Raw genomic sequence first — 40718 nt, 5'->3', positions numbered from 1 at the left:
ATGGGACTCATCACCGCCAGCGAGACGGCCGACACGGTGAGCCAGATCCGGGACCGGGTCAGCCTGCCCTTGATCGTGGATGGCGACACCGGTTTCGGCAATGCGCTGAACATGCAGCGCACTGTGCGCGCGTTCGAGCGGGCGGGTGCAAGCGCCATCCAGATCGAGGATCAGGGCTTTCCCAAGCGCTGCGGCCACATGGCGGGCAAGACCGTGGTGTCGATGGCCGAGGCGGTTGGCCGCGTGAAGGCGGCGCTGGATGCACGCGAACACATGCTCGTGATCGCCCGTACCGATGCGGTGTCGGTCGAAGGCTTCGACTCAGCCATGGAGCGCGCTGAGCGCTTCCTTGAAGCGGGCGCGGACCTGATTTTCGTTGAAGGCCCCCGCACGCTTGCTGACACCCGCCGGGTCGGCGAAGTGTTCGGTGCGCGCGCACCGCTTGTTCACAATCTGGTGGAAGGCGGCGTGACGGCAACCAAGGAGGGCGTGGAACTTGAGGCAATGGGCTTTGCCGTTGCGCTTCACCCGCTGCTCCTGATGCACGGCTTCGTGAAAATGGCCCCAGGCCTTCTGGAGACGCTGAAGGCGAACCGCTCGACGGTGGCGCTGGAGGCAGAGATTGCCAGTTTGTCCGATCTTAATCGGATTACGGGCGCTTCATCGCTTGTGGAACTTGGAAAGCACTATGACCATTCGTGACGCGGGAAACCTTGATTCCGATTATGCCAGCGCCGGCTTCGGCGGTCGGGTCGCCCCGGGCAAGAAGGCGGCTCTCATCATCGTCGACGTGGTGATGGCGTACCTTGATCCGAAGTCGCCGCTCTATGCCGGCGTTGAAGCTGCGCTGGAGTCAAATGTGCGGCTGGTGGATGCTGCCCGCAAGGCAGGCGTGCCGGTGATCTACACCAATGTTGAATATGAGCCGGGCGGGCTGTCCGGCGGCATGTTCTTCAAGAAGGTGCCTGCCCTGAAGGCGTTCGTGAAGGGCAGCCCGGAGGGGGCATTCCCGCCGAGTCTGCAACCGGCGGACGACGAGCTGATCGTCACCAAGCAGTATCCGTCTGCGTTCTTTGCAACCCACCTTGCGTCGACCCTGCGTGCAGCGGGCATCGATACGGTGTTCATCACCGGCTTCTCGACCTCGGGCTGCGTGCGCGCCTCGGCGCTGGATGCGCTCTGCAATGGCTTTGCACCGTTCGTGATCCGCGAGGCCTGCGGTGATCGCGACGTGCGGCCGCACGAGCAGAACCTGTTCGACATGCAGGCGAAGATGGCAGAGGTGGTGAGCGAGAGCGAAGCCATCGAGCTGTTTGGCACATTCTCAGCATGAAGGATGCAGGTATGACCCAGCCGCTGATCGATCGTGCTTTTGTGCGGATTGAGGAAGGACTGGTCCATTACCGAAGACTGGCGGGGGAGGGGCATCCGCTGATGATGTTCCATCCCTCGCCCAATTCCTCGCGCGGACTGATGCCGGTCATGCAGGCGCTGCGCCAGGCCGGTTGTGCGGCGGACATGTACGCGCTCGATACCTTGGGCAACGGCGATTCCGCCCCGCCCCGCGCGGGTATGGATGCGCCTGGCATCGAATATTTCGGCGATGCCATGGCGCGGGTGATGGACGCGCTGGGGCTGGAGACAGTGGATCTCTACGGCATGCACACCGGCGCGCGCATTGCGTGCGAGGTGGCGCTGCTGCGGCCCGACCGGGTGCGACGGGTGGTATTCCGAGGCATCAGCGACTTTGACGAGGCGACCCGCAACGCACGCCTTGAGCATTATGCCCCTGAATGCGACTTTGACGACTATGGCCGACAGTTCGTGTGGGCGTTCAATTTCGTGCGCGATCAGGCGCTGCATTCGCCCTATTTCAAGCGAGATCCCGAGCACCGCCTCACCAACCGCGCCGTGCCGGGTGCTGCCGACCTGCACGAGCGGGCCCTGGATGTGCTGAAGAACCTGACCAGCTACCACAAGCCCTACCGCGCCGCCTTTGCCTACCGGACAACCGAGCGGATCGTGAACGTGGCGGCCTCCTCCCTGTTCATCAAGTCCGCAGGCGATCCGCCGCACATTGCGGCAGCCGCCAGCGAGCTGGCAGCCTTGCTGCCCAATGCCCAGGTCGGGGAAATAAGCGGTGCCTTGCCGGAGGAGGCGGCCGTCGTTGCCCGCTTCTTGAACGGCTAGAATTTCCGCCGCTTCGGCCGGCGCCGGGCAGGGTAGGGACAGAGAACATCCGCAGCTGGCTGCGGCTCTCCCCGCCACGGACCAAAGGTGCCGGCCATGCGCCATCAGTCGATATACAGCAATCGGGCAAAGATCGGCCTCATCACGCCGCCGACCAACACGGTCAATGAAGCGGAATGGACCCGCATGATGCCGACCGGGGTCACCTTTCACGCCCATCGCATGCCCCTGCATGCGCCGCCCCATACTCCCGAAGAGGTTGCTGCCTTCCAGCGCGATCTGGACGCGAACGTCCGTCTGCTGGCGCAGGCAAGAGTGGATGTGATCGCCTATGCTTGCACGGCCGGTTCCATGGTCACACCAGCGTCAAGCATGCCCGAGGCCATCAAAGGGCGCACAGGCGTCGAGGCGGTCACGACCGCAGCGGCCATCGTCCAGGCCCTCGCCCGCCTTGGGGCTGCCCGCATCTCGGTCATCACGCCCTACAATAAAGTCCCAAACGACCATGAGGCCGAGTTCCTGCGGGCGCACGGACTTGAGCCGCTGGCAATCGAGGGACTGGGGCTCGGCGTCAATGGCGCGGCTGATATCCCGAAGATTTCGCAAACCCCGCTGGCGGACATTCGCACGTTGGCTGAGCGGACGTTCGTCCAAGGCTCCGATGCGCTGCTGATCACGTGCACCGATTTTCCGTCCCTGCCGCTCATCGTCGAGCTGGAGGAGACCTTTGGCGTTCCTGTTGTCAGCTCGAACACCGCAACGCTCTATGCGTGCCTGCGCAAGGTTGGCATCAACGACCATCTCAAGAACTCTGGCGTTCTGATGACGCTGTAAGCCAGGAAGGACACGAGAACATGGCGGATTCCCGATTGAGACAGGCACTTGCGGACAAGGAGTTCATCGTCGCGCCAGGCGTCTTTGACCTGATCTCTGCCCGGATCGCCGATGCCATGGAGTTCAAGGCCCTCTACGTGACGGGTTACGGCACGGTTGCATCTTACCTGGGCATTCCGGATGCAGGTCTTGCGACCTATCGGGATATGATCGAGCGGATCGCGCAGATCTGCAAGCGCACCAGCAAACCGGTCATTGCGGATGCGGATACCGGTTACGGCGGTCTCCTGAACGTACGCCATACCGTGCAGGGCTACGAAGACGCGGGTGTCAGCGCCATCCAGATCGAGGATCAGGAGTTCCCGAAAAAGTGCGGGCACACCCCCTACCGGCGCGTCATTCCCATGGAAGACATGATGCGCAAGATCACCGTTGCCGCCGAGGCGCGCCGCTCCGATGATCTGCTGATCATCGCGCGCACGGACAGCCGCACATCCATGGGCATCGAGGAGGCCATCCGGCGCGGCCAAGCCTACGCCAAGGCCGGTGCTGATATCATCTTCATCGAGTCACCGGAAAGCGAATCAGAAATCATTATGGCGGCCGAGCAGATCAGGGCTCCGCTACTGGCGAACATGGTCAACGGCGGCAGGACACCGCTGCTGTCAGCCGAGCGTCTGGCAGAAATCGGCTACGGTATCGCAATCCACCCGGCCATCGGCTTTCTCGCAGCGGGCGCAGCACTCCGGAGCGCCTATGCGGACCTGCTGGAAAATGGCCAGACGTCGGATGGGATCGAGCTTTACCCCTTCGGCGACTTCAGCAAGCTGCTTGGATTCGAGGAAGTATGGGACTTTGAAAGGAAGTTCAACGAGCTGACCTGAGCTCGGGAAGTTCCAATCTGCCGAGCACCGGGGCCGTCCCATGGGACGGCCCGTCGCCCGCCGTATCAGGAAGCCTGATCTGCCGGGACTGGCGTTGCCTGCAGGAAATCGATGGCGATCCGCACGCTGGCCTCGCTCTGTTCCAGCGGCACCATGTGGGCCGCGTTGGAGAGGGTTGCGAAGGTTTTCTGCTCGGCTGGGATGAGGTTGAACGCCTCGCGGCCGTCTTTTACCGTGACCATGCGGTTCTGATCGGACCAGACCACGAGGGTCGGCATGGTCAGGCGGGCTAGTGACTGGCGGCGCTGCTCCTCGCTAAGCTGCGCCCCGTTCTTGAAACCGGCGACGGCATTTTCCTGCAGACCCTTCCGGTTGGCAAAGTCGGTCATCCGCTTGACCAAGTCCGGCGTGATGCGGCTGTGATCGACCAGATTGGTGCGCAGCAGCTGACGGGTGTAGTATTCAGGCTGATAACGCTTGAGGACGCTGCGAACCTTGCGGGCGGTCTCCATGCTGGCGGGCGAGCCGATGCGGGAGTGCCCGAGCGGGAAGTTCATGAGAATAAGGCGATCGACCACATCCGGATGATCCGCTGCATAGCTCAGGGCAACCACGCCGGCGCTCGAGGTGCCAACGAGGGTCAGTTTCTCGAGTTCGAGCGTCCTGATAAAACTATCGAGCAGCGCGATTTCCCGCGCGTAGCCGGCGCCCTTGGCGGTGTAGCCCGCGGTCAGGCCCGATGCCGGGCGATCGAAGCGCACGACGCGATAGCCGGCGCCGACCAAAGCCCTGGCCCAGTCATCCCAGTCCCGCAGGTTGAGAAAAGAGCCGTGCATCAGCAGGACGACGTCACCCTGGCCTTCGTCCAAGTAATGGTAATTGATGCCATCCACATCCACGAATTTGGAATTGGGAAGCTGGTACCGGTCGCGAAGTTCCTGCTCTGACAACTCGAACGCGCCCATGCGGGCCGCGGCGATGTAGGAGCCGGCAGCGATCAGGGCGATCGCGACGGCCGATGCGACGGTCGTGGTAATGGATGCAGACATGCCGGTCCTCGGTTGCAACTTGAGCGACCATAATGGCCGAAGTCCACTGGCTGACACAGCCCCGGCGTTGCCGGGTGTTCATTCCGCGAGACGCAAAGGGGGCCAAGTGCTCGCATAGTAAACACCCCCGTGTTCCGACAGGTGCCCAGCGGGCACAAGATGTCATGCTCAGCCTTCGAATTGCGTTCGCCAGGGGATGGGTCATGAGTATCAACCGCCGTACATTTCTGGCTGCGGTGCCGGCGTCACTTCTTGCAGCACCTGCCATTTCCGCAGCTTCTCTCGTACGCGAAAAGGTCGATGTCGTTGTCATCGGCGCGGGTCTTGCCGGGCTTAATGCTGCCGTCAATCTGGAAGACCTTGGTGCATCCGTCATGGTGCTGGAGGCGCAGTCTCATATCGGGGGGCGTCTGCGCACTCTACGCCGTAACAATCGGTCCTACGAATGCGGCGCCACGACAATCGGCCCGGAATACGGGCGTATCCGCGCGCTTGCCGATCGTTTCAATGTTCCGCTGGTGGCGCCGCATCGGCGTGGCGGCATGGCGTTTCATATCAACGGCGTCTTTGGTGCAGCCAAAGACTGGACGAACTCTCGGGCAAATCGAACAACCGGTTGGGAACGGGATGTTCTGCCCGTGCAGCTGGAGCAGAACGCGATAAACAGGTTCGGCAAGCTGCCGATACTGGATGCATGGCGGGACAAAAGCGAGCTCAAATGGGACATTCCGCTCGATCGGTTCTACCGGGACTGCGGCCTGTCCGACGAGGCGATCCGCTTGATCGAAATTACCAGCAACGTCGAGACGCTCGCGTCCACCTCCGCCCTGTTTCAGATGAAGGAGCTGCAATCCCTGGGCAGCTGGGGTGCAGCCGGCGGGCAGAAGAACTCCGTCTATGAGGCAGGGGGGGCGGATTTCCATTATATTGGCGGCGGATCGGATCGATTGCCGCAGGCAATAGCGGCAGGGCTGAAAGGCGGGGTTCGCACAAATGCGCCAGTTGTTGCCGTTGACATGACGCAGCAAGGCTGCACGGTGACCTGTGTCGACGGCAGCATCATTCGGTGCCAGTATGTGATTTCCGCCGTGCCATTCACGGCGCTCTCGAAAATCAAGATCACGCCAACGCCCACCGGCCCACGTGCAGAGTCGATCAATAACTCCGAGTATATGGGCACTACAAATTTCTTCTTTGAGGTAACGCGGCCCTACTGGGAAGAGGACAAGGCAGACCCCGGCCTGATCACGGACAGCCCGATCGAGCGGGTGTTTGCTAATAAGGGCGACTCTGGCGAAGTCGAGTGGCTGAACGTCTGGGTTAACGGCAAGACTGCCCGCGCCATCGACCAGATGGGTCTGCAGTCCGGTGTTTCCTTCGTGATGAGCGAATTGTTCCGCTTGCGTCCGTCCATGCAGGGGGCAATTTCCTTTGCGGGAATGCACAGCTGGGGTGCCAATCCATATGTTACTGGCAACAAGCACCTCTTCAAGCCAGGTCAGGTCTCCGAGTTTGGTTCAACGATTTCAGAGCCTTGGCTGAGAATGCACTTCGCAGGTGAACACACCCGCGACGTTGAGCCCGGCATGGAGGCAGCTGCCGCCACCGGAGAGCGCGCAGCATTCGAAATTCTGGAGAAAATGGGCAAAGCCTGACTTCCGCAGATCTGACGGATGCGTTAGCGTGGAGTTGCATAGGGAGCATATGCTTCTGCATTGGTGATCGGCCCCCTGTCTGATCAAGCTCGGGTAACAAGCATCAAGACTTGGCCTGCGCTAAAAGATTTTGAGTTCAAATACAGGGCAGGGATGGCCGGCTTTGCACGTAAGTGGAGCCGAAAAATGCTGAAAGTTGAGTCTGTAGCGCGGGGTTTGGAAGTTCTACGGCTGATCAATTACGGAATGGTGCACGGCAACGGCGCCTCCTTGGGGGAAATTGCAGCCGCTGCGGGCTTGTCGCGGGGAACGACATACCGCATCCTTTATACGCTGGAAGCCACCGGTTATGTGGTTCGCACAGCTGACGGCCGCTATGACGTGACGCGGCGCGTCCGTACACTCAGTCATGGCTATGATGATGACTGGATCGGAACAGTTGCTGACCCGGTCGTGCGCGATCTCGGTCGCGAGATCATGTGGCCGCTTTCGGTCAGCGAGCATGTCGGCGGCGCGGTTGTTGTCCGGCTGACAACAGACAAGCAGAGCCCGCTTGTCTTTAATGTAATCCGCCCGGGCTATAACATGTCGATGCTGGATACGGCGTCAGGTCGCGTGTTGCTCGCCTATTCGTCGCCCGAGAAGCAGAACACCATCATGGAGTACATCGTTGGCCTTGGCGGTGACCGGGCCGTTGCTGCCGACATGCTGGGCAGAAGCTTTGCCGCCACGGGCGACCTCATTCGCCAGCGCGGGTACGATCACTGTACCATCCCTCAGGTGCGGCAGACGGCACTGGCCGTGCCTGTGCGCAATGAGAACGACGAGGTCGTTGCGGCCCTTGCCGTGCGCTACTTCAGCTCGGCGATGTCAATGGCGCAGGCGGTGAATAGTTTTCTCGAACCTCTCCAGCAGGCTGCACGCCAGATGTATGAGCTGAATCTGTCGCGGAAAGGACGGACCCAATGAGCGAAGGTGATCGTTACCGCATCCGGGCTCTGGATCGGGCCCTGGCCATCCTGCGGGTGCTCAACCAGTACAATGGCCTGAACGCTTCCGAACTCAGCCGCATCGTCCGTCTGCCGCGGCCCACGGTGGTTCGGTTCCTGACGACCTTGACCGACTGTGGCTATGTTGCGCGATCGGATTCTGACGAGCGCTATCGGGTCACGCCGGACGTCCGGAACCTGACCTACGGCTATCGAGAGGAAAAGTGGCTGTCGTCTGTCGTCAATCCGTTTCTGGAGGGCCTGCATCAGGAACTGGTCTGGCCTTTGGCATTCCTGTCACTTTCCGGGGATCGCCTGGTGATCGAGGCGCTGACGGATCGCATGTCCTCCATGATCGAGCGGCGGGAAAGTCCGGGCGCGGAGATGCCCCTGCTCAGCAGCGCATCGGGCTATCTGCTGATTGGCCTGTCTGACGATGAAACGCGTGAACGGCTGACCGAGACTGCGCTCAGGACCGAAACCGCAGTCATGGCACGCTACGGGTTCAGTGAGGACTGTGTCCGGGAGAAGATCGAGGAAGCCCGCCAGAACCAGTGCATGGTTCTGAATATCCAAGCCCACACGGCAGTCGCGGCGCCAGTCTGGGTGAATGGCAATGTGGTCGGTGCAGTGGTTATTCGCATCAAGTCCGTGAAGCCAGGAGAAGATCAAAAGCTCGCCCACTACAAGGACGTGCTTGCCACTGCCGTGGGGCGTCTGGGGCGGATGATCGAGGCGTCCCTGAACGATGGGGCGGGCTATGCGCGCCAGCAGGCAGACCAAGGCCTTCAGGTGGCACCGTACCAATAGGCGGCCTCATAACTGTTGGACGCGCTGGCAGCGTTCGTCCGGGCTAGGCTGAGACAGCGTCGGCCCTGAAAAAAAAGCCCCTGACTTCGGATCAGGGGCTTTATTCTGGCTTACTTGATGCTCTGCATATAGGCAATCAGAGCCTTCCGGGCAGCGGGATCAGAGATCCCGGCAAACACCATGGATGTGCCGGGTATCATTTCCCGGGGCCGTTTCACGAATTCGTCGAGCTTCTCGGGAGTCCAGATGAAATCGGCCTCAGCCATTCCTTTGCTGTAGCGAACGCCCTCCTGCTTGCCGGCCGGCTTGCCGATAATGCCGTTCAGGCTGGGGCCGATGCGCTTGGGGTCCGTAGGCAGCAGGGCGTGACAGGCCTGACAGCGCAGGAACTGCGCCTTGCCCTTGGCCAGTTCCTGAGGGCTGGTGGCACCTGCCGCGACCGGAGTCGCGGCTAATGCGATAGCAAGGAGCACAGACAGTTTCATGGACATGACCTCACACCGTGTCTGACGTGCGGTAGCGGTCCGCACCGATTTCGCTGCTGGGTTGGATGTAGATGCCTCGCTCGTGATAGCTGTTGATCACGGCGCGGAGCTTGTTCGCACCCAGATAGGGGTTCTCGTAAGGCTTCTCGGCCCAAAGGTTGTTGGGGAAGCCGACCTCGCCATTGTAGATGTCTGCATAGGCGACCTGATCGTTCCAGATCGCGAAGTTGGTACGCGGATCGGCCCTCATGCGCCGCAGGGCGGTCAGGTCGATATGGCCGCGGAAGGGGATCGGTCCCGGACCGTCGGCCGTACCCTGTACCGTCCCATCGAAGTTGATGATGCGCGTGTGGCCACGGCGGAAGAAGGTCAGATGCTCGGAATCCGGCGAGACGTGCTCCCCGCCGTCCATCGCCGACACCACGTAGGCGCAGTTTTCAAACGCGCGCAGCTGCCGGGCATTGTTCCACGGCGCGCGACCCTCGGCGCCGTGCGGCTCAGAGGAGGAGTGGAGGATAACCTCTGCACCCATGCGACGCAGGCCATAGGCGATTTCCGGGCTCATGTTGTCAAAGCAGATCATGTTGGCGATCATGCCGATCGGCGTGTCCGCCACCGGGAACAGGGCATCATAACCGAAGGCTTCGATGTACTGATCGTAGATGCTGCCGGGGGTGGTGTCAGGCAGGAAGCCCCACACATCCGCGCACTGCATCTTGCGATACGTGTGAACGAGCTCGCCCTGATCGCTTACCAGGAAGGCGGAGTTGAAGACGCGGCCCGGCAGCTTCTCATGGCATTCGAAGTTCTGGAAAGCGACATAGGACTTGTAGGTCTTGGCGAACTCCTTGATCCGGTCGATGATCGGATCATTCTGGGTGATGGCCATCTTCTCCATGTCCTGCACGGTGCGCTGAATGCCGCCGATTCCTCCAGGGCCGGTCAGCCAGAATTCCGGGAAGACGACGAGCCGGACCGACGGCAGGTTGGCGCGAGCGCCGGCCTGAGCCAGATTATCGTCGAGGTTGCGCATCATGATGCGGCGGGCTTCGCTGACGTCAATGCCCAGCGGCACCAGGCGCGGCACAGTCTGCATGGCGAGAACATCATACTGCTCTTCGTATTTCTCACGCTTCGGGCCGCAGCGCTTAGCCTCGGCCTTGAGGCGCTGCTGGGCAGCCTCCAGCCATTCAGCGCGGCTTTGAGGCTCAGGCAGGGCACCGGCAGCCTCGGCCCATGCCTTGTAGCCAGCGCCGTAAAGGTTGGCGCGTACGATGGCGGGCATGCTGCTCTGCGGCGTCGCGCGGCGGCGGCGCAGGGTCTCGATATCGAGGTCGTAGTAAATGAAATCCTCACCGCCCTGTGCGCCGATGAGCTCGCATTCCCAGTTGAAGATGGACGTCGAGGTGGGCAGGCTGACCTCGGTGCCCGCCTGAACGAGGCTGCGCGGGGTGGCGCATGCAACGTAGCCGCAAATGTCGGTGGCGCGACCGTAGCGAGAGTTGCGGCGCATCGTCGTATGGCGATCAGCGCGTTCAATGCTGGGGTTCAGGATGATTTCTGCGCCGTGGAATGCAAGGGCGCGTGCGTATTGCGCGAACAGGATGTCTTCGCCGGGCAGAATGCCGATGCTGGCAAACGGCAGGCGGGCAACCGGGAATGTTGCATCCTTGGCTGGAAGCGCCTTCGTTTCGCCGAAGCCCTCAACCAGATCCGGCGTAATCTTGCCAACGCGCAGATGCTGCTCGCCACTGGGATCGAACAAAAATCCCAGCGTCTGAGGCACCAAGCCAGCTGCTTCCGCCAGGACCGCAGACCCCGCCAGGTAAACATTCAGGTCTCTGGCAATGTCCGACAGGGCTGCAAATGCCTCCGCTTCGGTGCCGATGTCGGGGCTGTGGGGCAGAAGGATAAGGGGGGCGTGGTCCAGGGCGGTTGTGGACTGACGCGCCGCATCAGCCCGGGCGATTTTCAGATGCGCGTGCAACTGGGCCGCGTTGACGGGGCTCCAGGCAACCTGGGAGAGAATAATCAAAAGAAACCTCCATCGAATTGTCGATGTAACGGATGGGTCGGCTGTGGCTGAGACACCGCAGCAATTTCGCCTTCAATTTATGACAGTCAGGAGCCCAGGCGGCTTGTATCGAACCTGATCGCGTCCGTTCTGCGGGCGAGGCCAGGGAGCGCGGAACGGAAGCACGCAATGGATGCGCACACGCCATTCGCTCAGGGCAAAAGAACGCCCCCGTACCGCTAAGGCCGGAGGCATTCGTCACGTCGAAACTGCGTTTTCAGGAAAAGGCCTCGGCGACCGGAAGGTGTCGCAGACGACGCCCGGTTGCGGCATGAAGTGCGTTGAGCAGGGCCGGGCCGCACGTCGGCGTTGACGTCTCACCGACGCCACCTGGCGCATTGTCTGTCTGCAGGATGAAGGTCGTCATTGGCGGGGTTTCCGCCAGCGTCAGCACGCGATAGTCTCCAAAGCTGGTCTCCGAGACATATCCGCCATCAAAGTTGACTTTGCCATAAAGAGCAGCGGACAGGCCGAATATCACGCCACCCTCGACTTGCGCGATCACGTTGTCGGGCTGTACGGCAAGGCCGCAGTCGATCACATTGGTGACGTGATGGATACGGATTTCACCGTCTTCAACGGACGCTTCGATGACTTGCCCAAAGTAGGAATCATAGCAGGCAACCAGAGCCACGCCGCGTCCACGCCCGGGGGGCAGCGGGGCTGACCAGTTCGAGAGCTCGGCAACCTTGTCGGCAACCGCGGCCATGCGCGGATCGGTTAAGCGGTCCCGGCGGAACTTGAATGGATCGATGCCCGCCGCGTGGGCCAGCTCGTCGATAAAGCTCTCAGCTGCAAAGGTGTTCTGAGAGTGGGCAACCGAGCGCCAGTAACCAACGGGAACCGGCGGTTTCACCTCGCTCCAGGCGGCCTGCGTTCTGCCGAGCTTGTAGATGCTCGGCACCAGCTGGCTGCGCACTGTGGGGTCAATCGGCGCGTTGGGGCCATTGAACAGCGCCATCCGCGTGCGCATGATCGATGCCCCGGAGATTTTAGCGTTGTATCGGGTAATGTCGCCGTTCGCGCTCAGTTCGCCCTCGAACTGAAAGGCATAGGCCGGCCGATAAAAATCCCGCTGCATGTCTTCCTGACGAGACCAGAATAGGCGAACCGGGGCGTTGATTGTCTTGGAGATCAGGGCTGCCTGATGCACGAAGTCGGATTCGGAGCGTCGCCCAAATCCGCCGCCGAGCAGGGTCTGATAAACGACGACGGCGGACTCCGGCAGGCCTACCGCTTTTGCCGCCACCTCGCGCGCACGGAACACGGCCTGGCTGGGGGCCCAGACTTCGCATGTATCGCCCTTATGCCATGCCGTGCACGACATCGGCTCCATGGTGGCATGTGCGAGGAAGGGTAGTTCATAGCGCGCGCTGACCTTCCTGGCCGTTTGAGGCACAGCAGCATCCTGATTGACGTCAAAGGCGCGTCCCGGCTGAGCCAATGCATCCTGAAGCTCCCGCTGATGGCGCGAGCCGTCGAGATCGGCATCCGGCGCGAGTTCGTATTCCGGAGCAGCGGCCTCCAGGGCCCGCATGGCGCTCCAGGTGTCGTCCGCAACAGCAACCAGGGTGTTCTGATCAATGACGAAAAGCTTGTTGACGCGCGGCAGTGCCAGGGCGGCCTCTTCGTTGTACCTGACCAGTCTGCCGCCCGTAATGGGGCCGTGCGTGACGGATGCGAACTTCAGCCCGGGCAGCTTGATGTCCGATGCATAGAGTGCCGCGCCCGTGCACTTGTCGGGCACGTCCCGGCGGTCCTTGATCTTGCCGAAGAGCCGGTAGTCCGCCGCAGGCTTGAGGGTGACCTCTGCCGGTACGGGCAGCTTGGCGGCCTCTGCTGCGAGCTCGGCGTATGAGAGCTTGGTTCGCCCGTCCGGATGGATGACGAAGCCCAGCGCCGTTTTGCAGCGGCCGGGCTGAAGCTTCCAGCGCCTCTCGGCGGTCTGCACGAGCATGGAACGGGCGCGGGCCGCACACTCCCGTAGCGGGGTAAACCAGCTGCGCACCGACCGGCTGCTCGCCGCGATGAACATGCCGGGCTCCTTGGCGGCGGGCGTTTCCATGGTCGAGTTGAACATTTGGATTTCAACCTGCGACCATTCAACGTCAAGCTCTTCGGCCAGAATAAGCGGCAATGATGTGTAGACGCCTTGCCCCATGTCCGCGAGCAGGGCCGTGATCTGGACGCGCCCTGATGGTAAAATGGCAAGCAAGGGTTGGATCTGGGTGGCGGCTCTGGCGGGGTCTGCAACGGCAGCCGGCACTTTCATTGCCAGAGCAAATGTTGCGCCGAACAGGGAGGCCGCCAGAATCTCCCGTCGGCTAAGAGATACGAATTCCATCACGCAGCCCCTTTTTGCATCAATTTGCGGGCATCCGCGATTGCCTCGGGCATGCGGGTATAGGTTCCGCAGCGGCAGATGTTGGTGATGGACGCGATCAGTTCTTCGTCAGTCAGGCCCGGAGAGTTGGTCAGCAGATCAATGATCTGCATGATGAAGCCTGGCTGGCAATACCCGCACTGGGGAACGTTGTGCTCGACCCATGACTTCTGCACCGGGTGAAGGCCCGCTGAGCCGACATGCTCGATCGTGACGACCTTGGATGCGCCGAGCTCGCTGACCGGCATGGTACAGGACCGCACAGCCGCGCCATCGACGAGGACCGTGCAGGCACCGCATATGCCAACGCCGCATCCGTACTTCGTCCCGGTAAGTCCGGCGAGGTCACGGATTGCCCACAGCAGAGGCATTTCGCCAGGTACGGTCAAATGATGGACCGAGCCGTTGATATCGATGGAAAAACGATCGCTCATGGGCTCAGGCTATCGTTGGCACAGCCCGAGCCGAATGACTTTCGGCCAGCGCGTTCACCCTGCGAGCGAGCGCGACGGACTTAGCGGGCGGAAATGAACATAGGCGGCCAGCATGCACAGCAGTGCTCCGCCGGCCAGCATGGCACCATTTGCACCGATGTGCCTGGCGGCCTGTCCCCAGAGGAGGCTGCCGAGGCTAAGGCCACCCGCAAAGATGATCATGACGAACGAGATGGCGCGCGCCCTGTAGGCTGCGTCGGCCTCTGTCAGGACGAATGCATTGATGCCGCCCCCAACCGCGATCCAGCCCAATCCGACGATGAAGAAGCCGAGCAGGGACAGAGCAATGCTGCTGACGCCCGCGATCAGGGCCATGCCGACCGCTGTAATGCAGACGCCGTTGCGCAGTGTCTGGCTGAAGGTTGCGCTGCTTGTCAGTTTCTTGATGAACCCGCCGATGACCGCGCCTGTCCCGATCGCCATCAGAAACAGGCTGAAGATTTCCGTCTGTTCCTTGGCATACCCCTTGGCAATGAGGGGCAGAAACGCCCAGACGGGGCTGACGAGCAGAAAGAACACGAACGTCGCGAGCAGTCCGCTGCGCAGGTCAGCCCGGTACAGAACATGGCGGGTGCCGGCCATCATGTCGCCCGCAAAACTGGTGCTGGGTATCTGGCGGCTGGTCGTCGGGCGCCAGTTCAGCAAGGCGAGTCCGACGAGAATGCAGCTGCCCGCATAGGAAAGCATGGCCAGAAATGGCCCGAAGATGGCGAGCAGGATCCCGCCAATCATCGGCCCGACGGCCCGGCTCGCATTGTATCCGATGGCGCTGAGCATTACGGCGGCGCGAATGTCCTGCTGTTCCACGATGGAGGGAAGAACGGCCTGACGAGCGGGAGCCGAAATTGCCATCAAGGTGCCGCTGGCGAACGCAAACAGCAAGATCGTGCCAATCGATACCGCTCCAAACGCAAGCGTGGCCGCAAAACCGAGGATGAGCATGATCATGAGGGTTTGGGTAGTCAGCAAGAACCGACGTAAGTCGGTGCGATCCGCCAGCGCCCCGGCGGGCAGGGACAGAAGAAAGATCGGCAACTGTGTTGCGACCGGCAGAAGTGCGATCTGAGCCGGGGAGACCGTCAGGTCGGCCATCAGCCAGCTCATGGTGATGTCTTGCAGCCAGAAGCCAAGGTTCGCCAGCACCGTGGCCGACCAGAGCATGGCAAAGACGGGCTGGCGCAGCGGGCGCAATTGATCACGCATGGCGACAGCCACCTTCCTGAGGTGAGAGCCTGGTCGGCATCCGTCACCATCCTTTTCGTACTTTGAGCGGATAACGGCGTGCTCGCGTGTCCGCGGCAGGCACGCCTGAGGCGCGGCCCGGCCTAGCGGCGGCCGACACGCTCCACAGCCGTAAAGCGCGGCTTCAGATCCGGGTGGCGCTCGAGGAACCACTCAGGAGCGCGGGCATAACCGGCATCGAGCAAGTAGCAATCAATCTGCTCGATCTTAATTTCCGCATACGCGCCCGCGAGGGTGTAGGGATCCTGATAGACGTAGTGGTTGATCTCGTCCCACGTTTCATGGGCCGAGATGGCAATGACACCGGCCATGTTGCCGTCCTCATCAAGGACACGGGCAGACATGATTGTCCGGCTGAACTGCGAAATGTGGTCCTCATGTGCCTTATGGCAGTCGGCAACGACCTCGTTGACGTTGGGCACATGCTTGCGGCGGGTCATGAACATGGGATTCTCCTGCTGAGGCGGGGACACTGGCCAAATGCAGTAGACCTTGCGCGGTTCTTGTCCTGCCGTGTTCATCAGGTGGGCGGGCCGAATGACGCCCCGTGCTCACATAGCGACGACCACTTGCAGGTTTCGTTGTGCCGTTTGTTTTAGGCGGGGATAGTGACGAGTTGAATTTTGGTGGGCCAGTACGCAGTGATCGTTCTGGCCGGTAGGGGAGAGCAGGCCCTTGTTGGAAGAGCGATTAAACACCCGGGTCCGTTTTGCATTCGGTGCGGGGGCGATCCCGGAAACCCTGAAGAACGTTGCGTGGGACATGTTCGTCCTGTTCTACTTCACGCAGGTCCTTGGTCTTTCCGGAACGCTTGCCGGTCTGGCGATCGGCATATCCCTCGTCGTCGATGCCGTGATCGACCCTTGGGTCGGCACCCTCTCCGACAGCATGCGTCGCACGCGCCTGGGGCGGCGGCAAAGGCTGATGGCAGTCTCTATCCTGCCATTCGGTATTGCCTTTGCCCTGCTCTTCTCGCCACCGGCTTCCCTCTCCGATACCGGTCTTTTTGTCTGGTTGGTGGTTTTTGCCATCATTTGCCGGGCAGCGATCTCGCTGTTCACCATTCCCTACTATGCCCTGCAGGTGGAATTGAGCCGGAGCCCGCTTGAGCGCCCGCTGCTCGCATCGTTCCGGCAGGTTTCAACGGCAATCGGCCGGTTCGGCCTTCCCTTTATAGCGTTCACGTTCTTTTTTGCGGCAACGCCCGATTTTGCCAATGGGCAGCTGCGCCGGGATGCCTACCCGATGTTCGGCCTTACCGTCTCGCTGGTTGCCATGGTGCTCATGGTTGTCTGCACCATCGGGACCAACCGCAGAAGCCTCGAGATCGACCGGGGCTCGAGCGGCCAGAAGTTCGAGCCGCCATCACTGATGACGACCTTCAGGCAGATCATTGAGGCGCTGTCTTGTACGCCCAATGTACGTCGTCACGTTCTGCTGGGCGTCTCGATGTTCATCAGCCTGGGCATTCTCAGCGTCTACACCCTGCACCTCAGCACCTATTTCTGGAAACTGACCCCGGAAGAGATTCGCAATGTCAGCATTGCCCTGCCTCCAGGCACCTTGCTGGCGGCCCTGGGCGCGCGATTCTTTATTCCATACTTCGAGAAAAAGAAGATCATGATGACCTGCATCGGCATTTACGCCGCGGCCGTTCTGGTGCCGATCTTCGGTCCGCTGACAGGCTTCTTTCCGCAGCCGGATGATGCCATGCAGACGCCCCTGCTGATCCTGTTCAAGTTTCTGGGCGGCGTCGGCTACGGTGCGTTCCTCGTGACCACCGCAACAGTGGCGTGTGATATTGCAGACGAATTGGAGCTGAATGTGGGGGCGCCGCGTCAGGCGCTGCTCTCGAGCTTCACTTTTTTCACGATGGGTGCGGCCAGTGCGATTGTAAATGTCGCGGCCGGCGCTTTTCTCGATATCATCGGATTTCCGGCAGGCGCTAATATCGATGCCCTGCCCGCGGAAGTCGTGAACAAACTCGCCGTTTTCACAGGCATCATCATCCTGGGTGCTTGCGTGCTCGTCATTTGTATCGTGAGCCGGATGGATATTTCTAAGAGCAAGCAGCGCAGGATCAACGAAATGCTGTCCGAGCGCTATGCTGCCGAGAAGGAGAGCGCGGCCGAGACGGCGCCCGTATAATGGACATGGCATGTCCAGTGTAGTGACTTCCCCAGCATGACCTCACTAGCCTGAAATTGTTCCGAATGAATGGCGATGTTTCAAGCGCCAAAAAATATGCTTGGCCACTCGGGGGGGGAGGTCATGCCAGAAGGGGGAAATATGTTCCTGACCAAATGTAAACTGAGCCTCTCAACTGGGTTGCTGACAAGCGCGGCTTTCCTCATGGTACCGGGCATGGCGGTTGCCGATACAACTGCCGCTGAAACAGCCAACACTGCCGCGATGGATAACGTCATCCTCGTGACGGCCCGCAAGCGCGTGGAAACGCTGACCGACGTTCCGTTGTCCATGCAGTCCTTCTCCATGGAAGAGATCGAAAAATCCGGCGTCGACAATCTTCAGGAGCTGTCGCGGTTCACGCCGAGCCTGAACTTCGTGAACGGCTCGCAGGGGCAAGGCGGCCGCACGATTTCGGAAGTGCGCTTCCGCGGTCTGAGCACCGCGCTTCCGACGCCGACCAACCAGACCGGGTCGGTGTTCATCGATGGGGTCTATGTCCTGGGCGGTGCCCAGTCCGTCGGCTTTGAAGACATTGAACGGGTCGAGGTGATCAAGGGCCCTCAGTCGGCGTACTTCGGCCGTGCCACGTTTGCTGGTGTGGTCAATTACATCACGCGGGATCCCTCGGACGTCTTCGGCGGCCAGTTCTCCGCCAACTATAGCCCGAGCTTTGGTTCCTATGGCCTGTCCGGCGGCGTCGAAGGCCCGCTCGTCGCCGATATTCTGACGGGACGCATCAGCGCGTCGGTTCGCCAGAAGGGTGCGCAGTACACGGCAAGCGACGGCGGCGAACTGGGTCGCGAGCGTACGGAGGCCATCACTGCGACATTCGTGCTCCGGCCGTCCGATGCGCTCAAGATCAAGTTGCGCGGTGGCTACAGTGAGGACAACGATGGCGCGGCTGCTGTCGGCTACTACGCCTACAACGGCAATGGGAACTGCGCTGTCGGCACGCCGATCACCGTCAAGACGACGGCTGGACTGTTCGACACGAGCCTGCGCAAGCAGTTCCAGTGCGGCGAGATCAAATACAACGGCAACCTGGTCGACCAGAACACGGCGCTGCTGGACTTCCCCGCAATCAATGGAATGGACGCGGTCAGTCTGTACGACGTTCTGGTCAGGAACTCGACCGGCGATCCATTGCTCGCCAAGGCTCCCAAGCTTGAGCGCATCGGCCTGACACGCCAGATGATTCGCCTTTCCGGCGCCCTGGACTACGAGGTCTCCGATGCGGTGTCGTTCTCGGCTCTGACCGGCTACAACAAGCAGGAAGTGAACAACATCCGCGATACCGACGGTACGCCGCGCCCGGCCGGTTTCCAGGCCGTGCCGTTCGCTTTTGAAGATTTCAGCTTCGAGAGCCGGGTGAGCTACGATCCGGATACCTGGTTCCGCGGTTCCGTCGGCGTAAATTACTTTCAGCAGAAAATCGAGGCCGATACGGACAACGGGGTATCGGTCACGCCGGAGCGCGTCGTCGGGAACGGTGTTGAGCGGGTTGTCACCAGCTCGTCCAACAACGAGAACGACAAGGTCAAGACTTGGGGCTTCTTTGCTGGTGTAGATATCGAACCGGTCGAATGGATGACCGTCACTCTCGAGGGCCGCTACCAGATCGACGATTACACCAAGTTTGCAGGCTCGAATGCGGGCGGCAACCTTATCGCCGAGACGTTGCGGAGCAAGAACTTCACGCCGCGCGCGATTGTGAAGTTTACGCCGGTTCACGACATGACCCTGTACGGCAGCTACTCGATTGGCGTGCTGCCCGGCACCGTGAACACCCGCTTCCTGGCATTGTCGCCGGCGGAACAGGCTCAGGTGCTGGCGATCTATCCGGACCTTCCGGTCAAGATCGGCTCGGAGAAGCTGACCAACTACGAAGTTGGCTATAAGCAGTACTTCTCCGACCTGCGTCTGCAGTTGTCCTTGTCGCTTTTCCACATGAAATGGGAAAACCTGAAGGGTACGTCGGCCCTGATTATTCCGGATTGGACCCAGCCGATCTTCTCGGTCACGACCCCGGGCACGGCTGAGATCAACGGCTTCGAGTTCGAAGGAAACTGGCAGGCGACCGACAACCTGTCGTTCCGCGCCTCTGCCGGCTACCTGGATTCGAAGTACAAGGACTACTCCAATACGTCCTACAACAGCTACTTCGGTATTCCGGCAGGCACGGCCTACAAGGCTGACGGCAACAAGCTCCCGCGCAATCCGAGCTGGAGCGGTGCGTTCTCGACGACCTGGGTCGACCAGCTGATCGGCGAGTGGGACTACCGGGTGCGCGGCGACGTGATGTACGTGGGCAAGCAATATGTGGACGAGTCCAACATCACGAGCCTTCCGGCATACACCACGGTCAACCTTACCCTGGGCGTGGAAAACGAGAGCGTTGCAGTCGACTTCTACGTCACCAACCTGTTCAATGAGCGCGCATGGCTCTCTGGCCGACGCTTCATTGACGTCTCTGCAATGCCGCTTGATATGACGGTTGCAGGACAGGGCGCGTTCCTGACGCCGACAGACAAGCGCGAGATCGGCGTCAATCTTCGCTATAAGTTCTAAGTGGAGCGTTGAAGAGAAGGCCCGGCAGGCAAGCGTCTGCCGGGCCTTTTTTATGACTGTGCGAGCCGGGGTGTCAGCCTGGATTTGCCGGCCCCCGGCAGCCGACTGCAGGGCAGTTCAAAAAGAGAGGTGTTCGTCGATGCCAGATCAGGTTCAGGCCCTGGCCGCAACGCGGCGCCAGGCAATCGGAGCCTTGGGAGGTGCCGCTCTGCTGGTAGCGGCCGCAAAAGCCGAGGCTGCCGCAAATTCAGGTCCATGGCAGAAGCATGAGTTCGTGGACGTGGCAGGCGGCCGGATTCACTGTGCGATCAGCGGCGCAGGGGCGGAGATGCCGCTCGTGGTCTTTCCCAAGCTGGGCGGATGGGCGAACGACTGGGCGGCGGTGGCGGCTCTGCTTGCGCCCCGCCGAAAAGTGATCGCCATTGATTTTCCGGGTCATGGGGAGTCGAGGATGAACGGCCCGGCGCCTTATGCGACATCAATTCCAGAGGTTGCGGCAATGGCGCTGTCAGCGCTCGATCAGCTTGGCGTTTCCCGGTTCGCCGTTGGCGGCGTGTCCATGGGCGGCGTCGTCAGCGCTTATCTTGCGGCGAAGTTTCCGGAGAAGGTCACGAGTCTTATTCTCGTCAGCACCCAGTTGCGGCCGCCCGCTTCGTGGGAGGCGCTGCGGGAGCAGGACGAGCGGCGCAAGGTGACAGGGGAAGGAGAGCCTCGGTCACATGCCGACTTGCAGAAGATGTTTGGGACGCTCGACCCTCGCATCAGCGAGGATCAGTCGGCGGCCAACGAACGCGCTGGCGGGTGGAAGCGCTCCTGCGAGCGTGGCGTTGCCCGCCTGGGAATCGAGCAGTATCTCACAAGTATTGCAGCGCCCGCGCTCCTGATCAGTGCGGATCGGGGAACATATCTGCGCTACACCGAGGTCGCCCGCAGGCACATTGCGAACCTGAAGGTGGCAACGATTGCCGAGACCGGCTCGTTCGTGCAGCAGGAGCAGCCTGTGAAGGTTGCAGCTGCTATCGAGGACTTCCTGAGCTAAACTTGGCTGACCGACGGATCCGTCGCACCTCCGAGGGCGCGACGGATCCAGCGCTTCTTAAGCCTTCATTCCTGAGGCAGCGCGAAAGCGACGATCGAGTCAGCGATGTCTGTCTCGGCGAGCGAGTTGCCGCCGGCGGCAATCACGACGTACTGCCGGCCGTTGTGGGCATAGGTTAGAGGTACCGCCATGCCGGGCACGGGGAGTGTGGACGCCCAGAGCTCGCGGCCGGTCTTGACGTTGTACGCCCGGATCCTCTTGTCGAGGGTCGCGCCGACAATCACGAGGCCGCCGGCCGTTGCGACAGGCCCTGCCACATTGGGCGAGCCCCAGTTCAGAAACGCAGGCGCGGTCATGCCGAAGCGATGGGGCTGCCCAAGCGGCACTTGCCAGACCCGTTTGCCGCTGTCCATGTCAATGGCGGTGAGGGTGCCCCAGGGCGGCGGCGTGCAGGGGATGCCGAGCGGCGAGAGAAAAAGCTCGCCTGAAGTCTCGAATCCCGTTCCCTCCAGAGGGCGGGTCAGATAGTCCGCGTCTTTTGGGCCGTCGGCCGACTGCGCCGGTTTCATGGTCACGATGGTGGCGAGGTTTTCGGCCTTGATGATGAGCAGATTGTTATGCGGATCATATGCTGCGCCGCCCCAGTTGCCACCACCGAGTGCTGACGGGAAGATCAGGGAGCCTTGCTCGGATGGCGGGGTGAAGATGCCCTCGTAGCGAAGTTCGTCGAAGCGGGCACGGCACCAGGCCCGGTCGAACGGCGTCAGGCCGAACATGTCATCTCGTGTCAGCCGGGTTCTGGCGAAGGTCTCCGGCAGCACCGGCGTCTTTTGGAAGGGCGCAGCCCTCTCGCCGGAGATGTCCGATGCCGGGGTGGGCTTCTCCTCGACGGGGAAGACCGGCTCGCCGGTGTCCCGATCGAGCACGAACAGCGTCCCCATCTTGGTTTGCTGGATGAGCACGTCGCGTTGTCGTCCATCCTTGCGGATGGTGACGGCAAGAGGATGACCTGGCAGATCATAATCCCAAAGGTCGTGCTTCAGGATCTGATAATGCCAGACGACCTTGCCGGTTTCGGTGGAGACGGCGACGACTGCGTTGGAGAGCGGAATATCGAACTGGCGCTTGCCGCCGTAGAAGTCCGTCGATGGGCTGGTGGTCGCCAGAAAGACGAGCTTGCGCTCCGGATCGCCGGACAACAGGGTCCAGACGTTGGCAGCGCCCGTGACACGGCGCTTGTCTTCCGGGATCGGGTTGAACTCCCATAGCAGCACGCCTGTACGGGCGTCGAACCCCCGCACCATGCCATCGGCGGCATCCATCGTCCCGTCGATCGCATTTGCAGCGGCAACGATGACGTCTCCTATGACGAGCGGAGGGGACGAGGCGGTGCGGATGCCCTCGCCATGGTTCTCGAAATCCTTATGGGTCACATAGCCGGGGTGGCCTTGCTCTGCCCCGAAATCGCGGCAGGGCTGGCCGGTGCGCCCGTCTATGGCGACAACGGCTGCATCGCCCGATGATCGATAGACTCGCGTCGCGCACATCTGCCCGGCTGAGGCCCTTGTATCGCGCCAGTACGCGACCCCGCGGCAGTGCCGGGTCCGGCGCTCGCCGGGCAGCACCGCCGCGCCATCAGCGTGGATGGCATGCGGGTCATAGGCCCATCGGACCGCACCGGATGCCGGGTCGAGGGCCAGCACCCGATCGAACGATGTGCAGGTGTACAAGGTGCCGTCGACCATGAGGGGGGTTGCCTCGAGGCGCGTGCCGGCAAAGCCCTTGGCGGCGATGAAATCCTTGCCATCGTAACGCCAGACCTCCCTCAGGGCGGCTACATTTTGGACATTGACGCTGTCGAGGGGAGACCATTGGCTGCCGCCGATGTCCCGTCCAAAGGAGGGCCACTCATCGGGGTTCGAGCCAGTGGCAATGACATTGCCTGCGCCTGAGAGCGTGCGGTCAGGATCCCCGTAAAGGGGCTCCGGACGTGGCAGGGTCGCAAGACTGATGGCGGCAAAGCCGACGCCAGTCAGCAGCGCGAGGGAGAGGCTGGTACGCAATAACTTCTTCATCGAGCAACTGCCTTGGATCTGCACGCGCCGGAGGCCATCCACGCCGCCGCGGGGAAGGGGGCCTTCAAGGAAGAGAGCATGTCAGCGGGGCCTGTCGCCAAAGATCAGGCCCCGCGCGTTTGAGCGTTGCCTGCCGGTCTTATGCGGCAGCCTCGGCTTTGCCTGCATACGGGACGTCCCGCCCGCCATAGCGGCGCACCCGGATGTTTGCTTGCTCACCGTGGCCTGCAAAGCCCTCAAGGGCACACAGGCGGGAGCAATATTCGCCGACAAGCGCAGACGCTTCGTCCGTCACGACCTTCTGATAGGTGCAGGTCTTCAGGAACTTGCCGACCCAGAGCCCGCCCGTGTACCGCGCCGCCTTCCGGGTCGGCAGGGTGTGGTTGGTGCCGATGACCTTGTCCCCGTAGCTCACGTTCGTGCGAGGGCCGAGGAACAGGGCGCCGTAATTGGTCATGTTCTTGAGGAAATAGTCCGGATCAGCGGTCATCACCTGGACGTGTTCGGACGCGATGTCATCTGCAATGCGGACCATCTCCTCATCGCTTTCGGCCAGGATCACTTCGCCGTAGTCCCGCCATGCGGCCCCGGCATGGGCGGCGGTTGGCAGAATCTGGAGCAGTCGCTCGACCTCGCGCATGGTGTCCTGCGCCAGCTTCTCGGACGTGGTCAGCAGTATGGCCGGGCTATCCGGACCATGCTCGGCCTGCCCCAGCAGGTCGGTGGCGCATAGCTCGCCGTCGACGGTTTCATCGGCGATCACGAGGGTTTCCGTCGGACCGGCAAAAAGGTCGATGCCGACCCGGCCGAACAGCTGGCGCTTGGCTTCGGCAACAAAAGCGTTTCCGGGTCCCACGAGCATGTCGACCGGGCGTATGCTCTGCGTGCCGATCGCCATGGCGCCGATTGCCTGAATTCCGCCCAGCACGTAGATCTCGTCGGCGCCGGCGAGCACCTGTGCGGCAACGATCGCGGGAGCCGGGCGGCCCTGGAACGGCGGGGCGCAGGTGACGATGCGCGGGACGCCTGCAACCTTGGCAGTGATCACGGACATATGGGCCGAGGCCAGCAGCGGATACTTTCCGCCCGGGACATAGCAACCGGCTGCGTTGACCGGAATATTCCGATGCCCAAGGATGACGCCGGGAAGCGTCTCGACCTCGACGTCCTTCATGCTATCGCGCTGGATCTGCGCAAAGTTGCGAACCTGCGTTTGAGCGAACTCGATGTCTTTCAGATCCTGAGAAGACAGCTGGTCAAGGCAATCCTGCTTTTCGCGGTCGCTCAGGACATAGCTGTCGCGGTCCCAGCCATCGAACTTGATAGAAAGCTCGCGTACCGCTGCATCGCCGCGCGTCTCGATATCAGCCAGCACGGCCTCCACCGTGTCGCGCACCTTGCGATCGGTTGCAGCTCGTTCACCTGCGCGTGCGCCGCGCTTCAGCCAAGTGGCCATGGTTTTGCTCCTAAGACGAAGGGATACTAGAATGGATTTCAGGGCAGCGGGCTGGCGCAGCTCAGCGCAGCCACTTCTTGTCGAAGGCCCACACATCTTCAAAGCCAATCAGGCTGCAGAAGCGCTTGAAATCGTAGATCGGCGTGGACGGGCCTTGCGGCTGGTCCTGCTCCTTGAGAAGGCGCAGGGCATTCTCCACCGCAGCGGCAGCAACCAGGCTGGTAAGTGCCGGATAAATCGCAACGGAAAACCCGATTTCCTGCAGCTTCGAGGGAGGAAGAATCGGCGTGATGCCGCCGGTGGCCATATTGGCCAGCACCGGGGCGTCGAGGCCGGCGCAGGCCGAGCGCATTTCCTCTTCGCTGGTCAGGGCCTCGGGAAAAAGCACATCGGCGCCCGCTTCTGCATATGCCTCCATGCGCCGCATGACGCCATCGTAGCCCTCCGACTGCCGGGCATCGGTACGGGCAATGATGAGCACGTCATCGTTGCTGCGAGCATCGCAGGCCACCTTGATCTTCGTGACCATTTCTTCCAGCGGAACAATGCGCTTGCCCGGCGTGTGGCCGCATTTCTTGGGAAATTCCTGATCCTCGAGCTGGATCCCGGCGACACCTGCAGCCTCGTAAGCCCGAACGGTATGGTGCACGTTCAACAGGCCACCGTAGCCGGTGTCGGCGTCGGCAATCACGGCGCTGCCGACCGTGCGCACAAGTGTGGCCATGCGGTCCGTCATCTGGGTGACGGAGGCAATGCCTGCGTCAGGCAAGCCATAGGCGGAGGCGGTCAGCCAGTAGCCCGTTCCGTATACGACCTCAAAGCCAACATCCTTGGCGATGACGGCCGTGATCATATCCTGGATGCCGGGGGCGACGATGAATTCGCCTCTTGCGAGCTTCTGTCGAAGGCTGGGCGCTGACACTCTATGACTCCTGTGCGAGAAAATATGAGCAAGGGCGGGCAATGGAACTGAATGCGTGTCAGGCTGCAGTTCCATCGCCGGGAACGAAGGGGCGGCCTCAAGTTGCACCATAGCCTGGGCCGTGATCGCCAAGGTTGGTGTGGCTGGATTCCATGGCTTTGCCGATTTCCGATGCCGTTTCCGTGAGCGCACCCAGAAACAAGGATGTGGCTTTTGCAATCGAGACGGAGCTGGCGAAAAAGACCATGGCCAGAGAGCCAAGGAGTTCACCTCCATGGTGCAGTGGCACGGCCAGGGACGAAGTCTTCCCCGGGTTGAGCGAATAGGGCGTGCGAGCAACGGCGGCATAACCCTGACTGCGGATCTTTTCGGCGGCATTGCCGTCCAGAAACTCCTGAACGGCCAGCCGGTCTGCAGGCCCGCCGGTCTCCAGCAAGTGCGCCAAAAGCTTCTGGCGCAGGAGCGCATCCGCATATGACAGGTATGCTCGGCCAGAGGCCGAGGTGATCAGAGGCACCTGCCAGCCGGGGAAATAATGAGTGAAGGTGAGCGGTGTCATCGAACTGGTTGAATCCCGCACCACCATGACCTTGCCGACCCTGGTCGCGACGGACACGGGCCAGCCGAAACGCTGCGTCAGTTCGACAATGTGAGGACGGGCAACGCTGACGAGCCGGTCGTGATTCTGAAAGCCGCACGAGAGAGACTGGGTAAGGGCCGTCGGCCGGTATTTTTTTCTTGATGGTTCCTTCTCGATCATTCCCAGATTGACGAGCGTGCGGATAATCCGTGTGGCTGTCGGGTAGGGAATCCGAGAACTCTCGGCGATTTCCGACACGGTCAGAGACGCAGAGCGATTGATTGCCTGCAATACGCTGATGCTGCGGGCGATCGCCCGGATGGAGCTTTCCGTATCCACAACACTTTCTCATGCAGCCTCAAGTATCTCCAGATTTCTGAGGGAACCGGCGGTGCCGATCAAGGGATCATCGCCAGGCGATGCATCAGCGTTCGGCAGGCGAACAGCAGGACAGAGTTCATTCGCCAGATCAGGGGCGAGGTGCAAAAGTCCGACGGCGGACGAATAGCGGCCTGTTCAAGCGCCCATGTCAAGAGACGCGGCAGGCATAATGCGTACTCGGCCGCGAGAGAAGCGGGCAAACATTAACGCTCTGAAGATGTGGAGTAACGTCTCGTGACAAAGGTAAATGATCAGGTGCGCCGCAGTGCGGACGCGCGCGGCTATCGGATGAAATTCGGCGTGCTTGGTCCCTCGACCAATACTGTCGTGCAGCCGGATTTTGATGATCTGCGACCGTATGGCGTGACCAATCATTACAGCCGAATTGTGGTCGACAACGCCAAGGCCGTTTCTAACGAGACGTTCATGGCTGGCGCATGGGAAATCAGCCACAATACCGCCGCTGCCGTTGAAGGCGTGCTGACGTGCCAGCCAAACTACCTGGTCATGGGCATGTCCGCCGTGACGTTCTTCGGCGGCGCCGCCGGCGCGGTCAGATGGCGCGAGAATATCGAAAGGATCAGCGGTCTTGGCGTCTCCACCGGTGCAGAGGCGACGGCTGCTGCCCTGAAAGCCTACGGCGGCATTAAGCGCGTCGCGTTTTTCTCGCCTTATTATCCGACGGCCAACGGTGAGGTGCGGACCTTCTTGGAAGACCACGGCTTCTCGACCGCTCGCGACATTCCACTGCAGTGTCCGTCCTGGATCGCCATCGCCGAGCAATCCGAAGAACGCCTGATATCCGTCGTCAAGGAACTGGATGGTGACGACGTTGATGCCATCGTTCAGGTAGGCACGAACCTGTCCTTCATGAAGCTGGCTGCTGTTGCTGAAAAGTGGCTGGGAAAGCCGGTCATTGCGATCAATACGGCGACCTACTGGCATGCCCTGCGCGCCAATGGCTTCAATGATCGCATCGAAGGTTTCGGCCGCCTGCTTGAAGAATTCTAAGATCGGTTTCTCCAGGCGCGCAGGTTATTTATCGGCGAGCCTGAACATTGACGGCACCCGCTAGATCCGGTCCGTCGCGCGTGGCAGCAGCGTGCCTTTTGGAAGGCCGCTGCCGTCATGGCACTGAGAGGGGCCGGTTGGTCCTGAAGGATGAATATACGCCATGAGCATGGGACGCACGCTTTACCAGAAGCTCTGGGACTCTCACGTTGTCAGCGAGCAGTCGGACGGGTCCACCATCCTTTATGTCGACCGCCACATCCTTCAGGAAGTAAGCACGCACCAGTCATTTGAAATGATGCGAGCGGCCAACCGAAAGGCAAGACGTCCAGGCACGAATCTGGCTGTGCCGGACCACGGCGTTCCAACCGATGACCGCAGCGGACCCATAAGGGACCCATTGGCAGCGGCGCAGGTGGCGCGCCTGGCTGAGAACGCCTCACACTTCGGCCTGCCGTACATTGACCTGAAGGACGAGCGGCAGGGTATCGTGCATGTGGTCGGCCCCGAGCAGGGGTTCACGATTCCAGGCATAACCCTGGTATGCGGGGACAGCCACACCTCGACACACGGGGCTTTTGGCGCTCTGGCCTTCGGCATCGGGGCGAGCGAGTGCGCAACGGTTCTGGCCACACAATGCCTTGTCCAGCATCGCGCCAGAACGATGGAGGTCAGAGTCGAGGGCGTTCTGCGCGATGGCGTCTGCGCCAAGGATGTTGCGCTGGCCCTGATCAGCCGCATCGGCATCGGCGGCGCCGTCGGCTATGCCATCGAATATCGGGGCCGCGTCATTGAAGAGATGTCGATGGCGGCCCGCATGACGCTTTGCAACATGTCCATCGAGGCCGGAGCAAGGGTCGGCCTCATTGCGCCCGACGAGACCACGTTCGCTTATGTCCGAGGACGACCCTATGCCCCGTCCGGCGCGACATTCGACAGGGCGGTGGGCTACTGGAAAACGTTGTCGACTGATCCGGATGCGGCTTTTGACAAGTCCCTGACCATCGATGCGTCCGAGATCGCCCCATACGTCACCTGGGGCACAAGCCCGCAGGATGCCTGCCCCATCGGAGGGCGCATTCCGGACCCGGGGGCTGCTCCGGACGCCGAGACAGGCGCCCGCTGGAAGCGCGCCATCGACTATATGGGGCTGATGCCGGGCGCTCCGCTTGAAGGTGTCGCGATCGATCGCGTGTTCATTGGTTCCTGCACCAATGGCCGCATAGAGGATTTGCGAAGCGCTGCGCGCGTGGCTGCCGGTCGCAAGGTGGCTGATACGGTCCGGGCCATGGTGGTGCCTGGATCGACTTTGGTGAAAAAGCAGGCGGAAGCCGAGGGCCTGGACCGGATCTTCCTGAATGCCGGTTTCGAATGGCGGGAGTCGGGTTGCTCCATGTGCGTCGCGATGAATGCGGACCGGCTGGCACCGGGAGAGCGCTGCGCCTCCACCTCCAACCGCAACTTTGAGGGCCGGCAGGGACGCGGCGGTCGAACGCATTTGATGAGCCCGGCCATGGCCGCCGCTGCCGCCATTGCCGGTCATCTCGTCGATGTCCGCAAGCTGGAGATTTGAACTGATGCCACAGCCCTTTGTTCGCATAACGGGTGTCGCCGCGCCGCTGCTTGAGGATCATATCGACACGGATCTGATTTTCCCGGCGCGTTATCTGCTTCTGATGGAGCGCAATGGGCTGGGAGACTATCTGTTCCGTGACCGCCGACGAAAGGCCACGGGCGAGCAAATCGAAGATTTCATTCTCAATCGGCCGCCATATACCACTGCCAAAATCCTGCTCGCAGGCGACAATTTCGGTTGCGGCTCCAGCCGGGAGCAGGCGGTCTGGGCACTGTCGGATTTCGGGATTCGCTGCGTCGTTGCTCCGAGCTTCGGCGAGATTTTCCATGCCAACTGCGCGCGTAGCGGCCTACTGGCTGTGCAGCTGCCCGCTGAGGCAGTGCGCCGCCTGGCGGAAGACTGTGCTGGTCACGAAGTCACAGTCGATCTTCCCGAGCAGGTCATCCAGGTGGGCGCAAGCGTCGTGCCGTTTCAAATCAAGCCCGGAATCAAGGAAGCCCTTTTGAACGGCTGGGATGAGATCGATGTGCTGCTGGCCAAGCATGCGGCCGGGATCGAGACGTTCGAGCAAAGGCAGCGCCAGGTTCAGCCATGGCTTTATGAATAGGTCCGACCTCTCAGAGTGACTCCAGCAGGCAAGGGCCTTGGGCGTGCATCTGAAATCCGATATGGCCCCGGATATGTGACGGTACGATCACCAAGCCGTCCTCACGGGACCGGGCGAGCAACTCCAGTCGCGTTGCACGACTTTGCTCCGGGTCCGCGCAAAACCGGCTGGACCATGCGGGCTGGAAGGCCTGCGCAACGGTATGGAAGGCGTCGCCACACAGGCAGACGGGCGGATGTCCGTTTCTGGAGATTTCCAGTCCCATTCCGCCGGGCGTGTGTCCGGGCAGGCCGCGTACGCTTAGTCCGTGGCCGAGATCAAAGCCATCTTCGACCTCATCGACCAGATGCGCCGCAAGGATCGGCAGCATGCTGTCGCCGAACGAACCGTGATTTGCCGTGCCCGCCTCGCGCGTCTCGCGAGCAAGCCAGTATGCAAGTTCGGTTTTCGATACGAGGTAGCGCGCGTTTGGAAACGTTGGAACCCATTTCCCATTTTCCAGTCGCGTGTTCCAGCCGATGTGATCCGCATGGAGATGGGTGCAGAAGACGATATCAATATCGTCGGGGCGCAGGCCAGCTGCCGCTAGCTGACTGAGGTAGGCTGTCTCTGCCAGTTGGTGCCACTCGGCACGCGCAGGGCGGTGTTTGTTTGCGCCAACGCAGGTGTCGACCAGAACATTCAGGGTTCCCCATTTTATCACCATGCTCTGAATGGCCAGCAGGAGGCTGGAGGTCTCAAAGTCTACGTGGTGGGGTGAAAGACGGTCGGCGTTGGGGCGCAGATCTTCGATATTTGCGTCCGGAAACAGGAACGTAACCGGCAAAGCAAAGCGGTCAATCTCAATGACACGTTGAATGTCCAGAAAGCCAGGAGACGTCATCGCAATACCTTGCATGTTCGAGAAGAAAACTCATGGAGAAAGAGTGGCGGGAGCCTTTCGCGGCGGCTGCCTTATTTTGCCTCCCGTCCGATCAGAACTGTGGCGACGGAATTTGCGCAAGGCAATAGGATGGCCGCCCGCTGGCTGGACAGGTTGCAATGTAGCCTGCAGGTGCGCAATGGGGCAGGCTAGCTTTAAGACAAAGTCCAACGAACGGGGAGAGCGATATGGATGCGCGTTTGGCTCAACGTCATGTTCTGGTTTCCGGCGGCAGTCGCGGCATTGGGGCCGCCTGTGCCCGCCGCTTTCTGGAAGCGGGAGACCGGGTGACGGTATTGGCGCGGTCCTTGCCGGAGGAGCGCGAACTGGTTTCATCTGATCGGTTGCGGGCGCTTGCGGCAGATCTGAAGGATGCAGAGGAAACCCGTTCAGCCTGTGCCCGGGCCGAGGAAGAGTTCGGCCCGGTCGATGTGCTGGTGAACTGCGCCGGTGCGGCCCGGCAGACGCCGCCGGCCGATATCACTGCGCGAACGTGGCAGGAAGCCATGGAGGCGAAGTATTTTACTTACATGAACGCGACGGTTCCGGTCCTCGAGCGAATGATACAGCAGCGCTCGGGGGTGATCGTGAACATAATCGGTCTGGGCGGTAAGGTGCCAAGCGATACTCATCTGCCGGGAGGCGCTGCCAATGCGGCTCTGATGTTGGTGACGTCCGGTCTCGGGCATGCCTGGGGACATGCAGGTATCCGAGTGGTCGGCGTCAATCCAGGCCCGGTGGCGACAGCGCGCCTGCAGCATCTGATTGCGGCCAAGGCGTTGAACGAGGGGATTACCGAAGCCCAAGCCGAGGAGATTCTGACACAGGCAAGCCCTTATGGCCGCATCATCAGGCCGGAGGAGATTGCCGAGACGGTGTTTTTCCTTGCGTCCAAAGAGGCAAGCGCAATCAACGGGACGGTCATTGCAACGGACGGGGGCGCCAGCCCTGTCATCTGATCCTGCGGACCGACGCGGCTGCCATGAAAAGAACCGGCCAGGCCGAGGGCCTGGCCGGTTCCTTCAGGGTAAATCAACAACGCAACGCAACAAAGAAGGTTCGAGGCCACCGGACGGAAGTAGGGGGGGAATTATCCGCCCGGCAGCCTCGAGGGGGGCGTCACAGCGGCTTGATGCGCAGCGACGTATCTTGAGAAGAGAGGGATTCGCAGCCGTCCCTGGTGACGAGCATCATGTCCTCCACGTGCATCGTGCCCCAGCCGAACTCGTGGTAGGGCATGTCCAGCGTGAAGACCATGTTCTCCTCGAACACCAGCTGGTGGTGTCCGGGCAGCTCCGGGCCCACCGAGACCGGATGGTCGGTGTGCTCAAGGCCGACAGAGTGCGGTCCCGCAATGACGAAGCCGGGGAAGCCTTCATCGTGCACGGCTTTCAAGGTAAGATCGACAATTTCCTTGAAGGTCTTGCCAGGGCGGATGTTCTCGTAGGCGATCTGTAGCGCTCGGCCAACAATCTGATTGCGCTTCAGCATTTCGTCGGTCGGCGTGCCGCAGATCACGGTGCGGCCCACGTCGCCGCGGTATTGCTTGTAGCTGCCAACTGAATCCAGCTTCATGATCTCGTTGGCCTCGACAACGCCGGTGGCAAGACCTCGGATGTTGGCGATGATGAATTCGGAAACGCCGCCCTGCTCGGCCATCGCCATGGCATGGATGCGCGGCAATGCGTCGAGCGGCAGACCAGGCTCCAGCGCATCGATGACCTTGTTAATGGCGTTCTCGCTCATCACGGAGGCCTTGCGCAGCAGATCAATCTCCGCGGGTGTCTTGATGATGCGGATTTCCTTGAAGATGTTGAGCGCATCAACGCCGCTCAAGTCCTCAAGACCGACGGCCTGAAGCCAGCCCAGCACGCGCGGATCATCGAAGCCGATCTTGCCCTTGGTGATACCGGCGGTGCGCAGGGCTCCTGCCAGCGCACGGGTTGCTGAGATCGACGGGTTGTCGCTGTGCATGGCATAGCGGTTGAGCAGTTGCTGATCACGCGGTGCCATTGGCGCGCCCTCACGGATCGGGTAGGGCGTCAGCGGCTGGCCCTTGGCCGAATCCTCGGTCACGACACGGTCGGCGGCGCTTTCCTCAATGTCTTCGGTAGTGAATTCGAAATCGCGCGGCGGGATCGGTTTGCCGGGTTTGATGCGGGTAATATAGGTCGCCACGTTCGGCATCCACGTGGGGCAGTGTTCCAGGTGGTAGACGCCGGTGCCGGGCATGATCAGTGCCGCTGGAGCATTGGGATCACGCGGAAGAAAGGCAAACAGGGTGTAATTCCGCGACATCAGGAACATCGGGCCCCAGTAATTGCTGAGGTAGTAGATGTTCTCCGGGAAGGCGGCGACGAGACCGTCCAGCCCGTGTTTGTCCATGATCTGATTGGCGCGTTCTCTGTTCAGCAACATCATGATTTTTGTCCCTATGCGCTTCTTATCCGGCGTTAGGCCCGCTTCGGATCGGCTTTGGTTCCTTATCGCCCGGTCTGACGTCGGGATTAAGCTTCAAAGCCAATCTATTCGCACTCCGGTTAAATCAGGAGGTGACGCTGCCGGAATCGGCGGGTGAGGGTTACAGTCCGGACTGGATTTCAGGCAGGGTGGCGGAAAAGACCCGCCCCGCACAGCAATTTCTGGGAGTTGGCATGGCAGTCGAAACCAAGGCGGCATCCGAATTCGAATTTTCCATTCCGGTGCTGATCGTCGGGGCCGGCGGCTGCGGCCTGACCGCCGCGCTTGCCGCGCGTGACCATGGCGCGGATGTGCTGGTTCTGGAGCGGGATCCCAAGGTGTGGGGCACTACCGCCATGTCGACCGGTCTCATTCCGGCTGCCGGCACGCCCGAGCAGCGCGAGGCAGGGATCGAGGATAGCCCGGAGCTGTTCGCCAAGGACATACAGGCGAAAGCCAAGGGCAAGGCTGATCAAGCCATTGTGGAGCATCTGGCACGTGAATCGGCGGACACCGTCGGCTGGCTCCAGCAGAAGCATGGTCTCCCGTTGACGCTGGTGGACGGGTTTCTCTATCCGGGACATAGCGTGCGCCGCATGTTCGGCATGCCGAACCGCTCGGGCGCGGAGCTGATGGCGCGTCTGGAATCGGCCTGCGCCGAGGCCGGCGCGGACATCATGTGCGATGCGACGGTGCGCACCTTGTATGTGAACGGCGATCGGGTGACCGGCGTTGCCATCGAGCGTCCGGACGGGTCGCTGGAAGATATCGGGTGCGAGAGCCTGATCCTTGCCTGCTGCGGCTTTGCCGGCAACGAGGAGATGGTGATCCGCTACATTCCCGAACTGGAGGGCGCGACCTTCAACGGGCACCCCGGCAACAAGGGTGATGCCATTCTATGGGGTGAAGTACTGGGCGCGTCGATCAAGGATCTGGATGCCTATCAGGGCCACGCCGGTCTGGCTTACGGCCACGGCGTGCCGATCAACTGGCCGACCATCATGGAAGGCGGCTTCCAGGTGAACGTCAATGGCCTGCGTTTCTCCAACGAGGCCAAGGGCTATTCGGAGCAGGCGGTGAAGGTTCTGGCTCAACCGGACAAGGTGGCCTACACCGTGTTCGACCAGCGCATCTATGACGTCATGACGCAGTTCGATGACTTCATGCAGGCGGTCGAGGCCGGTGCGATCCATAAGGCCGATACGGTTGAAGAACTGGCGGCCAAGATCAAGGTGCCCGCCGAGGCGCTGCAGAAAAGCTTCAACGAGGCGGAGGCTTCGCGCACCTCAGGCGAGGCGGATGCGTTCGGCCGCGTGTTCAACGGTGCCCGGCCGGGCCTGGCCGCGCCGTTCTATGCCGTGAAGGTGACAGGAGCGATCTTCCATACCCAAGGCGGCCTGGAGGTGGATGCCGAGGCTCGCGTGCTGAAGGCTGACGGCAAGCCGTTCGCCAACCTGTTCGCAGGCGGTGGTGCGGCGCGCGGCGTCTCCGGCTCGGGCGCGGACGGCTACATTGCCGGCAATGGCCTCCTGACCGCGACCACACTCGGCAAGATCGCCGGTCGCGTGGCGGCAAAGCAGGTAACGGGTGCCTGACACAGGCATGGAATAAGTTCTGCAGGAGGGCGTCAACCCTCCTGCACCTCCCGTTGGCTTCTGGGCCGCGTCCTTCATCAAGGGCGCGGCGTACTTTTTGCGGCCTGGTCGTCGACATCTGCAGGGTCGCGGACATCTGAGGCATTGCCCAGCGCGCCCGTTCAAACGCATGGGAAGCTGCCAACGGGCTCGCGCCTGCCTTGCTGAGGGCAGCCTTACTTTGAAGCAGAATCCAGGAACGTGAGAATTGCCCGCGCCTTCTCCGTGAAGGACGGGCCGATCGAGACGCGCTGGCCCCTGGGCAGCAGGGCAGTCATCTCCTCGGCTGCAAGGCGCAAGGACGGCAGTTCGTTTTGCGCGGACAGCATCAGGGCCGGAATACCTATGTCCGGCATGCGCCGTTTGCTCTCATAAGCGAAGGCGGCCCGGTACGGCTTGTGATAGGACCTGAGCGCCTTCAGCACCTCGAGCGTCCGCTCGTGCAGATCATTCGCATCGGGAACGGGCCGGGTCATGAGCCGGTGTTCGGGATCCCGCAGGAAATAGGGGAAGTGCAGCGCCTGGTCCCGCACGAAGTGAAAGGCCCAGATGAGCTGCTGGCCGTAGTCGTCCGGCTCCATGGGCGGGGCGTATTTCTCAAGCAGCAACTGGCGCATCTCGGGCGAATAGTCGCCAATGCCATCAAAAATCACCGCGCCGAACCGATCCGGACAGGCGGCGGCAGCTTCGCAGGCGGTGCGCGCACCAGTATGTGCGCCATAAATGTCGGCTTTTTCAATGCCGAGGGCATCAAGCGTGCGAACAAGGGCATCGACGAACCATGCAATGTCCGGGTCCTCGACAGGAGGCGCAAAGGAGTCACCGTTGCCGGGCGTATCCGGCGCGATGATGCTCGGACATTCGGGCTCGGCATGAAGAGCGCGCATCAGGGGGATGAGCCCGCGCGAGGAGCCGGGCGAGGCATGCAGGAGAACTAGCGGGCGACGCGCCGCCGTGCCGGCAATGCTGCGGTAATGCACCAGTCCCTCTGCAACACGCACGAACGCACGGTCGACGGGATCGTTATCAATTTGAGGTGCGGTCATATGCAGACTCTCCGCAGGAATTTTAAGCCTCTACTTGGCCGCGACCAGATGCTGGCCCGCATCGGACGGCAGGCGCATCAGCCAGAGCAGGGGGAGCAGGCACAGCGCCCCGACAATGACGAAGGCGGGGCCTAGGGCCGCGACGCTCACGTCCGGTTCGCCCAGCATCTTTTGAGCCGCGTGCACCGCAATAACGGAGACGGCGATGCCAATGCTGAGGGAGAATTGCTGGCTGACGCTGGTGATGGTGCTGACTTGGGCAAGCTCACGGTCCGATGCCTCGGCATAGCTTAAAGAGAGCATGCCGATGATCTGGGCCGAGCGAATGAAGCCTTGCACGAACAGGACAGCGAGGATGACGAGATACGGCGTTTGCGGCGTGAACAGAGCGCAGATGGCCATGGAGAGGAAGAGCGCCACGCAGTTGATTGCGAGGAAATTGCGGAACCCCGTGATCCGGGCGACGGGCGTCACAATGAAGCGGCCGAAGCAGGACCCCAGCGCCACTGCAAAGATCAGGCCGCCTGCCGCTGCCGGGCTGAGGCCGAAACCGAGCTGGAACAGCAGCGCCAGGAGGAAGGGCCCCGCGCTCACCAGCATGCGGTGGAAAATGCCGCCGACGTTGGTGACGTAGACGGTTGGCAGATGCAGGACTTTGAGATCGAGAATAGGGTGCTCCTGCGTCCGGCAGTGATGCCAGTAGAGCGCCCCGCTGACGAGGCCGCCGACGACCAGGGCCAGAGCCGGAAGCAGGCTGTCGTTTTCCTGCGCGGCCATGCTGATGCCGTAGCTGATGCCGACCAGGGCAAGCGCAATCAGTACGTAGCCCTTCAGATCGAGCGGCCGGGGTTCATCAGGCGGAATGTCGTCGATGAATTTACAGATCGACCAGTAGCCGAGCAGCGCCATGAAGACGTTGAGCAGGAAGAGTGACTGCCACGGGCCGACGGACAGCAGCAGGCCGCCGACGGTCGGCCCGAGCAGGGGGCCGAACATGACCGGCAGCGTCAGCATGGATGCCGCTTTGACGACTTCACTGCGAGGGACCGCGCGGAATATGATGATGCGGCCCACCGGGATCAGCAGCGCGCCCATGCAGCCCTGTATGATACGGGCGGCAATGAGCAAGGGCAGGCTTGTGGATATGGCGCAGGCCAGCGAGGCCAGGCCAAAACCGGCGATGGCGAACAGGAAGATGCGGCGGGCGCCAAATCGCTCTGCTGCCCAGCCGCACACGGGCAGGAATGTGGTCGCCCCAATAAGGTAGGCGGTGATGACGAGGTTCAGCGACAAGGCCGTCACCCCGAAATCAACCGCCATAGGTGGCAGCGCCACAGTAATGGCGCTGCTGTCGAACGTTTGCATGAAGCCTGCCGCACCCACGATCAAGGGAGCGATCATGCCCGTGCGTTTAGCCTGACCGCCTGTGGCTGCGGAGTCCATGCGCTTTTCGTTCTTGTTATGATTTGCGTGCAGAGGCGACGAACCAGGAGCGGAACGTGCCTTTGGACGTATCGGAGAAGTGACCAGCGCCCCGCTGCGGAGCCGGCGTGGCGTCCTGGTAGCCAACGAGCGGGTCCTTGAAGCCGACCTGGCGCAGCACGGCAGCGTAATCTGCGCTGATGGCCGCCTTCCAGTTCGGCTCGTTGTTGTAGTCGAACTCGATCTCTCCGCGGATCTTGCTCCACAGATCCATGGTCTCGTAGCGATGCGGCACTTCCAGGTGGACGGCGATGCCGCCTGGCTTCAGCAGCCGGTAGCTTTCCTTCATGACGTTGTGGATGCCTGCCTCGGAAGTCTCGTGCAGCAGCACGCAGGAGAAAACCAGATCGAAGCTTTCATCCTCGAAGCGCGTATGTTCCGCGTTGTCCTGCGACAAGTGGACGGCAACCCCGAGATGCCGCGCGCGGGCCAGGGCATAGCGCAGGACAGATGCGCCGACATCAATGCCATGGGTTTCGGCCTGCGGGAAGGCGCTGGCAACCGGCACCAGGCTGGAGCCGATGCCGCAGCCCAGCTCCAGAATACGGGCCGGCTCGAAATCCGGATAGCAGGTGTACAGGTGCGAGACGAGCGTATGGCCGCGCACGTCGTTCATCAGGCCGCCGTTGCGGCCGAGCATGTAGACCGCGCCGCCACGATCCATGAGAGCGCCCTGCGATACGCCTTCGGAGTTGTCGTGGTAGCCGCCGGGCATCAGGTGCACGTCACGGTCCGCCAGATACTCCGGAACCTTGAAATCCGGGTCGAGCGTCAGCGAACCCAGTTGGGGAGCCGCGGCAGCCTTGGCTTCCAGTTCATCGCTCTGGCGTTCAACGCTATCGGAAATCGCCGTCCACAGCATGTCCTGCGAAGTACGGCGCAAGCTGGCATAGGCGCGGAAGTTCTCGTTCTCATGCAGGCCATTGTAAATGGTTTCGACCCGAGCGTTGCTTGCAGGGCCCGGATCGAGCGCTTCCGCCACCGGGCGCAGGTGCGGCTCGATCTGTTCTGCCAGATAAACCTTCAGATCACGGATAAAGAGCTGCTGGGCAACCTCGTCATGGGTCGCGGAGGGCAGCATGGGATGAGCGGATTGGGTCATGGTGCAGCCTCCAGCGTTACTGGCTTGCGGTGTCTTTGAGCAGGGGGCGGAAGACGCGGGAGATGATGCCCTTGCGCAGCCCGTCGCGCTCTTTTGTCTGCTCGGGGTCAGGTGTGAACTGCTCGATGGCGTCCGGCTTGATAACACCGGCGGCCTGACACAGCCGCTCCAGCGTATCGAGGCGCTCGCGGGTCACCGCCAGTTCGGAAGCCAGGGCTGCCGCGATGGCAAGGAGGCGGTCCTCCCCAGGGGACTGGCCTGCAATGGGCAGCCGGCGGTTGACAGTCACTTTGGGCATTGGCGCTCCAGAAATTCTTTCCTTGTGTGATTCCTATTCTTCCACGTCCGGGATTTGACGCAATCCCTGAAAGGTGCATAAACTCATGCAAGTTTTGCATGAGTGGAGATGACCATGGATCTGCGGCGTCTGGAGCAGTTCGTGGCCGTTGCACAGGAAGGCGGGTTCGGTCGCGCCTCGCGCCGCCTGAGCATCAGCCAGCCCGCCTTGACCCGTAGCATCGGGGGACTGGAAGGCGAACTCGGGGCCCGCCTGTTCGAGCGTGGTCCGCGCGGCGCGGCGCTGACGGCAGCTGGTGAGCGGCTGCTTCCCCGTGCGCTGCTGATCCTGAACGAGGTTAACCGTGCCATTGCGGAGCTGGACAGCAGCCATGCGGTGGCGCAGGGGCAGGTGCGCATCGGCGTTTCGCCGAACTTCCTGACCCATGTGATGCCGCGTGTGATCCGCGATGTCGTGCAGCGCGCTCCTCAATTGAACATCCAGGTGTTGACCGGCACCCGCGAGGCGTTGGCGGCCAAGCTGATCGCGCGGGAACTGGATGTCGGGCTGTGTATCGTGCCGGAAATCGTTCACGCCTCGCGCGCGGAGACGACCGAGTTGACCTTCGAGGAAATCGGCACTGAGCATGTGGAGCCGTATGTGGCCCCTAGCCATCCACTCCTGACAGGCCAGCCCACTCTGGCGCGCCTTGCGGAGGAGAAGTGGGCAGTACCGTTCGAACATTCCGTTCCTTACCGATTTGCCAGTCTTTTCTTCCAGCAAGGGTTACAGACACCGCAGCAGACCCTCAACAGTGCTTCCCTCCAGCTGATCCGGCGGGCGGCCATGGAGAGTGGGATGATCGCCCTGCTGCCGCGCCGCGAGGCGGAAGACGATGTGAAGGCAGGGCGGCTCGCTTTGCTGCCGACGCCGGAGTTGGTCATGTCTTATACGGCAGGTCTGTTGCTGCGACGGGCAACGACAGTACCGCCGCCCGCACTGCGGCTGGTGGTCGATTCGCTGCGAGCAGTGACCCGGGCGGAGCTGCCTGCCTGACCTAGCCTCTGGAAAAGCTGGTTTAGGCCTCGGCATCCCGGGAGCGACAGATTCGCACTAATCGCTCGGCTGGGGTCTGCAGTTCGTGGCTCTCAAATTCTTAATGAACGGCGAGTGAATTTTAACGAATACGGGAAAATCGACCCCCATCCCTTGCTGAGAGCATGCACCATATCCGCATGTCGGATAAAATGGGTCGATATATAGACCGCAACTGCAAAGAATGATGTTTGCCGCCGATTGCGCAGTTCATCCAAGGAGGAGGACGGTCTGTGCTCGGGGGGCGTATTTCCACCGTTCACAGATACGATGCGCAACCGGAATCAGTGGAGGGTTGCTTAAATGTCTTATCGTGTTTCGTCGATGAAGAAGCGGATGCTTCAGACTTCGACTGCGTGTCTCGTTGCGTTGCTGGCTGCAGAAGCCGCCGCCCAGGAGGTTGTTGACGCCGCCGCTGGTGAACAGGCTGCGGCTCCTGAGTTCGCCATGGGCGAGATCATCGTGACTGCCCGTAAGCGTGGCGAAAACCTGGTCGACGTCCCCGTCGCCATCACCGCCATGACCGGCGATGCACTGGCTGCTCGCGGCGTGCAGGGCCTGAATGAGCTGAACGACTTCGTACCGGGCCTGCGCTACCAGAACAGCTCCGCCAACCGCAACGACCGCAGCTTCACCGCCATTACCATGCGCGGCATGTACCCGGGCGACTCCCCGAACCGCCAGGCCGTGACCATCTTCGTTGACGGCGTTGCCATTCCGGGCGGCTCGACTTCCGGTCTGACCGACATCGAGCGCGTCGAGGTCGTGAAGGGTCCGCAGTCGGCCAACTTCGGCCGCGCCACTTTCGGCGGCGCCATCAACTTCATCACCCGCGCGCCGGCGACCGACGAAGTCAAGGGCAGCGTCGACCTGTCCTACGCTTCCTACAACACCATGGAAGTCAAGGCCTCCGTCGAGGGCCCGCTGGTCGAGGACAAGCTGGGCGTACGCCTGTCGGGCCGCTACTACCACACCGACGGCCAGTACGATAACGTCGGCTTCTCGGGCAAGCTGGGCGAGCGCGAAACCCGCCAGGTTTCGGGCAGCTTCATCGCGCACCCGACCGACGCGCTGACCGTGCGCGGCTACGCCACCTACTGGGAAGACAGCGACGGCCCGACCGCGCAGGCGCTGCTGGGCGAAGAGTCGTACAACTGCAACCTGGGCGGCAACGCTCGCGTCCCGGTCGGCTCGACCACTGGCTTC

General features: G+C 61.6%; 35 protein-coding genes. 18 read left to right on the top strand and 17 right to left on the bottom strand.

The window, feature by feature from the left end; translation table 11 throughout:
• The 5 genes from VIG90_RS03395 to VIG90_RS03375 all read left to right on the top strand — a co-directional run.
• The coding region (locus VIG90_RS03395) for an isocitrate lyase/PEP mutase family protein (RefSeq protein WP_331592031.1) at positions 1–702 on the top strand (702 nt) is incomplete at its 5' end.
• Positions 689–1333, top strand: coding sequence for an isochorismatase family protein (locus tag VIG90_RS03390; protein WP_331592030.1), 645 nt, complete (start codon positions 689–691; stop codon positions 1331–1333). The genes VIG90_RS03395 and VIG90_RS03390, both read left to right, overlap by 14 nt.
• An 11-nt stretch (positions 1334–1344) precedes the next feature.
• Positions 1345–2190, top strand: coding sequence for an alpha/beta hydrolase (locus tag VIG90_RS03385; protein WP_331592029.1), 846 nt, complete (start codon positions 1345–1347; stop codon positions 2188–2190).
• A gap of 96 nt (positions 2191–2286) precedes the next feature.
• Complete coding sequence (locus tag VIG90_RS03380) at positions 2287–3024, top strand: maleate cis-trans isomerase family protein (protein ID WP_331592028.1); 738 nt, start codon at positions 2287–2289, stop codon at positions 3022–3024.
• A gap of 20 nt (positions 3025–3044) precedes the next feature.
• On the top strand, positions 3045–3908 hold the full coding sequence (locus VIG90_RS03375) for an isocitrate lyase/PEP mutase family protein (RefSeq protein WP_331592027.1): 864 nt from the start codon (positions 3045–3047) through the stop codon (positions 3906–3908).
• A gap of 65 nt (positions 3909–3973) precedes the next feature.
• On the opposite strand, the gene VIG90_RS03370 is transcribed toward VIG90_RS03375, so the two are convergent.
• A complete protein-coding gene (locus tag VIG90_RS03370; protein ID WP_331592026.1) occupies positions 3974–4957 on the bottom strand; it encodes an alpha/beta hydrolase in 984 nt (327 codons plus the stop codon).
• 203 nt (positions 4958–5160) lie between these two features.
• Here VIG90_RS03370 and VIG90_RS03365 point away from each other — a divergent pair, with 203 nt between their 5' ends.
• From VIG90_RS03365 to VIG90_RS03355, 3 genes are all read left to right on the top strand, one after another.
• Positions 5161–6612, top strand: coding sequence for a flavin monoamine oxidase family protein (locus VIG90_RS03365; RefSeq protein ID WP_331592025.1), 1452 nt, complete (start codon positions 5161–5163; stop codon positions 6610–6612).
• 186 nt (positions 6613–6798) lie between these two features.
• Entirely contained in the window at positions 6799–7581 is a 783-nt protein-coding gene (locus tag VIG90_RS03360) for a helix-turn-helix domain-containing protein (RefSeq protein WP_331592024.1), read from the top strand.
• Positions 7578–8411 (top strand): helix-turn-helix domain-containing protein, encoded by an 834-nt coding sequence (locus VIG90_RS03355; RefSeq protein ID WP_331592023.1) that lies wholly within the window; start codon positions 7578–7580, stop codon positions 8409–8411. Before VIG90_RS03360 ends, VIG90_RS03355 begins: the two co-directional genes overlap by 4 nt.
• Positions 8412–8521: 110 nt before the next feature.
• Here VIG90_RS03355 and VIG90_RS03350 read toward each other — a convergent pair whose 3' ends face one another.
• The 6 genes from VIG90_RS03350 to VIG90_RS03325 form a co-directional block, all read right to left on the bottom strand.
• Positions 8522–8896 carry a c-type cytochrome gene (locus VIG90_RS03350; protein ID WP_331592022.1) on the bottom strand — a complete coding sequence of 125 codons (375 nt, stop codon included), beginning with the start codon at positions 8894–8896 and terminating at the stop codon, positions 8522–8524.
• Between the two features lie 10 nt (positions 8897–8906).
• Positions 8907–10931 carry a nitrilase-related carbon-nitrogen hydrolase gene (locus VIG90_RS03345; RefSeq protein ID WP_331592021.1) on the bottom strand — a complete coding sequence of 675 codons (2025 nt, stop codon included), beginning with the start codon at positions 10929–10931 and terminating at the stop codon, positions 8907–8909.
• 256 nt (positions 10932–11187) lie between these two features.
• Positions 11188–13314, bottom strand: a complete 2127-nt coding sequence (locus VIG90_RS03340; protein ID WP_331592020.1) for a xanthine dehydrogenase family protein molybdopterin-binding subunit — start codon at positions 13312–13314, stop codon at positions 11188–11190.
• A complete protein-coding gene (locus VIG90_RS03335; RefSeq protein WP_331592019.1) occupies positions 13314–13787 on the bottom strand; it encodes a (2Fe-2S)-binding protein in 474 nt (157 codons plus the stop codon). Before VIG90_RS03335 ends, VIG90_RS03340 begins: the two co-directional genes overlap by 1 nt.
• A 54-nt stretch (positions 13788–13841) precedes the next feature.
• The gene (locus VIG90_RS03330) at positions 13842–15050 is read right to left on the bottom strand and encodes an MFS transporter (protein WP_331592018.1); all 1209 of its coding nucleotides are present in this window, start codon (positions 15048–15050) and stop codon (positions 13842–13844) included.
• 122 nt (positions 15051–15172) lie between these two features.
• Complete coding sequence (locus tag VIG90_RS03325; protein WP_331592017.1) at positions 15173–15535, bottom strand: YciI family protein; 363 nt, start codon at positions 15533–15535, stop codon at positions 15173–15175.
• A 229-nt stretch (positions 15536–15764) separates the two neighbouring features.
• Here VIG90_RS03325 and VIG90_RS03320 point away from each other — a divergent pair, with 229 nt between their 5' ends.
• The 3 genes from VIG90_RS03320 (at position 15765) to VIG90_RS03310 (ending at position 20886) form a co-directional block, all read left to right on the top strand.
• Complete coding sequence (locus tag VIG90_RS03320; RefSeq protein ID WP_331592015.1) at positions 15765–17237, top strand: MFS transporter; 1473 nt, start codon at positions 15765–15767, stop codon at positions 17235–17237.
• Between the two features lie 216 nt (positions 17238–17453).
• A complete protein-coding gene (locus tag VIG90_RS03315; RefSeq protein WP_331592014.1) occupies positions 17454–19847 on the top strand; it encodes a TonB-dependent receptor in 2394 nt (797 codons plus the stop codon).
• A gap of 139 nt (positions 19848–19986) precedes the next feature.
• Complete coding sequence (locus tag VIG90_RS03310) at positions 19987–20886, top strand: alpha/beta hydrolase (RefSeq protein ID WP_331592013.1); 900 nt, start codon at positions 19987–19989, stop codon at positions 20884–20886.
• Between the two features lie 65 nt (positions 20887–20951).
• Here VIG90_RS03310 and VIG90_RS03305 read toward each other — a convergent pair whose 3' ends face one another.
• The 4 genes from VIG90_RS03305 to VIG90_RS03290 form a co-directional block, all read right to left on the bottom strand.
• Positions 20952–22961, bottom strand: coding sequence for a pyrroloquinoline quinone-dependent dehydrogenase (locus VIG90_RS03305; protein WP_331592012.1), 2010 nt, complete (start codon positions 22959–22961; stop codon positions 20952–20954).
• 139 nt (positions 22962–23100) lie between these two features.
• Positions 23101–24417 carry a histidinol dehydrogenase gene (gene hisD / locus VIG90_RS03300; protein WP_331592010.1) on the bottom strand — a complete coding sequence of 439 codons (1317 nt, stop codon included), beginning with the start codon at positions 24415–24417 and terminating at the stop codon, positions 23101–23103.
• A gap of 61 nt (positions 24418–24478) precedes the next feature.
• Positions 24479–25471, bottom strand: coding sequence for an isocitrate lyase/PEP mutase family protein (locus VIG90_RS03295; protein WP_331592009.1), 993 nt, complete (start codon positions 25469–25471; stop codon positions 24479–24481).
• On the bottom strand, positions 25437–26258 hold the full coding sequence (locus VIG90_RS03290) for a helix-turn-helix domain-containing protein (protein ID WP_331592008.1): 822 nt from the start codon (positions 26256–26258) through the stop codon (positions 25437–25439). The genes VIG90_RS03295 and VIG90_RS03290 overlap by 35 nt, the downstream gene beginning before the upstream one ends.
• A gap of 276 nt (positions 26259–26534) precedes the next feature.
• Between VIG90_RS03290 and VIG90_RS03285 the strand changes: the two genes are divergently transcribed.
• The 3 genes from VIG90_RS03285 to leuD all read left to right on the top strand — a co-directional run bounded on the left by VIG90_RS03285 (position 26535) and on the right by leuD (position 29494).
• Complete coding sequence (locus tag VIG90_RS03285; protein ID WP_331592007.1) at positions 26535–27311, top strand: arylmalonate decarboxylase; 777 nt, start codon at positions 26535–26537, stop codon at positions 27309–27311.
• A 163-nt stretch (positions 27312–27474) separates the two neighbouring features.
• A complete protein-coding gene (leuC, locus tag VIG90_RS03280; RefSeq protein ID WP_331592006.1) occupies positions 27475–28884 on the top strand; it encodes a 3-isopropylmalate dehydratase large subunit in 1410 nt (469 codons plus the stop codon).
• A complete protein-coding gene (gene leuD / locus VIG90_RS03275; protein WP_331592005.1) occupies positions 28862–29494 on the top strand; it encodes a 3-isopropylmalate dehydratase small subunit in 633 nt (210 codons plus the stop codon). Before leuC ends, leuD begins: the two co-directional genes overlap by 23 nt.
• A 10-nt stretch (positions 29495–29504) precedes the next feature.
• Here the strand turns inward: leuD and VIG90_RS03270 are convergent, their stop codons facing one another.
• Complete coding sequence (locus tag VIG90_RS03270; RefSeq protein ID WP_331592004.1) at positions 29505–30392, bottom strand: MBL fold metallo-hydrolase; 888 nt, start codon at positions 30390–30392, stop codon at positions 29505–29507.
• Between the two features lie 212 nt (positions 30393–30604).
• Between VIG90_RS03270 and VIG90_RS03265 the strand changes: the two genes are divergently transcribed.
• Positions 30605–31375, top strand: coding sequence for an SDR family NAD(P)-dependent oxidoreductase (locus VIG90_RS03265; protein ID WP_331592003.1), 771 nt, complete (start codon positions 30605–30607; stop codon positions 31373–31375).
• A 160-nt stretch (positions 31376–31535) separates the two neighbouring features.
• Here VIG90_RS03265 and VIG90_RS03260 read toward each other — a convergent pair whose 3' ends face one another.
• Positions 31536–32837 carry a M24 family metallopeptidase gene (locus VIG90_RS03260; RefSeq protein WP_331592002.1) on the bottom strand — a complete coding sequence of 434 codons (1302 nt, stop codon included), beginning with the start codon at positions 32835–32837 and terminating at the stop codon, positions 31536–31538.
• A 233-nt stretch (positions 32838–33070) separates the two neighbouring features.
• Here VIG90_RS03260 and VIG90_RS03255 point away from each other — a divergent pair, with 233 nt between their 5' ends.
• The gene (locus tag VIG90_RS03255) at positions 33071–34471 is read left to right on the top strand and encodes an FAD-dependent oxidoreductase (RefSeq protein WP_331592001.1); all 1401 of its coding nucleotides are present in this window, start codon (positions 33071–33073) and stop codon (positions 34469–34471) included.
• A gap of 215 nt (positions 34472–34686) precedes the next feature.
• On the opposite strand, the gene VIG90_RS03250 is transcribed toward VIG90_RS03255, so the two are convergent.
• Genes VIG90_RS03250 through VIG90_RS03235 form a run of 4 tightly spaced genes read right to left on the bottom strand, consistent with a single transcriptional unit; the run spans position 34687 to position 38438 of the window.
• The gene (locus VIG90_RS03250; protein WP_331592000.1) at positions 34687–35556 is read right to left on the bottom strand and encodes an alpha/beta hydrolase; all 870 of its coding nucleotides are present in this window, start codon (positions 35554–35556) and stop codon (positions 34687–34689) included.
• A gap of 30 nt (positions 35557–35586) precedes the next feature.
• Positions 35587–36957 carry an MFS transporter gene (locus tag VIG90_RS03245; protein WP_331591999.1) on the bottom strand — a complete coding sequence of 457 codons (1371 nt, stop codon included), beginning with the start codon at positions 36955–36957 and terminating at the stop codon, positions 35587–35589.
• Between the two features lie 58 nt (positions 36958–37015).
• Positions 37016–38140, bottom strand: a complete 1125-nt coding sequence (locus VIG90_RS03240; RefSeq protein ID WP_331591998.1) for a class I SAM-dependent methyltransferase — start codon at positions 38138–38140, stop codon at positions 37016–37018.
• A gap of 16 nt (positions 38141–38156) precedes the next feature.
• Positions 38157–38438: a hypothetical protein gene (locus VIG90_RS03235; protein WP_331591997.1), complete on the bottom strand. Its 282-nt coding sequence runs from the start codon at positions 38436–38438 to the stop codon at positions 38157–38159.
• A 114-nt stretch (positions 38439–38552) separates the two neighbouring features.
• Here VIG90_RS03235 and VIG90_RS03230 point away from each other — a divergent pair, with 114 nt between their 5' ends.
• A complete protein-coding gene (locus VIG90_RS03230; protein WP_331591996.1) occupies positions 38553–39473 on the top strand; it encodes a LysR family transcriptional regulator in 921 nt (306 codons plus the stop codon).
• Between the two features lie 342 nt (positions 39474–39815).
• Positions 39816–40718: TonB-dependent receptor (locus VIG90_RS03225; protein WP_331591995.1), on the top strand; the 903-nt coding region annotated here is incomplete at its 3' end.

Origin of the sequence: Pedomonas sp., assembly GCF_036515995.1 — a bacterium.
Classification (GTDB): domain Bacteria; phylum Pseudomonadota; class Alphaproteobacteria; order Sphingomonadales; family Sphingomonadaceae; genus Pedomonas.
Note: the sequence above shows the minus strand (reverse complement) of the source record. Positions and strands in the feature narration are given on the sequence as shown.

Excerpts from the sequence above, each read along its gene's own strand:
- VIG90_RS03390 (WP_331592030.1), top strand. The coding sequence starts at position 689 with ATGACCATTCGTGACGCGGGAAACCTTGATTCCGATTATGCCAGCGCC.
- VIG90_RS03385 (WP_331592029.1), top strand. The coding sequence starts at position 1,345 with ATGACCCAGCCGCTGATCGATCGTGCTTTTGTGCGGATTGAGGAAGGA.
- VIG90_RS03380 (WP_331592028.1), top strand. The coding sequence starts at position 2,287 with ATGCGCCATCAGTCGATATACAGCAATCGGGCAAAGATCGGCCTCATC.
- VIG90_RS03375 (WP_331592027.1), top strand. The coding sequence starts at position 3,045 with ATGGCGGATTCCCGATTGAGACAGGCACTTGCGGACAAGGAGTTCATC.
- VIG90_RS03370 (WP_331592026.1), bottom strand. The coding sequence starts at position 4,957 with ATGTCTGCATCCATTACCACGACCGTCGCATCGGCCGTCGCGATCGCC.
- VIG90_RS03365 (WP_331592025.1), top strand. The coding sequence starts at position 5,161 with ATGAGTATCAACCGCCGTACATTTCTGGCTGCGGTGCCGGCGTCACTT.
- VIG90_RS03360 (WP_331592024.1), top strand. The coding sequence starts at position 6,799 with ATGCTGAAAGTTGAGTCTGTAGCGCGGGGTTTGGAAGTTCTACGGCTG.
- VIG90_RS03355 (WP_331592023.1), top strand. The coding sequence starts at position 7,578 with ATGAGCGAAGGTGATCGTTACCGCATCCGGGCTCTGGATCGGGCCCTG.
- VIG90_RS03350 (WP_331592022.1), bottom strand. The coding sequence starts at position 8,896 with ATGAAACTGTCTGTGCTCCTTGCTATCGCATTAGCCGCGACTCCGGTC.
- VIG90_RS03340 (WP_331592020.1), bottom strand. The coding sequence starts at position 13,314 with ATGGAATTCGTATCTCTTAGCCGACGGGAGATTCTGGCGGCCTCCCTG.
- VIG90_RS03335 (WP_331592019.1), bottom strand. The coding sequence starts at position 13,787 with ATGAGCGATCGTTTTTCCATCGATATCAACGGCTCGGTCCATCATTTG.
- VIG90_RS03330 (WP_331592018.1), bottom strand. The coding sequence starts at position 15,050 with ATGCGTGATCAATTGCGCCCGCTGCGCCAGCCCGTCTTTGCCATGCTC.
- VIG90_RS03325 (WP_331592017.1), bottom strand. The coding sequence starts at position 15,535 with ATGTTCATGACCCGCCGCAAGCATGTGCCCAACGTCAACGAGGTCGTT.
- VIG90_RS03315 (WP_331592014.1), top strand. The coding sequence starts at position 17,454 with ATGGCGGTTGCCGATACAACTGCCGCTGAAACAGCCAACACTGCCGCG.
- VIG90_RS03310 (WP_331592013.1), top strand. The coding sequence starts at position 19,987 with ATGCCAGATCAGGTTCAGGCCCTGGCCGCAACGCGGCGCCAGGCAATC.
- VIG90_RS03305 (WP_331592012.1), bottom strand. The coding sequence starts at position 22,961 with ATGAAGAAGTTATTGCGTACCAGCCTCTCCCTCGCGCTGCTGACTGGC.
- hisD (WP_331592010.1), bottom strand. The coding sequence starts at position 24,417 with ATGGCCACTTGGCTGAAGCGCGGCGCACGCGCAGGTGAACGAGCTGCA.
- leuC (WP_331592006.1), top strand. The coding sequence starts at position 27,475 with ATGAGCATGGGACGCACGCTTTACCAGAAGCTCTGGGACTCTCACGTT.
- leuD (WP_331592005.1), top strand. The coding sequence starts at position 28,862 with ATGTCCGCAAGCTGGAGATTTGAACTGATGCCACAGCCCTTTGTTCGC.
- VIG90_RS03270 (WP_331592004.1), bottom strand. The coding sequence starts at position 30,392 with ATGCAAGGTATTGCGATGACGTCTCCTGGCTTTCTGGACATTCAACGT.
- VIG90_RS03265 (WP_331592003.1), top strand. The coding sequence starts at position 30,605 with ATGGATGCGCGTTTGGCTCAACGTCATGTTCTGGTTTCCGGCGGCAGT.
- VIG90_RS03260 (WP_331592002.1), bottom strand. The coding sequence starts at position 32,837 with ATGATGTTGCTGAACAGAGAACGCGCCAATCAGATCATGGACAAACAC.
- VIG90_RS03255 (WP_331592001.1), top strand. The coding sequence starts at position 33,071 with ATGGCAGTCGAAACCAAGGCGGCATCCGAATTCGAATTTTCCATTCCG.
- VIG90_RS03250 (WP_331592000.1), bottom strand. The coding sequence starts at position 35,556 with ATGACCGCACCTCAAATTGATAACGATCCCGTCGACCGTGCGTTCGTG.
- VIG90_RS03245 (WP_331591999.1), bottom strand. The coding sequence starts at position 36,957 with ATGATCGCTCCCTTGATCGTGGGTGCGGCAGGCTTCATGCAAACGTTC.
- VIG90_RS03240 (WP_331591998.1), bottom strand. The coding sequence starts at position 38,140 with ATGACCCAATCCGCTCATCCCATGCTGCCCTCCGCGACCCATGACGAG.
- VIG90_RS03235 (WP_331591997.1), bottom strand. The coding sequence starts at position 38,438 with ATGCCCAAAGTGACTGTCAACCGCCGGCTGCCCATTGCAGGCCAGTCC.
- VIG90_RS03230 (WP_331591996.1), top strand. The coding sequence starts at position 38,553 with ATGGATCTGCGGCGTCTGGAGCAGTTCGTGGCCGTTGCACAGGAAGGC.